The organism is Nonomuraea sp. NPDC052116 (genome assembly GCF_040680035.1).
Lineage (GTDB): Bacteria > Actinomycetota > Actinomycetes > Streptosporangiales > Streptosporangiaceae > Nonomuraea > Nonomuraea angiospora_A.
On sequence record NZ_JBFAWA010000003.1, the window covers coordinates 1 to 54,293 of the forward strand.

Here is a 54,293-nt window from a genome sequence, read left to right on the forward strand (position 1 = left end):
ATGATCCGGCCACCACCGTGATCTACACCGTGTATTGCACACTCTTTCCCAACCCGACCCTCTTCCTATCGGGTAAATCTGGTAGACAATCTCCAGCGCCCGGGCCGGGCCCACCGCCCCGGCACGGTTCGCGCAGCGGCGGGACACCCGCACCCAGGAGGCACGCATGTCGGACGAGACGCTGGCCGCCTACGAGAGCATCGCGGCCCGCTACGACGAACTGAACGCGCAGCTGGACACCTCCGGCCTGGTGGCCCGCTTCGTGGAGGCGGCCGATCGGTACGGGTCGGGCGGGCGGCGGCTCCTGGACGCCGGCTGCGGAACCGGCCGCAGCAGCGTGGCCTTCCGCGAGCACGGGTTCGAGGTGACCGGCTACGACCTGTCCCCCGCGATGGTCGCGACGGCCCGCCGCCGGCCCGGGGCCGAGAAGATCCGGTTCCTGGTGGGACGGCTGCAGGAGCCCCCGCCCGGACTGACCGGCTTCGACGTGGTCGCCTGCGTGGACGTGCCGATGACGTACCTGACCGGCACCGATCAGCTGCGACAGGCGCTGACGGCCGCGCGCGACCAGCTCACCGAGGACGGGGTGCTGGTCTTCGACCTGAACACCATCGGCTACTACCGCCGCATGTTCAGCGTCCCCACGGTCGCCGACCGGGGCGACCGGTATGTGGCCTGGTTCGCGGAGTCCCCGCGGATCGAGGCCGACGCGGTCGTGATCACGCAGTTCGACCTGTTCGAACGGAACGGCGCGGGCTGGGAGCGGCTGTCGATGCGCCACGTGCAACGGCACCACTCCGAGCGGACCGTGCGCGAGGTGGCCGAGCAGGCCGGACTGCACGTCGTGGCCACCCACGGGCTGGTGGGGACGTCCGCACGGGACCCGGCCGACGAGGACGACCACGACCGGATCCTGTACGTCGCCCGCCGGCCCGACCTGGCCGGCTGACGGGCTCGCAAGGACGATGACCCCGCGCCCCCTGCCCCCTCACCTGATCACCTCGGGATTGTCTGCCCAGGTCGACACTCCACGCGTGACCCGGCGACCCGCCTGAGCGCCGTCGACCTGCTGGCGATCTTCATGTCGGCCTCATTCAGGAGACGCAGACCCGGTCGGCGTCGCCTGCCCGAACCCGCCACCCAGACGCCCGCGCCGGGATCAAGCCTTGATCGCCGTACCCTGGGCGGAGACGAGCCGCCAGGCGCCGTGGTCGCCGGCGGCGTAAACGTGGGTGTAGCGGCTTCCGGCGCTGAACGTGCCGCCGTCGGGATTGGTGAAGTTCATACTGGTACGCCCGACGACGATGCCAACTGTGCCGATGACCCGGACGATCGCCTCGTCCGGGAACGAGTGGATCTGCGGGAACCTCAGGGAGCCGGAGGCCACCAGGTCGAGCAGGATCCCTTTGCCGGCGACGGCCCCGTCCTCGACCCCGACCAGGACGAAGTCGTCCGCCAGGAGCTCCTCCAGAACGGCAGGATCGCTTGCCACCAGGGCGTCGAAGAAGCTCTGGTCGTGCTTGAGGAGGGTGATCCGATCGAAGCTGCTCATGTCGCGACGGTAAACGCTGACGCCGGTGACAAGGTCAAGCCGGCCACAGGGGCGCGTCCATCCAGACGCGGAGAGACCGCCCCGAACGTCGCCGCCGGCACTCCACCTCGAAAGCAGGGGTAGGAGCGCACCTCCGGCGGCCACCGGGTCTATGGCGAGTGGGGCGGGGGCCTCCGCCTTCGCCTCGGCCGGCACGGACGGTAAGGCTGGATGGGCCGGCCTTGGCCGGCATGGACGGTAAAGCCGGACCAGCCTCGGCGAGCACGCACGATGAGGCCGGAGGTCCGTGCTACTCCGGGTCTTCGACACGGTCCGCGAGGCGTTCGTGGCGTTGCCTGGCGGCCTGCGCGGTGCCGAGCCCGAGCCCGAACGCGATCTCCTGCCAGGTCATGCCGCGCCCCCGCGCCATCTCCAGCAGGCTGACCTCCAGCGCGTCCAGCTCCCCGCGCACCAGCGGGAGGAGGCTCAACGCCGCGGTGATGTCGGCGTGATCGACCTCCGGCTCGCCGTCATCGAGCCGTGCGGCTCCGCTGAGCAGGAACGTCACGAGCCTGACGGCCTCGTGCGGACCGATGGCCGACGCGTGGACCTGCCGGCCGCGCTGCTCATCGGTGACCGCGTGCCGCTCGGCGATCCGGAACAGGGACGCGTACACGCGTTGCGCACGCGCCTGCTCCGGATGCGGAGGAGTGAAGGGGTCGAGGTGGTGATCGGCATCTGTAGGCATGGGCTCACCATGCCGCAACACTCAAACCGATGTCAACTTATCGTTTTAAACGGAACGTTTAAGATCGCGGTCCGCCAAGCCAGAGGACAGACGGGTCCCTTCGCCGAGCAGATGACTGACGAAGCCCTGACCACGATGACGCGCTCCGAAATGGGCGATCACTGGGGCTTTGCGCTGAAACGACCGTCCCTACCGACCCGCCGTTCGCGCGCGTGGGGCGTAGAACTCCAGCAAATGCCCCTGCACCACGATCGCCATCGAGAAGTCGGCCGGCTCGGCCACCACCGCAGGCCCACCCGCGCCCCGATAGGCCCGGTAGGCCGCGACCGCGTCCTCCAGGGGCAGATCGACGAGGATCCCCGCCAGCTCGAACGCCGGGCGCGCCGGCCCGCAGTTCTCCCAGTCCAGCACGATCACGCCGCCGTCGGCCGCCCGGCACACGTTCTCCACGTTGACGTCGCGATGGCAGGTGGTGATGAAAGAGCCGGGCGGGACGACCAGGGAGTCCAGCGCGACGAGATCGGCAAGCGCCCGCTCCAGCATCGGCGCCCACTCACCCCCGGCCGCCGCCAGCTCCTCCCACGCGGCCCGGCCGACCGGCTCGGAGAACCACGGGGCCACCGCCCCCGACGCCGGATACTCCACCCCATGCAGCCCGGCCGTCACCACGCCGAGCTCGCCCGCCGTGACCACCTCGCCCGGCACCAGATCCACCCATTCGTAGACCCGCCACCTCCCGTCGAGCAGCACGTCGCCCTCAACCGTCGTGACGTGCCGCGGCAGGCGCACCCCTGCCTTCCCGGCGGCCAGCTGGAACGCGGCGTCCTGCCGCGCGGCGCTCTCCTCGGCGGGCACGAGCAACTCCTTCACGGCCCACGAACCGCGCCCGGTGTCCAGCCGCCAGATCCGGCCCAGCTCGCCGCGCGCCGCGTACACGGCCGGCCCGACCGGCTCCCCCAGCCCGTACGCCCGCGCCACCACCCGCATCGCCTCGTCCACGATCCCTCCCCACGGCACCCGGGCCATGCGGAACCGCTCCTGGCACCCACGCGCCTTTACGTTGTAGATTTCATATGGGCGCCTCCGGACGGACGTGCTGAGGCTCGTCATCACCGGCGCCAACGGGAAGACCCGACTACTCCCGGCGTCGTAGTCCGGCCGGTCGGTGATCCCGGTGCGGTAGTGGCAGATGACTCCGCCTGCGGGACGCCACCGACCGGCAGCCGGACGAGAATTTCCGGTCATGAGAGCCCCAGCCAGCCCATCGACGCACCGATGAGCACCACTGACCGGTCCGCGCCACCCGGTCCCGCGCCGGGACCGCGCGTGGCAAGGCTGCTGCGCCCCTACCGGTGGAGTTTCGCCGCCGTTGTGATCCTGCAGGTCATCGGTGCCGTCGCGGGGCTGGCGCCGCTGCTGGCGGTCGTCGAACTGGGTCGTACGCTGTTGTCGCCCGGCCCGGCCGATCACGGCCACGTCTGGACCGTCGTCATCGCGGGCGCGGCCGGCCTGTTCGTACGGCTGCTGTTCACGGCCGCCTCGTCCGGGATCGGGCACATTCTCGACGGCCAGGTGCAGCTGTCGTTCCGGCGGCAGCTGGCCGCGCAGCTGGGGCGCGTGCCGATCGGCTGGTTCTCCCGGCGCCGGACCGGCGAGCTGGCGAAGGTGGTCGGGGAGGACGTGAGCGCCGTGCACCCGTTCATCGCCCACACCCCCGGCGAGCTGGTCGCCGCGTTCGTGGTGCCGCTGGTGTCGCTGATCTACCTGTTCACCGTCGACTGGCGGCTCACGCTGATCACGCTGATACCGGTGGTGCTGGCCGTGGCGCTGGTCCCCCTGATGATGACCCCGGCCCGGCTGCGCGAGCAGGAGGAGTTCGACGCGGCCATGGGACGGATCGCGAGTTCGGCCGTCGAGTTCGTGCAGGGCATCTCGGTGGTCAAGGCGTTCGGCGGATCCGAGCGCGCCCACCGCAGGTTCCGCACGGCCGCGGACGATTTCGTCGGCACCTTCTTCCGGTGGGTGCGCGCTGTCTCCGCGATCGCCGCGGGGATGCAGCTGGCGCTGTCGCCGCCGTTCGTGCTGCTGGTCGTGCTGATCGGCGGTGCGGCCCTGATCGCGAACGGTGGCATGGCCCCGCCCGACCTGCTGCCCTTCCTGCTGCTCGGGCTGGGCCTGACCGCTCCCGTGGCGGCCCTCGGCCACGGGTTCGACGACATGCAGGCCGCCCGGCGGGCGGTCGGCCGGATCCGGGACGTGCTCGCGGTGCGGTCGCTGCCGGAGCCCGCGCGTCAGGTCGAGCCACGGGGTCACCGGGTGGAGCTGCGCGGCGTCCGGTTCGGGTACGAAGCCGATCACGAGGTGCTGCGCGGGATCGACCTGGTGCTCGAACCGGGGACCGTCACCGCGGTCGTCGGGCCGTCGGGGAGCGGGAAGTCCACGCTGGTTCAGCTGCTGCCGCGCTTCTTCGACCCGACCCACGGCTCGGTCGTCCTGGGCGGTGCCGATCTGCGCGAGCTCGGCCGCCAGGACCTGTATCGGCTGGTCTCCTTCGTCTTCCAGGACGTCCGCCTGCTGCGCGCGTCGGTCGCGGACAACATCGCGCTGGCGGTGCCGCACGCCGGCCACGATGACGTGGTTCGCGCCGCGCGGCTGGCGAACGTCCACGAGCGCATCCTCGAGCTGCCGCGCGGATACGAGACGGTGCTCCACGAAGAGGCCGGGCTGTCGGGCGGCGAGGCGCAGCGGATCTCGATCGCACGAGCGCTGCTCGCCGCCACGCCCGTCCTGGTGCTCGACGAGGCGACCGCCTTCGCCGACCCGCACACCGAGCAGGCCGTACGCCGAACCCTGGCCACGCCGTCGGGCGATCGCACGGTGCTGGTCATCGCCCATCGCCTGGAGACGATCGCCGACGCCGACACCGTCGTGATGCTGGAGAACGGGTCGATCGTCGAGCGCGGCACGCCCGCCGAGCTGCTGGCGCGGAACGGAAAGTTCGCCGAGTTCTGGAGATCCCACCGCTCGGCGGTCCCCGGCGAGGTCGGAACCGTACCGCAGGGAGATGAGCCCCGATGATCCGAATGCTGCTGCGCGTGCTCGGAGACGAGTACGCCCGGCCGGTGCGTCGCACCGTGGCCCTGATGACGACGACGGCGGTGGCCGAGGGGTTGTCCTACGCGCTGCTGGTCCCCGTGCTGCGGGCGCTGTTCGGGAGCGCGCCCGCGGACGCCGCGCCGTGGCTGGTCGCGTTCGGGGCCGCGGTCGGGGTCTACGCCGTGCTGCGCTATCGCAGTGATCTGTCCGGTTTCCGCGTCGGGACGGTGCTGCTGCGTGGCATGTACCACCGGCTCGGCGATCATCTGGCCCGCCTGCCGCTGGGCTGGTACGGCGCCGGCCGGGTCGGCGAGGTGTCCGTGCTGGCCAGCCGCGGCGTCCTGCAGGCGATGAGCGTGATCGCGCATCTGCTGGCGCCGTTCGTCTCCGCCTGCGTGACCCCGCTGACGATCGTCGCGGTCATGCTCGCCTTCAACCCGCCCTTGGGCCTGGCCGCGCTGGTCGCCGTCCCGGTCGTGGCGGCGGTCCAGATCTGGACGGGACGCTCGATGGCCGCCGCCGACGCGGACCGCCACGAACGCGACCACGAGGCCACCGGGCGGGTCATCGAATATCTCCAGGCCCAGCCGGTGCTGCGGGCCGGCGGCCGGACCGTCGAACGCTTCGAGCTGCTCGACGGCTCGCTGCGGGAAGTCCGGCGCGCCTCCCGCCGTACCGTGCTGTCGGCGCTGCCCGGCACCTTGGGCCTGGCACTCACCGTGCAGGCGATCTTCACGGCGCTGCTGGTCCTGGGCACTTACCTGGCGCTCGGCGGGGGCATCGGCGCGGCGGAGGTGCTGACCATCTTGGTGCTCGCCGCCCGCTGCGCCGATCCGCTGCTGTCGCTGGCCGACCTCGGCGGCCGGCTCCGCGGCGCGCGTTCCGAGCTGGCGAGGCTCGACACGCTGTTGCGCACCGAGCCGCTGCCGGAACCCCGCGAACCGGTCCGGCCGGCGGGCCATTCCCTGGAGTTCGAGTCCGTCGTGTTCCGGCATGGGGACCGTACGGTGCTGGACGACGTGTCGTTGTCCGTGCCGGAGGGGCAGCGGCTCGCCGTCGTCGGACCGTCCGGGGCGGGCAAGAGCACGTTGCTGCAGTTGGTGGCGCGGTTCTACGACGTGGACGCGGGCGCGGTGCGCGTGGGAGGCGCGGACGTGCGCGCCGTCAGCACCGAGGCGTTGATGGCGCGGATCGCCATCGTCTTCCAGGAGGTCTATCTCTTCGACGGAACGATCGAGGAGAACGTACGTCTCGGCCGTCCCGACGCCGGCGAAGCCGACGTGCGGGCGGCGGCGACCGCGGCGCGGCTGGACGAGGTGATCGAGCGGCTGCCCGGTGGCTGGGCGACGAAGGTCGGCGAGGGTGGCGCGCTGCTGTCCGGCGGCGAACGCCAGCGTGTCTCGATCGCGCGGGCGCTGCTGAAGAACGCGCCCATCGTGCTGCTGGACGAGGTCACCTCCGCGCTGGACCCGGTGAACGAGGCGGCCGTCCACGAAGGCGTCGAGCGCCTGATGGCGGGCCGGACGGTCGTGATGGTGGCGCATCGGCTGCGGACCGTCCGGCGCGCCGACCGCATCGTCTTTCTGGACGGCGGCCGGATCGTGGAAGAAGGCGGCCACGACGAACTGCTGCGCCGCGACGGCCGCTACGCCGATTTCTGGAACATCGAATATGCCTTCACGCCATTTTGCCGAGTCATTATTCGGGAAGACTCTACAACACCGCTACAAATACTCTACAAATTCACAGTGCAGCCTCTCACCTGCATGAATGCATCAATAAATTATCTCCAGGACATGGCTTCGTAGGCGATTTCAGCACCGTTCAAGAAAATTGTCCAGCTCTTGTCGAGTGGATTGTCAGCCCTTACTCTCCAGGTGATCAAATCACTTTCTCCTTTCACCTGGAGGCACCCCTTGCGCCGATTAGCGCTCCCCGTCGCCGTCTCGGCGATGCTCCTCCCCTTCCTCGCCCCGGAGGTCTCCGCCACCGCGCTCGCCGACCCGCCACCGGCGAACGTCCAGGAGGTCGGTCCCGGCCAGTACTCCTCCGACACCAAGACCTTCAAGCTCACCGAGCTGGACGTGTCCGCGGGCGCGATCAGCCGCAAGCACGGCGTGGCCCTGACCGCCGGTGATCTGGCCCGGCCGCAGTCGGCCCCGGCGACCCGGCCCGAGCTGGGTGTCTTCGGACCGGGCTGGCAGGCCGAGTTCGCCGGCGGAGAGATCAACCGGAAACTCGAGAACCAGAACGGCACCATCGTCGTCACGGAACTCGACGAAGGCACGTCGACCAGCTACCCCCTGAAGAGCAGCGTCTCCTTCCCCGACGGCGGCGGCATCCAGACGTACGAGGCCTCCGACGGATCCAAGATCACCGAAACCACCAAGTGGGACGCGGTCATCGGGGCGATGCGTACCACGACGGTCGAGACGTTCGTGACGGATCTGGGCCCCCTGGACCCGGGCAAGGAGCCCTTGACCAACGCCGACGGCACCCCCATCAGCAACGCCGACCTCCAGCTCACCTACACCTGGGCCCGGCCGGCCGGGGCGCCGAGCGCCGACCCCTGGCGGGTGACCAGCGTGGGCACCGTCGCCTTCGGCAAGTCCGCCATCACCTACGACGCCCAGGGCCGGGTCAGCACCGTCAAGGAACCGACCCGTGGCGAGAGCCCCGCAAGCGTCACCACGTTCGCCTACGCCACGGCCACCACGGCCACCGGCACCTCCAACGGCGACTACGCGGGCCGGCTCAAGGAGGTCAAGGTCGCGTACGGAACCGACGCGCCGCAGACCGAGGCGAGCTACGCCTACGACCTGAACGGCCTGCTGCGCACCGCGAGCGATCCCAGCCTCGGCGCCGTCCAGGGGACCTACGCCTACGACTCGGTGGGACGCCTGTCGTCGATCGAGTCCGTCAGCAACGGCGACTGGCAGCTCACCTTCCCTGCGGGCGCCGCGGCTCCCCAGGTGGTCGCCACCGGCACCGACATGCCGGCCAACGGCGGGCCGACCGAGGGCGCGGCCGGGCTCGACGACCCGAACGCCACCGAGCCGCCGGCCGGCGACTTCCTGCCGGACGGCGTGGACCCCCCGCAGTCCTACCCGAAGAAGTGCGACTCGGCCAAGACCTGGATGTGGTACACGAAGTCGGGCTGCTCGGCCTGGGCCTACCACGGCGGCAGCTGGAAGAAGCCCGACTGGAAGCGGACCGCCAGCGGCTTCAAGGTCAGGGGCATCGTTCACGACCACTGCACGAAGCCGGGAGCGGACCGCCCCGCCGGGTTCGACTTCCGGCCGGCCTGTGACTCCCACGACTACGGGTACGGTCTGATGACCAACCAGAGGATGAAGTACAAGTACTACCTCGACCGCACCGTCTTTCGGAAGCTCGACGTGGACACCCGGTTCTACATCACCCTGAAGGACAAGGTGTGCGGCGGCTACTTCTTCCTGGTGCGGGGCGCCTGCAGGAAGATCGCGGCCGTCTACTACGCGGCGGTCCTGGGCTTCGGCAGGCCCTGAGAACGGCGCCCGCTGAACCCCTTCTCGGGCCGGACCGCGGCATCGCCCGCCGTCCGGCCCGACCTCGGTCGCGGCGGCAAGCGCTCAGGCGAACCGCCAGCGGGTGGCTCCGTGCGGTTCGGCGGTGGCGACGCCGAACGCGACGCGCATCGAGAAGCGATAGAGGTGCCACGGCGCCGGGCCCGCGCTCGGTGCGCTGAACGGCGCCGTGATCGCGTCGCCCTCGGCGGTCGCGGGCCAGCCGAGCTCGGCGTACAGAGCGGCCACGCGCTCGACCATGGTGGCGTCGGTGACCCGGTGCGCGGTGCCCTCGAGATTCAGGTCGATGCCGTCGAGCCTGACCGAGATCGTGCAGTTCGGATCGGCCTCCAGGTTGCGGGTCTTGCGGGCGCCCGGGCCGGTGGTGAAATGGAGGGCGCCGTCGTACCAGACGGCGCCGACCCCCGCGGCGTGCGGCCGGCCGTCGGGCCGTACGGTGCCGAGAAACCACGTGATGTCCGCCCCCGACGAACTGCTGAGCACGGCGTGGGCGCGGTCCCACGGCAGCACGTCGTGGTCGTAGCGGTCGAGATTGGTGACCTCGACGGGCAGCTGGTCGGTCATCGGAACCTCCGAACGGCGTGTGCGGCATGGCGGTCACACAGGTAGACCGGCCGACGGCACTGAACTCATCGCCGCAGGTCACATGGTCGTTCCGCCCGAGACGTCCAGGCGGTGTCCGGTCATGTAACGGCTGTCGTCGCCGGCCAGGAAGGCCACCGCGTCGGCGACGTCCTGCGGCATGCCCAGCCGGCCCAGCGGCGACTGCGACGACAGCCAGGCCAGGGCCTCGCCGACCAGGCGGCCCTGGTGCATGTCGGTGTCGATGACGCCGGGCGCCACGGTGTTGACCGTGATGCCGCGCGGCCCGAGCTGCTTGGCCAGCGCGGTGGTCAGCACGTCGAGCGCGGCCTTGGACATGGCGTAGCCGATCGCCCGCGGCATGGCCGCGCCCCGTGTCAGCATCGTGCCGATGGTGATGATCCGGCCGCCGTCCCGCAGCCGCGGCAGGGCGAGCCGGGTGATGAAGAACGGCGCGGTCGTGTTGACCGCGAACAGCCGCTCGAAGCCGTCCCTGGTCACGCCGTCGATCTCACCCTGATCGCCGAGGATGCCCGCGTTGTTGACCAGGATGTCCAGGCCGTCGGCGTGGGCGTCGAAGCCTGCCCACAGCGCTTCGGCGTCGCCCGGCACGCCCAGCTCGGCCCGTACGGCGAACGCCTGCCCGCCGGCCGCCTCGATGGCCGCGACCGTCTCCTTGGCGGCCGCCTCGTTGCTGCCGTAGTGGACGGCGACCCGGGCGCCCTCCCGGGCCAGCCGGGTGGCGACGGCCCGGCCGATCCCCCTGCTGGCGCCGGTCACGAGCGCCGTCCTGCCGGTCAAGGTCGTCATTGCTGATCACGCCTTCCATCATTTCGCGTACTTCGTACTCGAAATGGGACCCTAGCCATTCGAGTACTGTGTACGCAAGTTAGGGAGAGGCCAGGATGTCCGACGAGGAACTGATCAGCATCTGGATGCGGCCCGAGCGCCTGGAGCGTTCGGGGCCCGGGCGGCGGCCCGGCTACAGCCGCGAGCAGATCACCCGGGCGGCCGTCCGGATCGCCGACGCCGAGGGGGTGGAGGCCGCGACCATGCGCCGGATCGGGGGCGAGCTGGGCACCGGCGCCATGTCGCTCTATCGCTACGTACCGAAACGCGATGACCTGTTCGATCTCATGATCGACCTGGCGATGGGCGAGCTCGAACTCCCCGCCGAACCGTCCGGCGACTGGCGAGGCGGCCTCTCCCTGGTCGCCTGCGAGACCCGGGCCGCCGGCCTGCGCCATCCCTGGCTGACCCCGCTGCTCAGCGGCCGCCCGACCCTGGGCCCGCAGCTGCTGCGGGTGCACGAGTTCGCCCTGGGCGCGCTCGACGGGCTCGGCCTCGACATCGACGAGATGACCGGCTACGTCGACATGGTGAACGACTACGTCCACAGCGCGATCCGCCGCGAGATCGGCTGGCTGGAGGAGGCCCGCCGTACCGGCCTGGACCCGGAGCGCTGGAAGCGCGACTACATCGGGCCGTACGTGCGGCAGATCGTCGGGTCGGGCGCCTACCCCCTGTTCGGCCGATCCGTGCAGGAATCCAGGACCGCGCACCTCTCCCCCGCCGAACGCTTCCGGCACGGGCTGGATCGGGTGCTCAACGGGATCGGCGCGCAGCTGCCAGCAGGCCGCGCAGGACATAGGGCATGATCCCGCCGTGCCGGTAGTAGTCGGCCTCGCGAGGCGTGTCGAGCCGGAGGCGGGCCTCGAAGGTGACGCCGCCGGCGTTGACGGTCAGGGTGGGCGGGAGCCTCGGTCCGTCGAGCGCGGCCAGGCCGGTGACGTCGATGACCTCCCGGCCGGTGAGGCCGAGCTCGTCCGGGCCCTGGCCGGGCAGGAACTGCAGCGGCAGGACGCCCATGCCGACCAGGTTGGAGCGGTGGATGCGTTCGAACGACTTGGCGATGACGGCGCGCACGCCGAGCAGCGCGGGGCCCTTGGCGGCCCAGTCGCGGGAGGAGCCCGCGCCGTAACCCTCCCCGGCCAGCACCACGACCGGTACGGCGGCCTCCTGGTAGGCGCGGGCGGCCTCGTACACGGTGGTGATCGTGCCGCCGTCCAGGAAGTCGGCGGTGAGGCCGCCTTCGGTGCCGGGGGCGAGCCGGTTGCGCAGGCGGACGTTGGCGAACGCGCCGCGCATCATGACCTCGTGGTTGCCGCGGCGGGAGGCGTAGGTGTTGAGCTGGTGGCGTGGCACGCCGAGGCCGGAGAGGTGGCGGCCGGCGGGGCTGGACGGGAGGATGGCCCCGGCCGGTGAGATGTGGTCGGTTGTGATGAAATCGCCCAGTTTGACCAGGACGCGGGCGCCGGTGATGTCGGTGACGGGCGGCGGCTCGGGCGACATGCCGTCGAGGTAGGGGGCGCGGCGCACGTACGTGGAGGCGGGGTCCCAGGGGTAGGTGGCGGAGCCGGCGACGTCCAGGCGCTGCCAGCGTTCGTCGCCGTCGAGGACGTCGGCATAGGCGCGGGCGAACATCTCCGGCCTGATCACCCGCTCGATGACCGCGCGCACCTCCTCCGGAGCGGGCCACAGGTCACGCAGGTAGACGGGACGACCGCCGGGGTCGGTGCCGAGAGGTTCGGTGGTGAGGTCGAGGTCCATGGTGCCGGCGATGGCATACGCGACGACGAGCGGCGGCGAGGCGAGGTAGTTGGAGCGCACCTCGGGCTGGATGCGGCCCTCGAAGTTGCGGTTGCCCGACAGGACCGCGGCCACGTCGAGATCGTGCTCGGCCACGGCCTTCGACACCTCCTCGACGAGCGGGCCGGAGGCGCCGATGCACGTCATGCAGCCGAACCCGGCCAGGGTGAAGCCGAGCCGCTCCAGGTAGGGGGTCAGGCCCGCTTCGCCGTAGTAGTCCATGACGACGCGCGAGCCGGGCGACAGGGTGGTCTTCACCCATGGCTTCGCGCTCAGCCCGCGCTCGGCGGCCTTCTTGGCGAGCAGCCCGGCGGCGACCATGACCGAGGGGTTGGAGGTGTTGGTGCAGGAGGTGATGGCCGCGATGGCGACGGTCCCGTGCGTGATCTCCCGCTCCGCCGCGACGTGAGGCCGCTCCTGCGCGCGGAAGGCGGCCTTCACCCTCTCCAGGGGAATGCGGTCCTGAGGGCGGCGCGGGCCGGCGACGGACGGGACGACGGTGGCCAGGTCGAGGTCCAGGTCGGCGGTGTACGCGGGCGGCGCGTCCGGCTCGTGCCACAGGCCCTGCGCCCTGGCGTACGCCTCGACCAGGTCGGCGTGGTCGCCGTCGCGGCCGGTGAAGCGCAGGTAGCGGATCGTCTCGGCGTCGACGGGGAACAGCGCGGCCGTGGAGCCGAACTCCGGGCTCATGTTGGAGATCGTCACCCGGTCGGTCACCGGCAGCGCGGTGACCCCCGGCCCGTGGAACTCGACGATCTTGCCGACCACCCCGTGGTCGCGCAGCAGTTCGGTGAGGGTCAGCACGAGGTCGGTCGCGGTGGCGGCGACCGGCAGCTCGCCGTGCAGGCGCACGCCCACCACGTCGGGCACGAGGATGGACACCGACTGGCCCAGCATGGCCGCCTCGGCCTCGATGCCGCCGATGCCCCAGCCGAGCGTGCCGAGCCCGTTGACCATGGTGGTGTGCGAGTCGGTGCCCAGGCACAGGTCAGGGTACGCCTCATCGCCGCGGGTCATGACCACCCTGGCCAGGTATTCGACGTTGATCTGGTGCATGATGCCCTTGCCCGGCGGCACCACCGTGAAGCCCCGCAGCGACGCCTGGCCCCAGCGCAGGAAGCGGTAGCGCTCGGCGTTGCGCTCGTACTCCCGGTCGGCGTTGCGGGCCAGCGCGTCGGGGCGGCCGAACACGTCGGCGATGATGGAGTGGTCGACGACCAACTCCGCGGGGATGGCCGGGTTGACCGAGGCGGGGTCGCCGCCGAGCGCGGCCATGGCGTCCCGCATGGAGGCCAGGTCGGCCAGCACGGGCACGCCGTTGGTGTCGTGCAGGAACACCCGGGCGGGATGTAGGTCCACGGCGGCGGTCCGGCCGGCGTCCGGCTGCCATCCGGTCAGGGCCCGCACCTGCTCGGCGGGGGCGGCGTGCCGGAGCAGGTTCTCCAGCATGATGCGCAGGCTGTACGGCAGGCGCGCGGGTGCGTCGACGGTGTGGATGCGGTAACGGCGAGATCCCACCGTGAGGAAGTCGGTCACGTGGCCTGCCCTTGGAGCGAGACGGGATGGCAGAAGGTGTTGCGGTGCTCGGTCACGCACGACTCGGCCACCTGGCGCCAGGCGGCGTAGTGCGGCGCGGCGCGGTGGTCGGTGAAGAAGGCGGCCTCGTCCCGGTAGATCTCGAACAGGACGAACCGGTGCGGATCGTCGTCGCTGCGCACCACGTCGAAACGGAGGCAGCCGGGCTCGTCGCGGGTGGCGCGGGCGTTGGCCAGGATGCCGTCGAGGAAGGTCTCCAGGCGGTCGGGCCGCACCTGGAGCCGGACGATCACGACGAACATGCGCTCATCCAGGCGGGTTGCGGGACGGCGCACGCCTCGGCGAGCCGGCGCAGGCCCTGCAGGGTCCTGCCGGGCAGGCGCACTCCGGCCTGGACGGATTCGGCGGCGTTGCGGGCCTCGATCTCGCCGGGATAGAAGATCTCGTCGAAGCCGGGCGCGAGCGGCACGGCCTTCGTGCGGTCGATGAGGTCGTCGAGGCGGCGGGCATAGTCGGCGGGGTCGGCCACGGCGTCCAGGCGCAGCGCGAGCAGCAGGTGGCCGCAGCCGCTGCGGCGGTCGGGAACGTAGGGGCCGGCCACGTCGGTGGCGTACGAGCTGCCGGTCAGCACGCCCGACAGCACGTCCATCATGAACGAGATGCCGTACCCCTTGTGCCCGGCCATAGGCAGGATGAGCCCGTCGACGGCCGGCGCCGGGTCGGTGGTGGGGACGCCGTCCGCCGTCTGGGCCCAGCCCTCGGGGATGGCGTGCCCGCGCTCCAGAGCGGCGTAGATCTTGCCCCGGGCGACGACGGTGTTGGCAATGTCGAGCACGACCGGGCCGCGCCGGCCGCCGGGCACCGCGATGGACCACGGGTTGGCGCCCACGCTCTTCTCCCGGCCGCCCCATGGGGCCATGGCGGGGCTGCCGTTGGTGGTCAGCAGGGCGACGCAGCCCTCGGCGGCGATCATGCGGGTGAAGTACGCGGCGGTGCCGAAATGGTTGCTGTCGCGCACCGCGACCACGCCCACGCCGTGCTCGCCGGCGCGGCGTACGGCGTCGCGGGCCGCGTACGCGGTGACGACCTGGCCGATGCCGTCGCGGCCGTCGAGGACGGCGACGGCGCCGCCGTCGAGCACGGTGGCCACCTCGGTCACCGCGCGCATGGCCCCGGAGCGCAGGCGGTCGGCGTACCACTCCAGGCGGAGCATGCCGTGCGAGGGGTGGCCCCACGCGTCGGCCGTGACCAGGCTGTCGGCCACCAGCCGCGCGTCGGGTTCGGGGACGCCGAGCGAGGTCAGGACCTCGATCCCGAAGGAGATCAGCTCGGAGGCAGGGATCACGACAGGCTCCTGACCTGGTCGGGGGTGAGCGGCCGGACGGGGCGGTCGCGCAGCAGCAGCCACAGCCGCGCCGTCTCCTCCAACTCCTCGACGACGTCCGCGGCGGCGGCGAGGTCGGCGCCGGCGGCGATGGGCCCGTGGTTGGCCAGCAGCAGCGCGTGCGCGGTGCGGGCGGCCCGTTCGGCGATCGGCCCCAGCGCCGGGTCGCCGGGCGCGTGGTACGGCAGCAGCGGCAGCCGCCCGACGCGCATCACGTAGTAGGCGGTCAGCGGCGGCAGCACGTCGTCCGGGTCGAGGCCGTCGTGGCAGGACACGGCGACGGAGTAGGTGCTGTGCAGGTGGACGACCGCGCCGGCGTCCGGGCGGGCGCGGTAGAAGGCGGCGTGCAGGAAGGCCTCCTTCGACGGGCGCGGCCCGTCCAGGTGCTCGCCCGCCAGGCTGACCAGCGACAGCTGATCGGGCGAGACGTCGCCGAGGGAGCCGCCGGTAGGGGTGATGAGGAAGGCGTCGCCGGTGCGGGCGCTGAGGTTGCCGGTGCGGCCGTGTGTCAGCCGCCGGCGGAACAGGGACGCCCCCAGCTCAGCAATTTGTGACGAAATATCGGTCATGGTGCTTCCAGGGCTGTGACGAGCAGGTCGGGACGGCCGAAGTTGCCGGACTTGAGCAGCAGGGCCAGGCTCGGGTGGCCGGTGGTGAGCAGCCAGGGGACTCCCCGGTCGGCTTCGGCGCCCACGACCGCGCCGGTCACGCCGAGCGCGTTGACCACGGCGCCGGAGGTCTCGCCGCCGGCGACGACGATGCGCCGGGCGCCGAGCCGGGCGGCGCGGGCGGCGACGGCCGCCAGCGCCCCCTCCAGCAGCCCGGCCGCGCCGGGCGAGCGCTCCTCGGGGGGAGCCGAGGAGTAGACCATGGCGCGGCCCTCCGCCGCGAGGTTGGCCTCCAGCCAGCCGAGGGCCTCCTCGACCAGCCCGTCCTGCTCGGCGCGCAGCCGGTGGGAGGGCATGTGCCGGCGGGCCAGGGCCACCTGCTCCAGCGTGGCGGCCGAGCAGCTGCCCGCGAGCACCACCCCTGGGCCCGCGGGAAGGGCAGGCGTGGCCGGTTCGTGCCGGGCGGTCTCCAGAGCTCCGGCCAGCCCCGCCGCGCCCGTGATGACGGGCAGGTGCGCGCCGGCGCGGGCGATGACGTCGAGGTCGCGGTCGTCGAGGGCGTCGGTGACCGCGTACCGGACATTCTGGGCCTGCAGCGCGTCGAGCGCCGCGCGCACCGCGTCGGCGCCGCGCCGGACGGTCTCGTGCGCGACCAGCGCGACGCGGTGCGGGGTCTGCCGGCCCAGGACGCGGACCAGGTCGGGGTCGGTCATCGGCGTCAGCGGGTGGTGGCGCATCGACGACTCCGACAGCAGCCGGTCGCCGACGAACAGGTGCCCCTGGTAGACGGTGCGGCCGTGCTCGGGAGCGGCCGGGCACACCACGGTCAGGCGGGCCCCGACCGCCTCGGTCAGCGCGTCGGCGACCGGGCCGATGTTGCCCTGGTCGGTGGAGTCGAAGGTGGAGCAGTACTTGACGTACAGGCGCCCGACCCCGCGCTCGTGAAGCCACCGCTGAACGGCGAGCGACGCGGTGACCGCCTCCCCAGCCGGGATCGAGCGGGTCTTGAGCGCGACGACGACGGCGTCGCAGTCCGGGAGCACCGTCGCGGGCCCGGGGATGCCGAAGATCAGCACCGTACGCAGGCCTGACCGGCGCAACGCGGCGGCGACGTCGGTGCCGCCGGTGTAGTCGTCGGCCACGCAGCCCAGCAGCACGCTCATGCCAGCGCCTCGCGCAACGCCCGGGCCGCCGCCAGCGGCGGGCTCAGCACCGGCAGGCCGAGCCGGTCGGCCAGCTCGGCGTGCACCGGGCTGATCGAGTACTGCCCGAGCAGGACCAGCTCGACGCCGTCAAGGTGAGGCGCGGCGGCCCGCGCGAGCGCGTCGGTCAGGTCCGGCCAGTCGCGGGCGGCGGCCGCGGGCGCGGCTCCCGGCGCCGCGATCGCGCGGATCTCGACGCCGTCGGCCACCTCCTTGAGCCGCCGGGCCGAGTCCGCCGCCGCGGAGTCGAGCGAGCCGAGCACGAGCACGGTGCCGGGCCGCCGCCGGGCGACGTCGGCGAACACGGCCTCGTCCGAGCCCGTCACCGGCACCTCGTGCAGCCGCCGGGCGAGCCCGGCGGCCGGGCCGTACATCGAGCAGGACAGCAGCACCGCGTCGGCGCCGCCGCGGACCGCGTAGTCGATGAGCGCGAGCATGCGACGCGTCAGCGCGGCTGTCATGCCGCCGGCCGCGTCGGCCTCGGTGACGAGCCGGTCGTCCAGGAGGTGCCAGGCCCTGGCCTCGGGAAACCCTTCGCCGAGCCCGTCGGCGGCGGGCCGGATGGAGGCCGGGGTGGCGTTGACGACCGCGATCGTCGGGTTCATCGCTTCACGCCGGCGGCGACGGCCTCGGCGAACGCTCGGGTACCCGCCGTGCCACCCATGTCACGGGTACGGGTGCCGCCCCGGACGGTGTCGGCGACCGCCGTCTCGATCAGGGCGGCGGCGCGGACCAGGGCGGGGTCCTGGTGGCGGGCGCCGAGCCAGTCGAGCAGCATGGCGCTGGACAGGATCATCGCGATGGGGTTGGCGACGTCCTGGCCGGCGATGTCGGGGGCGGAGCCGTGCGCGGCCTGGGCCATGGCGCGCTCGTGGGAGGCGTTGATGGACGGGGCGATGCCGAGCGATCCGGCGATCTCGCCGGCCAGGTCGGACAGGATGTCGCCGAACATGTTCTCGGTGACGATCACGTCGAAGTCGTTCGCCCGCCGCACCAGGTGCACGGTCATCGCGTCGATGTGGAAGTCGTCCACGGCCACGTCCGGATAGCGCGCGGCGACCTCGCGGCAGACGTCGCGGAACATGCCGGTGGTCAGCTTCAGCACGTTGGCCTTGTGCACGATGGTGAGCTTGCCGCGCCTGCGGGAGGCGAGCTCGAACGCCTCGACGGCGATCCGCTCGACGGCGGGCCGGGTGATGATGCCCATGGCGATGGCCACGTCGGGGCTGGGCATGAACTCGCCGCTGCCCTTGTAGGTGCTGCGGTCGGCGTAGAAGCCCTGGGTGTTCTCCCGGACGATGACCAGGTCGGTGCCGGGGACGACGGCGTCGGCGCCGTCGAAGGACTTGGCCGGGCGGATGTTGGCGAACAGGTCGAAGTGCTTGCGGACGGTGCCGCTGGGGTTGAGCTTGGAGCGGTGCGGCTCGGGGTAGGCGGCGCTGTCGTGCGGGCCGAGCAGCCAGGCGTCCAGCTCGGCGAGGGCGGCGAGCGTCGTCTCCGGTACGGCGTCGCCGTGGCTGTCGATGGCGGAGGCGCCGAGCGGCAGCTCGGCCCACTCGACGGGGGCGGCTCCGGCGGCGGCGAGCGCGGCGTCCACGACCAGGACGGACGCGGGGACGATCTCGGGGCCGATGCCGTCGCCTTCGAGTACGCCAAGACGGTAGGAAGTCACGAAATTTACGTCCTTACGAGTGCTTCGACGTCCTCGGGCAGGGCGTCGGTGGTCGGGTAGAGCAGGCAGGCGGCGGGCTCGACGACGAGCGTGACCTCGCCGCTCAGCCCCGGGCGGGCGGTCTCGGCCTGGATGACGTGGTCGCCCAGGCGCAGGTCGTACTCGTAGCGGGAGCCGATGTAGGAGCTGGTGAGCACCTCGGCGGTGAGCACGTTCACGTCGGCGGGAGCGGTGCGGCCGGGTGGGAGGATCTCCAGCCGCTCGGGGCGGACGGCCACGGTGACGCGCGGGCCCGGCGTGCCCTCGGGGACGGCGATGGTCTGCCCGGTGCAGTCCAGCCGCACCTCCGCCGGGCCGGTCATCGTGCCGGTGAGGAAGTTGCAGCGGCCGACGAACGCGGCCACCTCGGCGGTCGCGGGGGTCTCGTAGATCTCTTTCGGGGTGCCGATCTGCACCATGTCGCCCTTGGACATCACCGCGATGCGGTCGCTCAGGGCCAGGGCCTCCTCCTGGTCGTGGGTGACGTACACGGTGGTGATGCCGAGCTCCTCCTGCAGCCGCTTGAGCCAGGCGCGGGCCTGCTCGCGCAGCTGCGCGTCCAGGTTGGACAGCGGCTCGTCCAGCAGCAGCACGCTGGGCGAGTAGACCAGGGCGCGGGCGAGGGCGACGCGCTGCTGCTGGCCGCCGGACAGCTGGTGCGGGTAGCGGTCCTTCAGCTCGGCCAGGCCCACCTTGCCGAGCGCCTCGGTGATGAGCTCGTCCTGCGTGCGCCGGTCAACCTTGCGGATCTTGAGCGGCATGGCCAGGTTCTGCGCGACCGTCATGTGCGGCCACAGCGCGTACGACTGGAACACCATCCCGAGGTTGCGCCCCTCGGGCGGCACGAACGTGCCGGCGTCGACGAACGTGGCCGGGCCGACCGCGATGCTGCCGGTGCTCGGCCGCTCCAGGCCGGCGATGCACGCCAGGGTGGTGGACTTGCCGCAGCCACTGGGGCCGAGCAGCGTGAAGAACTCGCCGTCGGCGATGGTGAAGGAGATGTCGCGCAGGACGGCGTTGTCACCGAATTGCTTGGACAGGTTGGCGACCTTGACCTCAGGCATCTGTACGCCCCTTGAGAAGTAGTCCGGCGAGCCCGACGAAGGTCGCCGTGATGGCGATCTGCAGGCTGGCCAGCGCGGCCACGGAGCCGGTGTTGCCCTGCACCCACAGCTCGAGCATGGTCGTGCCGATGATGTTGGAGTCCGCCGAGCCCAGGAACACCGCGGGCGAGTACTCCTTGAGCAGCGTCACGAACGTCAGGATCAGCGCCCCGGCGAAGGCCGGCCGCAGCAGCGCCGCCAGGATGCGGGTGAACGTACGGACCCAGTCGGCGCCGGAGACCCGGGCGGCGTTGTCGAGCTCCCGCCCGATCTGCATGATCGACGGCGAGATGGAGCCGAACCCGCTGGGCAGCGCGCGCAGCCCGAACCCGATGATCAGCGCCCACAGCGTGCCCTGGATCAGGGTGCCCAGCCCGAACGGCGCGAAGGCCAGCGCCCAGAACAGGCCGATGCCGACGATGATGCCGGGCATCGCCTGCGGGGCGAGCGCCAGATACTCCACCGCGCGGGCGAAGCGGAAGGTCGAGCGCCTGGCCACCATGACCGCCAGCAGCGACAGCGCGCTGACCAGGACCGCGCCGATCGCCGCGACCAGCAGGCTGTTGACGATGGACTGCACGTACACCGGATAGGTGAAGATCCGTTCGTAGTTGTCCCCGGTGAGGGTCCTGAACGGCGACTGCAGCGGCGTCAACACCTGCGTGAAGGAGCGGAAGACCAGCCCGCCGATGGGCACCAGGGCGCCCATCACCACGTAGAAGGCGATGGCGGCCATGCTGATCCACTTCAGCCGGCCCAGGTCCAGCGGTCGCGGGCGGGTCGCCTTGCCGCGGACGGAGACGAACCGCTGGGCGTTCTTCAGCAGCTTGGCCTGCAGCGCGACCAGGCTGACGGTGACAACCAGGATGATCGCCGACGCCGCGCCCAGCACCCCGTAGTCCGGATTGATGGACTGCAGGCCGTTGCGGTACAGGAAGGTCGAGAAGACGTCGATGCGCACCGGCTGGCCGAACAGCAGCGGCACGCTGAGCGTCTCCACCGACATGCTGACCACCAGGATCGAGCTGTAGACGACGGGCGGGCGCAGCAGCGGCAGGATCACCGAGCGCAGGATGCGCAGCGGCCCTGCCCCGCACACCTGGGCGGCGGCCTCCAGCGAGGCGTCACTCTGGCGCAGCGCGTTGGCGCAGAAGGTGTAGACGATCGGGGCCAGCGCCACGGCCTCGGTCAGCGCCATGCCGGGGATGGAGTACAGGTTCCACGGCAGGAAGCCGAGCAGGCGGCGTACCTCGACGCTGACGAACCCGGCCGGGCCGTACATGGTGATCCAGCCGAAGCCGAGGATGAGCGAGGAGATGAAGAACGGCCACTGCATGGCGGCGGCGAAGACGCGGCCGCCGGGCAGCTTGGTGCGTACCACGACCACGGCCATCGGCACCGCGATGAGCAGGCTGAGCACGGTGGTCAGCCCCGCGAACAGCGCCGTGTTGAGCACGACGCGGCCGAATCCCGCCTCGGTGAACAGCCGCACGTAGTTGCCGGCGCCGAGCACGCCGCCCGCCTCGTACAGGGGGCGGTCGAGGAAGGACTGGTAGAGCGTCGGGACGACCGGCGCCAGCACCAGGACCGCCAGCAGGAGCAGCACGGCGTACTGCAGCCAGCTCTCCCGGGCCAGCCCCAGCGGCCTGCGGTAGCGCGGCGGGGGATGTGCCGGCGGACGTGGCGGGGAAAGGGTGGTCACTTTCGATCCTTTCGCGGGTCAGCGACCGAGCAGGCCGTTCCACTTGCCGGTGAACGACTTGACCTCGGCGTCGGGGACCTTCGCGTACTTGGCGAGGATGATGTTGGCCTGGCCCACGGCCTTGACCAGCTCCTGGTAGGTGTGCAGGCCGTCGCCGGTCGCGACGCCGTCGCGGTAGGAGGTCAGCCCGCCCTCGGCGACCGCCCGCTGGCCCTCCTGCGACAGCACGAAGTCCACGAACAGCTTCGAGGTCGCCGGATGCGGCGCCTTGGCGGCGATGCCGACGCCGCGCGGCAGCACGACCGTGCCGTCGTCGAGGAACGAGATCGCCAGCAGGCCGCCGCTCTTCTCCACCACCGGGTACGCCGGGGCGGCGCTGACGAAGAAGCCGGCCACGTACTCGCCGGACGTGATCTTCTCCAGCTGGGTGCCGGACGACGTCTCCGGCCTGGCCAGCGGCAGCACCGACTGCAGCGAGGTCCAGGAGTCGGGGCGGGCCTCGGCGAAGGCGTGCGAGACGGTGAAGCCGAACGCGCCGCTCACGTCCCGCGTGGTGATCTTGCTCTTGTACTGGGCGGGGTCCTTGGCCAGGATCGCCGCCAGGCTCTTCAGCCCGGTCGGCTTCTCGGGCAGCAGCGAGGTGTTGTACGCGATCGACATGGGGTCGGCCGACATGGCGTACACGTTGGGCAGCAGCTCGCCGAAGTCCGGCAGCTTGCCCTTCTCCGGCGAGGCGTACTCCATGAGGGTTCCCGGCCGGGCGGCGAAGTCGGCCCACGCCTGGGCGGCGTTCGACACGACCAGGTCGGCGGGCGAGCTGCCGGTGGCCTGCTCGCTGAGCACCCGCTGGAACACCTCGTCGCTGTCCAGGTTGTTGGCCGCGATCTTCGTCACCCAGGGGTACTTCTTCTCGAAGTCCCGGAAGATCGGCGCCCAGTTCTCCTGGTCGGTGTTGGAGTAGATGGTGAGGGTGCCGCCCTCCTTCTTGGACGCCTCGATGAGCTGGGCGTAGTCGCTCGGGTAGTAGGACGGGGCCTGTCCCGTCGCGATCGAGTTCGGCGGCGGCTGTTTCGCCGCCCCGTCTCCCTTGCTGCCTCCACCGCCGCAGGCCGTGAGGAGGCCGAGTGCGAGTACGGCGACGCCCAGGGCGCGGAACGTGGGGTGGAAGGTGGTCATGTGCTTCCTCCTAGACCAGGCGCGACCGACCAGCCGTCGCCTGCGATGCCGCACACTCTGCTTCGTTATAACCTATGACGTCAAGCCCTCGTTTCCGGAATGTAACGCGAAGAGCCTCTTAGATGCCTTATAGCGGCAACGATTCCGCGCTCCGGCTTTCTGACGAACGGTCCCAACTCTTGCCGACAAGACCGGACGGCGGTGTAGGTTATAACGGTCACCGACGAGACAGGACAGCGATGAGCGAATCAGCGGCCGAGCTCTACACGACGAAGGCGGACTACGCCTACCTGCGCGTCAAAGAGCTGATCCTGTCCGGGAAGCTGCTTCCCGGCTCCGTCATCGCGCAGGCGCAGCTGGCCCGCGACATCGGCATCAGCACCACTCCCCTGCGCGAGGCGCTGCGCCGGCTCAAGAGTGAGGGGCTGGTCGAGCTGGACGCCCACCGCGACGCGCGCGTGGCTCCCCTGGCCGCCGAGGAGGCCCGCGACCTGCTGGAGCTGCGCCGCTCCCTCGACCCGCTGGCGATCGGGCTGGCGGCCGAACGGCGCACGAAGGCCGACATCGCCGCCATGCGCGCCGCGCACGAGGGCCTCAAGCCGCTGCCCGGCAACCCTGGCTACGAGCAGTTCGTGGCCCACCGCAAGTTCCACGCCGCCCTCTACGCGGCCTCCCACAACGATCTGCTCATCCAGACCCTCGACGGCCTGTGGGACAAGGCCGACCGCTACCGCCGCCTCGCCCTGGAGGTCGAACGCGGCCAGGCCGCCCGCGACCGCAAGGCCGCCGAGCACGAGGCCCTGCTGGAGTACGTCATCGCGGGCGACGCGGAGTCGGCCGCCGGCGTGATGCGCGAGCACATCGACACCAGCCTCGGCGCCCAGGCCGCCTGGCGCCTGCGCAGGCAACCCGCCGAACCTTCTTGATACGGACGACGGCCGGGCTCGGCGCGAACCGCCGGGCGGGCGCCGGGCAGCGTCAGGAGGCTCCGGGCCGGGGGTGCGCCTGCTGCTGTGGCGCCGTCCAGCTGGTGAGGAGCTGGAGGGCCTGGACGGTCGCCGAACCCGGTTCGACGTTGTAGACGCACAGGGTCTGGTCGACGTCGCCGGGTGCCTGGAAGGACTCGTAGGAGAAGTGGAGATCGCCGACGAGGGGGTGGTGGTAGGTCTTGGCGCCGTGGGTGCGGCGCAGCACGCGGTGGTCGTTCCACCAGGTGGAGAACTCCGGCGACTTCAGGGTGAGCTCCCCGACGAGGTCGGCGAGCTGGCGGTCGTTGGGGTAGCGGCCGGCCTCCAGGCGCAGGACGGCGACGGTCTCGGCGGCGATCCGCTCCCAGTCGCCGACCCGTTCGCGGGCCTCGGGGTCCAGCAGGTAGTAGCGGGCCAGGTTGCGCCGGGGCGCGGGCAGGGCGTCGAAGTCGGTCAGCACCTCGCGGGCGAGGCGGTTGGAGGCCAGGACGTCGGTGCGGCGGCCGAGGATGAAGGCGGGCACGTGGTCGAGGGTGTGCAGCATCAGGTGCAGGCCCGGCCTGACCCGCTGCGGGCTGACCGGGGCCCGGCGCGCGTCGGCGGGGCGGACCAGCAGGTTGGTGAGGTGCTCGCGCTCGGAGGGGTTGAGCCGCAGGGCCCGGGCGAGGGCCTCGACGACCTCGGGTGACGGGGAGCCGCCACGGCCCTGCTCGAGCCGGGTGTAATACTCGGTGCTGACCCCGGCCAGGCGGGCCACCTCGTCGCGGCGCAGCCCGGGCACCCGGCGGGTGCGCCCGTCGAAGGGCAGCCCGGCCTCCTCGGGAGTGATCCCGGCGCGCCGTGAGCGCAGGAAGCCGGCGATCTCGCTGCTTCGGTCCATGTCTCCAGTGTGGCCAAGCCGGGCACGACCGGTCCTCACCAGGGTGGCCCTGACGGTACCAGTTTCGCGGAGACCTGCCTGGTGGGGGCCCGTTTTGACGGCCTGCGAGGGCCTGGCGGGTGGTGTCCTGATGGAGGAGCTTGCGGCGATGCCAGCCGCGGTCCCTGTCACTTCACCCACCTTGGAAGGTACACGCCATGACCACGCAGACTTCTGCCCGTCCCCTCACCGGCCGCGTCGCGGTCGTCACCGGCGCCTCCAGCGGCATCGGCGAGGCCGCGGCCGAGCACCTGGCCGAGCTGGGCGCCCGCGTCGTCGTCCTGGCGCGGCGCGCCGAGCGGCTGGACGACCTGGTCGCCCGGATCGAGAAGAACGGCGGCCGGGCCCTGGCCCTGGCCGTCGACGTCACCGACGCGGCGGCGGTGCGGGCGGCCGCCGACCGGGTGGCGGCCGAGCTGGGCGGCGCCGACCTGCTGTTCAACAACGCGGGCGTCATGCTCCCCGCGCCGATCGAGGAGCTGGCCACCGCCCATTGGCAGCGCCAGATCGACCTCAACATCACCGGCCTGATGAACGCCATCGCCGCGTTCACTCCCCAGCTGGTGCAAGCCGCCGCCGAGCGCGGGGTGGCCGACCTGATCAACACCTCGTCGATCGCGGCCCAGAACATCTTCCCGAACTTCGCCGTCTACTCCGGGACCAAGGCGTACGTCACCCATCTCTCCCGCCACCTGCGGGTCGAGCTGGGCGCGAAGAGGGTGCGGGTCTCGGCGATCGAGCCGGGCATCGTCGCGACCGAGCTGCAGAGTCACGTCACCGACGAGGGGGCCCGGGCGTGGCTGGAGGGGGCCAAGGAGACGATGGAGTGGCTCACGCCGCAGGACGTCGCCGAGACCGTCGGATTCCTCGCGAGCCTCCCGCCGCGGGTGAACCTTCAGCAGGTCACCATCATGCCGACCGGCCAGCCCAGCTGATCGGCCGCTCCTCAACGGTCGTGGGTCGCGTTCGATCGCTGGGTGGGCCGCCGGTCGAGCGACGACCTCTCGGTGATCTGTTCGCGGGGCAGCCGGTGGAGCGCCTGCAGGGCGCGGATGAAGCCGTGGCGGTCGACCGCGGGCAGGCGGGCGAGCAGGCGCTCCTCGTTCGCCTGGATCTCGGCCCGCACAGACCCGCGCACCTCGCGGCCCTCGGCGGTGATCGTGAGGATCCGCGCGCGGCGGTCGTGCGGGTCCGGCTCGCGGGTGATCAGCCCGGCCGCCTGCAGCTTGTCGAGGGTGCCGATGATGCGGGTCTTGTCGGCGCCGATCGCTTCGGCCAGAGCGGCCTGCGTGCGTACGGAGCCGTCGTCCAGGGCGCCGAGCACGGTGTAGCCCCACATGGAGACCCCATGCGCCGCCAGCACCGGCAGCTCCGCCGCGATGAGCGACTGCAGGAGAGGATGCAGCATCTCGGCGAGATCGCGGCGGGCCGTCACAGGTCCAAGATATCCGGTTGACAGATCATACGCATCCGCAGAGCATGTGCGAGTGCATATGAATGAACTCATGGTCGCACTCGACGCGCAGGCCGTTCGCGCCAGCGTCGAACTGGCGGATCGAGTGCGGCCCGAGGATCTGTCCCGTCCGACGCCCTGCCTCGGATGGACCGTGTACGGCCTGCTCGCCCACATGGCCACCCAGCACTACGGCTTCGCCGCGGCGTCCAGGGGAGACGGCGATCTGGCCCGGTGGAAGCCGCGTTCCCTCGGCGACGACCCTGTGGCGAGCTACCGGGCCTCCGCCGAACACGTCCTGGCGGCCTTCGCCGCCGACGGCGTGCTGGAGCGCATGTTCCCGCTGCCCGAGTTCGCGAGCGGGAGCGCCTTCCCCGGGGCGCAGGCGATCAGCTTCCACTTCATCGACTACGTGGTGCATTCCTGGGATCTCGCCAAGGCGCTGGGCGTCGCGGTCGACTTCCCGCCGGACCTGCTGGACGCCGCCCTCGCCGTGGCGCGAGCCGTACCCGATGGCCAGGCGCGCCTCGCGCCCGGGGCGGCCTTCGCACCGGCGCTCCCGTGGTCGGGCGGGTCGCGGCTGGATGAGATCGTGGCAATCCTGGGCCGCTCGCCGAGCTGGCCCACGTGAAATCTTCGGAATGGAGCACGACATGAGCAGCAGCGTCAGATTGATCCGCAACCACCAGCTCACGCAGCAGGTGGAGTACGCCTATGCCGCGGTCGCCGACGCGCCGGTGCGGTCTGTCTGGGTGGCCGGCGCGTGTCCCCTTGATCTCGACGGCGCGACCGTCGCGGTCGGCGACTACGCCGGCCAGGCACACCAGGTGATGCGCAACCTCGTGACCGCGCTGGAAGGGGCGGGCGCGTCGCTGACCGATGTCGTCAAGACCACGGTCTATGTGGCCTCCTCCCAGCAGAGTGACCTGGGCACGGTTTGGGAGGTGTATCGGGAGTACATGGGCGAGCACGACGTGCCCAGCACCTTGCTCGGTGTGACCGTGCTCGGCTACAAGGACCAGCTCGTCGAGGTCGAAGCCGTCGCCGTGCTCCCATCGGGGCGCAACTGATTCCACCTTCACGGAGCCGGGCGTAGCGTGCTCGTGAGCCAGGTTCCCGGCCCCGGGATCTGGCCGGCCACGAACCACTCCTGCGGATCGGCGATCCCCTCCGGGTTCAACCTCACGACCTTCGCGGTGAACCCGAGCGCGGCGATCTTCGCGCTCGGGTCGCTCGCCTCCTCGTACCACAGCTCGGGCATCGTGACGACGTCGGCGATGTGCCCTGGGGAAACTGTGGGGAGGGTGCCGAATATCCGGTTTTGCGCCGTCTATACCCTTGCCGACGTGGAATTCCAGAGAGGGCTGGCCTTACTGGTCGCCGGCACGTTCTTCATGGAGATACTCGACGGCACGGTGATCACGCCCGCCGCGCCGCATATCGCCGCGGAGCTGGGGATCGCGCCGATCGACGTGAACGTCGCGATCACCGCGTACGTGCTCACGATCGGGGTGCTGATCCCGATCAGCGGCTGGCTGGCCGACCGGTTCGGCCCGCGCCGGGTGTTCGCGGTGGCGATCGTGCTGTTCGTGCTGGCCTCGCTCGGCTGCGCGCTGGCCCCGACGCTGCCCGCGCTCGTCGCCGCGCGGGTGGTGCAGGGGGCGGGCGGGGCGCTGATGGTGCCGGTCGGCCGGCTGGTGGTGCTGCGGACGACGGAGAAGTCCGATCTGGTCCGGGCGATCGCGTACCTGACCTGGCCGGGCCTGCTCGCGCCGGTGCTGGCTCCGGTCGTCGGCGGGTTGCTGGCCGACTACGCGTCCTGGCGGTGGATCTTCGTGATCAACGTGCCGCTCGGGCTCGCGGCGTTCGTCGTGGCGCTGCGGATCGTGCCCGACCTGCGCGCCGACGCCCGTGACCCGCTGGACCGCGCCGGGTTCGCCCTCATGGCGGTGGGTGTCGCGGGGTTGATCGTGGCGCTGGAGGGGCTCGGCTCGGGGTTCGGGCCGTCGACGGCGGTGGCGCTGGTGGTCGCGGTCGCAGGTCTGGGCCTGGCGGTACGGCACCTGCTGCGCGCTCCGCGCCCGATCGTCGACCTGCGGATCCTGCGGGTGACGACATATCGGGTCACGGCGGCGAGCGGGTCGGTCTACCGTGGCGTGATCATCGCGATCCCGTTCGTGCTGCCGCTGCTCTTCCAGGTGGGGTTCGGCTGGTCGGCGGCGCAGGCGGGGCTGGTGGTGATCGCACTGTTCGTGGGAAACGTCGGGATCAAGCCCGCCACCACGTCGCTGATGCGCCGGCTCGGGATCCGCATCGTCCTGCTCTGGTCGATCGTCATCGGCGCCGCGTGCCTGGTCGGGATGGCGTTCCTCGAGCCCACGACGCCGCTGCCGGTGATCCTCGTGCTGCTGCTGGTGAGCGGGATCGTACGGTCGACGGGGTTCACCGCGTACAACAGCGTGGCCTTCGCCGACGTCGGCCAGGACCGGATGAACCACGCCAACACGCTGCTGTCGACGCTGCAGGAGCTGGGCGCGGGCCTCGGCGTGGCGATCGGCGCGCTGCTCGTACGGCTGGGCGAGACGATACCCGGGGTGGCGGGCGCGGCCGGGCCGTACCGCGTGGCGTTCGTCCTCCTCTCGATCATCCTGGCCCTCCTGGCGATCCCCACCCTGCTTCTCCCCCGAACCGCCGGCGACGAGGTGACCGGCCGCGCCTAGACACGCCAGCCTCCGGCTCCGATCGCGTCATCGGGCACGGTGGCGGCCGGGACAAGAAGGCGCCCCCGGTCGCGGGCCACGCGCACCTTCTCGTGACCTGTTGCGGTTTCCACGTCACCGCCATCGACGCGCCCAGACACGGCGACCGGCCCCGCACGGCGCACAACTCCCGCTCGAGTTCGTGCTCCAGTGGGACGACGAACGCATCCCGCTCGAGTCCGGTCTGGCGTTGTTCGACGCCTTCGCCTCGAAGGAGAAGACGCTGCACGCCAACGCGGGCAGGCCGGACGACCCCGCCGCCTCATGCTTTTCGTGCCCCATGCTGGGCAAGGACACCGTTTTCATACGATGATCAACGCATGTCCTCCCGTGCGTCCGCCACAATGGCGGGCTTAGCCCTGGCCGTCCTGGTCGCAAGCTGCGCCGATCCGGCCGCCGGCCGGGTGTCGCGCGCCCGGCAGGCCGGGCGTTCACGCGGGCGCGGGCGGCCTTTACCGGCTGGCTGAGTCGAGGAGCAGTTTCGCGGCCACCGTCGCTCCGTCGGTGTGGATCGTGCCCGCCACAGCCTTGGCTCGTGCTCGGGTCTCGGGCGCCAGGACCAGGGTGAGCGCGGCTGACAGGGAGTCGACGGTCGGGGTCCGACCGTCGTGTGCCGCGCCGATGCCCAGCTCGGCTATCCGGGCCGCCCAGTACGGCTGGTCCGCGATCTGGGGGACCACGACCTGGGGTGCGCCGGCCCGGGCGGCCGTCGTCGTGGTGCCCGCGCCGCCGTGGTGCACGACGGCGGCCACCCGGGGAAACAGTGCCTGCTGGTTGACCTCGCCGACGACGAAGCAGTCGTCCCGGTCGTCGATCAGGGCCAGGTCGGCCCAGCCGCGGGCGAGCAGGATGCGGCGGCCGCGCGCGCGGATCGCCTCGATGGCCACCCGGGCGATGTCCTTCGGGGCGTACGCGGCCATGCTGCCGAAACCCACGTACACCGGCGGTTCGCCGGCGTCCAGGAACGCCTGCAGCTCTTCCGGGAGCGGGCGTTCGTCGGGCAGGATCCATGCCCCGGTCTGTACGACGTCGAGGTCCGTCATGCCCTGCGACGGGCACAGGGTCGCGTCCGCCGCCAGCCACGGCCGGTCGGTGAGGACGTAGTCACGGACGTTGTCCACCGGCGGCAGGCCGATCGCCGCCCGATGGCTGTTGAGCGCCTCGCCGTACAACGCGTTCACCCGCTGGGCGTCCTGCTCCCACAACACCCGGTTGTCGGTCTCGCCCGGCGGGGACTGCTTGCCCGGCCGCGCGCCCGGAGGGAAGTGCCGCGACGGCAGTCCCAGAGTATGGAAGCAGGCGCACACGTACCGGATGCCCAGTTTCTCGGCCACGTCCCGTGCGCCGGCCGGCATCAGGCCGGTCGCCAGCAGCGCGTCACATCCCTCGGCGGCCGTTGTGAGCGTGTCGAACCGCGCGGCGACCAGCTCGGGAGCGAGCCGGAACGCGGCCTGCGCCGAAGGCGGCTTCGGGCCGGCGACCACCGAGCGCACCGTGGGGCCCAGCGGCACCAGCGGCACGCCGACACGCGCCAGCAGCGCCGCGAACTCCTCGTCCGGCGGCGCGCATACTCGCGCCTCCGCGCCGAGTTCCCGCAGCCGCACCGCGAGTGCCGCCAAAGGTTCGACGTCCCCGCGCGATCCCCACGTCGACAACACCACACGCATTTCGTGCCCCCCGTTTCCGCAGGTGTTCTGGCTTCGGCGGACCATCTTGAGGCACGACCCGGGTCTTGCCGCAAGCCCCCCAGTGCGCTATAACCTGAAAATGGCAAGGAACGAGGTCTCCTTGCCATTGCCATGTGTCACCGAGCCCAGTCTTGGCCACCTGTCGTGAGAGATGCATGGCCGGCCGGCACCGCCCGCCGGACCGCCTGGGCCGTCACCGTGTTCCTGGCTTTCGCCACCGACATCAGCGCCGACGCCTTCCCGAACCCGCACCATCCCGGCTTCTGAGCATTCGATACGCGTGGTGTTCTCAGCCGAGTTCGAGAGGGCCGTTGATTTCGAAGTTCTCGTCGAGAATGGTGACGAGGCGGTCGGCGGCTCGCGGGGTGGTCTCGCTCGCCCATTGGCCGACGAGGCTGAGGAAGCCCTGCAGTCGCAGGTGCACTGTGGCCAGGAGGGCAGGCAGGTCGTCGAGCTGGATCTCCATCTCATGCGTGGGTGAAGGTAGCGAACGTGACCCTGACTCCTGCCTGATCCGGACGGCTCCGGCGATGTATTCGAGCTCGGTGTGGGGATCGTGCCCGAGCCAGATGCCCCGCTTGTGCAGGACGTTGCGCCACCCTCGCCAGTTTTCCAGGCCGCAACAGCACCCCGGCAGGATCTCGGCATTGGTGGCCGTGTCCCTGATCCGTAGCCCGCCTGGAGCGATAAGCGCTTCGGCGTCGGCCAGATGCCGGTCCAGCAGATGGTGGAGATCGCTGATCGGTTCGGTCGGGATGCCGGCATAGCTGAAGATGACCGCCATCGCGGTGCCGACCTCGGCCGGGCTCATCTGGCCGGAGAGGACAAGGATGTTGTCCTTGGCCGGTTCAGCGACCGGCCAGGCGGTGAATTCCGCCGTTCCGTCGGTCTCCAGAACTGCGTCCATGAGGATCACGGTCACGATTATCGCGGCAGATCGACGCCTGATCACTCCCGGGCGGCGGCTTATGGAGAAGCAATTGCGCAACGGCGTCCTGCGCCCGTATCGGACGGTCAGGCCAGGGACCTGCAGGGGCCCTCCGGCATCAGCTACGACTGGATGACCGTTTGCCCAGCGCCCGCGACGGTCCCGGCGGGCTGGGTCGGTCCCGCCAGCTCGTGGGCCGAACGGGCGAGCCAGATCGTGAACAGGACGCTGAGTGCCGTGGTGGCGTCGGCGTAGACGGTTCCAAGGGCTGCTTCGAGCAGCGCGGCCGCCGGTATCGACACGAAGGGAACCACCAAGCCGACGGTGCCGTACCGGACGGTGGGCCCGCCGGCGGGCCACGCAGGCACTGCCACAGCGCCCAGGCACATGGCAGCCCGGCCACCAGCATGACGAGCACGTTCGGCCACGTCGCGGGGGTGGATTCGTCCACCGGTGTGAAGAGGGTTCTCGGTCCCGCTCAGCGCACGGCGCGCGGGAATTGCGGATGCACCGGGACGTACCCGGTGGCAATTAATCAGGCGCATTCGTCCGCCCCGATCGCGATGATGGAGGATGTGACCGACATCGAACTCACCGACGCGCGAGCCCTCGCCGAGAGCCTGCGCCAGGTCTACACCGTGGTGGCCGAGCGGATCGGCGAGGCCAACGCCACCTCTCCGCTGGTCGTCAAGGTGACCGAGCACCTCGGCTGCCCGCTCAGCGACGTGGTCGTCGTGGAGGAGAAGTACCGGCTCTACGAGCACGCCGCGCTGCAGACCGCCGCCGACCTCTACCTGGACGCCCACTCCCCCGGCGCGCAGTGGTTCGGCATCGTGGGCGGCGAGCGGCGCTGGGAGAGCATCGTCAACATGCTGCTCGCGGCGATGCGTGAGGGCAGCCGCATGCTCGGCCGCCCCGACTACGGAACGGCCCCGATCGGCCCCGACACCACGATCGAGGTCGTGCAGCTCGGCCTGGTCGCCACGGCGGCGCCCGACGGCACCCCGGTGGTCATCGGGCTGAGTAACAAGGACGACTACGACGGCCACAGCCTGCTCACCGTGCTGGCGGCGCGGCGGGATGTGGCGAGCGCCGTACGCGACGAGGTGAACCGGCTCAAACAGGACAACGACCCGTTCCGCGGCCAGGTGCTCAGCTTCGGCTTCAGCGAGCACAGGGAGAACGAACTGCTCACCTTCTTGCCCCGCCCCGAGCTGGACCCCGACGAGGTGGTCCTGCCGGAAGGACGGCTGGAGGCCATCGAGGAGCACGTCGTGGGCATCGCCGAGCACGCCGACCGCCTCACCGAGGCCGGCCAGCACCTGCGCCGGGGCCTGCTGCTGTACGGGCCGCCGGGCACCGGCAAGACCCACACCACGCGTTATCTCATCGGACGGCTGCGCGAGCACACGGCGGTGCTGATGACCGGACCCGCCATGCGCAAGATCGACTACGCGGTGGCGGTGGCGCGCAAGCTGCAACCGTCCATCGTGGTCGTCGAGGACGTGGACCTGATCGCCGAGGACCGCAGCCACCACGAGACCAGCCCGCTGCTGTTCTCCCTGCTGGACGCCATGGACGGGATCAGCGGCGACGTCGACGTGACGTTCGTCCTGACCACCAACCGGGTGGAGGCCCTGGAGAAGGCCCTGGTCCAGCGGCCCGGCCGGGTGGACCTCGCGGTGGAGGTGCCACCGCCTGACGCTGCGGCGCGCGAACGCCTGATCCGCCTGTACGCCCGCAACCGGCCCATCGTCGCCGACACCGGTAAGGTGGTCGCCGCCACCGAGGGGGTCACGGCGTCGTTCATCAAAGAACTGCTGCGCCGGGTCATCCTGGTCGCGTTGCGCTCCGACGAGCGGGTGCTCACCGACGATCATTTCGACACGGCGCTGCAGGCGATGGCGGGCGACGGCCAGGCACTCACCCGCGCGCTCCTCGGCTCCCAGGAGACGGCGGCGCAGCAGAATCACGAGCGCACGGCCGCCCGGTTGGAGCCGCCCGCCTGCTCGTGACCCGAAGCCGGCCCGCCGCGAGCGGCATGGATCAGGGCGGTCACGACATCGGCCGCCCACTCGCCCAGGCCGCCGAGCGGGGCCAGGTGGCCAGGGTTTCGTCGGCGGGGGACGGACGCTTCCGGAGAGCTGTTCGTGCTGCTCAGCAGGTGCACGTTGGATATCTCGCTCGCCTCCTGCCGCCTGTCTGCCGCGCCGGCGGTGGCGTCGTTAGGGTGGCGGTGTGATTCGCGCCGTGGTGATCGATGTGGATGACACGCTCTGCCTGACCGAGGCGGCGTGTTTCGAGCTGGAGAACGATGTCCTGACGCGTCTCGGCCGTGCGCCGATGTCCCGGGCGGTGCATCTGTCCACCTGGGGGTTGCCGTTGCTGGAGGCGATGCCGCGGCGTTCGCCGGGCGTCGATCTCGTGGCGTTCGCGGCGGTATATCGGGAGGTGCTCGGGGAGTACGTGGCGGACGGCAGGCTGGATGCGGTCGCGCCGGAGAACCTGCGGGCGCTCGATGAGCTCGCCGCGGCGGGCCACGGTGTTCTGCTACTGACCTCGCGCACAGAGGCGGAAGTGGAGCATCTGCTGGCACCGGATCATGTCCTGGCGGGCCGGTTGGACGGCGTGTACCACGCCGACAATGTGCGTTTCGGCAAGCCGGACGGCCGCGCTTTTGACGAGTTGCTGGCTGCGACGGGGCTGGAGCCCGGTCAGTGCGTGTACGTGGGCGACTCCCCCGGTGACGCGCAGGCCGCCAACGGGGCGGGGCTGGGTTTCATCGCCTGCATGCAGAGCGGTGTCAGGCGGCGTGCGGATTTCGACGGGCATCGCGTGGACGCGTTCATCGATGCGTTCCCTGAGATGGTGGAGGTCGTTGCCCGCTGGGAGGGTGGGGAGCGCAGGATGAGTCAGCTCTAGGGATCCAGCGAGCGTTCCAGAAGATGCGGGCGACAGCGGACTGAACGTAGAGGAGCGATCATGGCCACGCATCGAGGACGCCAGGTTTATGCCGGTATGCGCCGAGTTCCCTACGCTACGGCTCGCACAGGGCGGAGCGGGCCGAAGCAGATGACGTACGACATCGTCGACCGCGTGCGCGCCTGCTCCAGCGGGGAGCGCCGTCCGAAGGCCCTGCCCGACGAGCGGGTCAGCCAGAGCCTGGGAGGCATCCTGCCGGATCTGCCGTTGGGCCTTCGCGAGGCCCGAACGCCTGTGCCGCGCTCATCCCGTCGTGGGCCTCGTCGTAGTCTTCGTATGAAATACGCATGCCGTGCCGCGATCACTCCGGTCCTCGGCGTCTCCCCAGCCATCGGATTGCGCGCACGCGGAGATCGACGCTCTTGCCGCGCGTCTGGGCGAACTCAGCGAGGCGATCGAGCACCTGCGGATCAGCGGCAAGACCCTGACTTCCCTCGCCGAGGAGGATCTCGCCCCTGCCGAACCGATCACCCCGCCTACCAGCAGATTCTCACTGTCATCCCTCTCGTACCGACCCGTCCGCCGCCACCGTGAGGACAACATTGGGGCCGCCTTCCCCGCACTCTGGGCCGTTCGGGAAACGTCCCTTCGGTGTGACCTCGAGCCTGCGTTCCAGCAGCGGCTTCGCGCCGGCTCCGTGCAGCGTCAGCCGGATCGTCACCGGCCGTTTGGGCAGCCCCGCCACGTCACCGAACCCGTTCTTCTCACCGGTCGGCTCTTCATCCGCGCCACAACTGTCGCCGGAACAGGTCTCCCTGGTCGCCCGTGTGGACGGCCTCAACTCGACGCCGACCTGTTTGCAGGCACCGTCCCAGCACACCTCCATCGTGGCGGCGCCGGCCTCGGCGGCAAGCGGAGCTGCAATGTGCAGGCCCACACCGACGGGGGTGCCGATCGCGGTACACGCCACCTCGGGCGAACAGCCGGCGGTGAGCAGGAAGGTCAGCAGAGTAAGTCGATGCACATTCCCTCAGACGAAAGTCAGGCGGGCCGGGTTCACCACGACGGGTTCGAGACACGTCTGTGTTGTCGAAATGCGAGGCAAGCCCGCGCTCGCCGGGCGGGGTGAGGAACACGGCGCCGGTGAACACCCAAGCAGGACTGACGGCGGAGTTCGCGGCCTTGGAGGTCAGGTGAGTAGGCGGCCTTCGAGAGGGTTGGCGGCGATCCGCCCCGCGACGTCGTTCCTGACCGATGCGGCGGCGGCGCTGTCCGGCTTGCGCCTCGCCTGGTCTTCGAAGCACGCCAGGAACTCCGCGCCGAATCCCAGCCGAGGATAACGGACGAGCATCTCCGCCCTGGCGTCCGGCGAGAACTCCTCCGGCCACCGTCCGACCACCTCCCAGCTTGTGGCTACCTGCAGCAGGTGGGACTCAGGGTCGGCAGCCGGGGACACGTCCTCGCGCATGTGCAGCATGATGATCTCGGTGACCCTGGCGGCCCGGCCGACCGGCCAGCCGGCCGCCACGCCGAAGACCCAGGCCAGCTGACCTCCCGCCTCCTCGAACGGCAGCCGATGGCTGTCGAAAGCCTCCGTCAGCCCGATGTCGTGGAGCAGCGCCGAGACGTAGTAGAGCTCGTCATCGAAGGCGACCCCGTGCGCTGTGCCGTACATCGCTCCCCACAGGTAGGAGCGGACGCAGTGGTTGAACAGCGCGGGCGAGCAGAAACGGGTGGCCACCGACCGCGCCGCCACGGCGGCGGGAGTCTCCGGAAACATGGGTCCAACGTTTCATCCGGTCGTCAGGTCTCGATGTCCGACCTTGGCCGCATGCCTGCGGTGATACCCGATGCGGGGGTCGCGCTGATCAAACCCGCGCCGTTGCGCCCAGCCGATGGCCCTACCTTGACGGATCGTCGACCTTGAGCTTGTCTCCCGTGTTGGAGGCGAAGATGACCGGCAGCTTCACCTGGTGTTCTCCGTGAGCGCATGGTGAGCGCCCCGGCAGCTCCGCCCCAGTAGACGAACCCGCCGGAGCAATGCGCGGCAGCAGCCTCGACGATGATCTCCACACACCGTGACCCCGACTTGCGCATTCTTTCTGCGATTACAGGACCGGAAAACCTTGGCAGTCAAGGTCTTTTGCCTCGCTCCGAGCATTACCAGCAGATCGCTTTGGGGAGTCGAATAACCGCAGCCGATCAAAGGGCTGTCTCTGGGCCCTGACCTTGGATGACCTTGTAGTGCTGGGCATCGAAGAATCGGCTGTGTAGTGGTTTTGTAGCGACTCTGTGGGCGTGGTGCGGTACCGTCCCGCTGTCGTGATCAACTTTTCTTAATCCCAACTGGAACAGGACATCACTGGCCGTGGGTCGATGTCCAGCCGCATGGAAAGGGGTATCCAATGTCGGAACGTGAAGGAAATCTCGTACGGAAGGTGGCCTTGACGGCCGCCGCGTTCGCCGCCGCGTCCGCGGTCGGGGTCGGAGCAGCCGGCGCCGCTTCGGCTGCCGAGTCCTCTCAGGCGAATCTCTCCGAGGTCGCGGCGACCACCGACCAGAACAGCGCGCTCGGTGCGGTGCTGAACCGGGTGACCGCCGACGACGACGTCTTCCGTCCTGCCGGCACTTTCAACAGGTGACAGAACGGGTTCGTTCCCGTGGCTGATCGGGCCGTGTAGCGGCTTGCTGGGACACGAAGGGCAGAGAGGCGAAGGACATCGTGATCGAGCTACCGATCGTGCGGGTGAAAGAGCGAGCTGCCGAATGGCCGACTCAGAACGTGACCGATCAGGCGCTTGAGGATCCGTACTGGCGCCCTCTGCCCTTCGTGGAATTCGCTCTCAAATTCCACGGCCGGTGCAACCTGGCCTGTGACTACTGCTACATGTACGAGATGGCCGACCAGAGCTGGAAGAACAAGCCGGTGGCCATGTCACGCAAGACGATCGACCAGGTCGCCTTCCGGCTCGGAGAGCACCTGCGCGCTCACGCCGACGAAATTGCGGGAGCGTCGGTGAGGATGCATGGCGGCGAAGCGCTGCTCGCCGGCGCGGATCAATTCGCGTACGCGGCGCGAGCGTTCCGGAACGCCGCGCCGTCCGACGTCCCGCTGCGGCTCGTCACCACCACGAACGGCGTGCTCCTTTCTGACGAGAACCTCTTGAACGTCCTGCGCGAACACCGCATCGGTGTCACGGTCAGCCTCGACGGCGACAGGGAAGGCCAGAACCGTCATCGCAAGTACGCCAACGGCCGCGGCAGCTATGACCTGGTGATGCGCGGCATCGAGGTTCTGAACCGCCCTGATTACCGTGACCTCTTCGACCTTGTGCTGTGCACCATCGACCTGGAGAACGACCCCCTGACCACCTACGAGGCGCTGCTCGCCACCGGGGCGCCGGCCGTGGACTTCCTGCTGCCGCTCGGCAATTGGTCGTCTCCCCCACCGGGATGGACCGCCGGGGACGGAGGCACCGCGTACGCGGACTGGCTGATACCGATCTTCGAGCGCTGGTATTCCACGGTGCCGCTTCCGGCCGGTGTCAGGCTCTTCGAGAACATCATGACGTTGTGCCTCGGCGGTCATGCCTACACCGAGGGGCTGGGGCTCAACCCGTTCCAGCTCATCGTCGTCGAAAGCGACGGAACCATCGAACTCGGCGACGCTTTGAAGTCCGCCTACGAGGGTGCCCCCTACACCGGCTTGAACGTCTTTCGTAACACGTTCGACGACGCGCGACTCCTTCCGGGCGTCGTCGCCCGGCAACGAAAGGTGGCCGGCCTGTCGCCGATCTGCGTTTCCTGCTCGATCCGGGATATCTGCGGGGCCGGCGAGTACAGCACTCGATACCGTTCCGGCTCGGGATTTCTCAATCCTTCCGTCTACTGCGCCGATCTGGCCAAATTGATCTGCCACATCCGCGACCGGGCGCTCACCGACGTGGAACGGTTGAGGGCCGAGCGGGCGGCGGCCGGCTGAGAATTGGAGCCGGCGGTCCGCATCCCGCCCTGTGAACAGAGCAGGCCATGCCAACCATGATCGGTATCAGTAGCTTGTCGCCGAAGGCCGCTGCCTGGTCGAGCAGCAGACGCAGTTCGCGCCCGGCGACCTCGCTCGGGAACTGGAATCCTTCCGCCCACGACGGTGCCCCGGTCGGGTCCGAGCAGGAGGAATTTCAAGTCGGCCATTCCTTCGCTTGGCCACCGTGTCGGCATTGGCGAGCCGTGCGGTGCAGGGGACCGGACAGGTGTTGGCATCGATCAGTCCGCCGGCCGGACCCTGTCCACGAGGTCGTCGCGGCAGAATGAACCCGGAAATGCCCATCCCCGGTGGATCTGATCCGCGAAGTTGATCATGAAGGGTGCCTCCGTTGTTGGAACTGCGAGATAAACGGTTGGACATGTCTCACGGTGAGCGTGTCCACCGATACAGCGATGTCGCGAGCGCGTTGGCATTGCACAGCGACCGGCAGCTCAGCGAGTCGCTGGAGCAGGCGCAGCTTCTGGGGACGGGGATAGGTGGCAATTCGGCCTTGCTGGCCATCGATGGCGTGCCGGTCTTCGTCAAACGAGTACCACTGACCGACCTGGAGCGCCGCGCGGGCAACGTGATGTCCACGGCCAACCTGTTCGGGCTGCCTCCGTTCTGCCAGTACGGGATCGGTGGGCCGAGCTTCGGTGCGTGGCGCGAACTCGCGGCCGGCGTCATGACGACCAACTGGGTCCTGGCCGGGCGCAGTGCGGCCTTTCCGCTGCTGTATCACTGGCGGGTGCTGCCGGGAGCGCCGCCGCAGACCGATCAGCATGCTGACGTCGAGGCGGTCGTGCAGTACTGGGATGGGTCACCGGCGGTACGGGATCGTCTCCATGCTGTCGCGCAGGCTTCGGCCAGCATTGTGCTGTTTCAGGAGTTCATCCCCTACAACCTCAATGACTGGCTGGCCGCTCAGCTCGCCGTCGGCCAGGACGCTGCGGTAGCGGCAAGCGCCATGGTCGAGTCGTGCCTGCGCGCCGACGTGGCCTTCATGAACGGCCAGGGGCTGATGCACTTCGACAACCACTTCCGCAACATCCTCACGGACGGTGAACGCCTTTACATCGCCGACCTCGGGCTGGCGACCTCCTCCCGGTTCGACCTGTCCAAGCAGGAGATCGAATTCCTGAACCGCAACCGGACCCACGACCTCGGTTACGCGCTGATGCGGCTGGTCAACTGGCTCGTCACCGATATCTGCGGAGTGCCGGTGCCCCGGAACGGCGTACTGGAACAACGCAACGAGTACATCCGCGCGTGCGCGGACGGCGAGGATCCTGCTGGTGCTCCGCCGGCTGTCGCCGCAATGCTTCGCCGGTACGCTCCCGTGGCAGCGGCCATGAACGACTTCTACTGGGACCTGTTCTGGTCCGATCGGCGGACAACGCCGTATCCGAGCGAGAAGATCGAACGCGCCATGAGCGCGATGCGTTGATCGTCGCAGACACGACAGTACGGACGCCAAGCCGCCTTCGCGCGACCCTCTGCAAGGTGGTGCCGAAAGGTCACGGGTTCAGTGACGCGGGCGCCACTTCGTCCAGGATCGCGCACGGGCGTACGGCCACTGGACCCCTCGTGGGTGCGCCCGCGCGGGGTCCGGTCCTGGTCGGTCAGGGTCGTACGTAGCGCCGGAACATGGTTCCTGAGGCGAAGGAACGGTGCTCGACCAGGCGCAGCCGCAGTGCTTCTCTCACGGGCAGGTACGGCTTGCCGCCCCCGACGATCACGGGGAACGCGTACACCCAGAACTCGTCGATCAGGTCCAGCAGGGAGGTGGCCAGCTCGGGGCCGCCGAGCTGAAGGGTGCCGTCGATCTCCTGCTTGAGACGCGTCACCACGGACGCGGCGTCCTTGCGACGGACGATCGTGACCCCTTCGGGGACGGTCTGGATGGTATCGGAGAAGACATACCGCGGCGTCTCCTTGTACAACTGGGCGAACTCCCGCTCGAAGGCCGGGGCGCCTTCCTTGCCGAGGTCCTGCGTCCAGGGCTTTTCCATCGCCTCATACAGCCGCCGCCCGAACAGGAACGCCGCGATCCGGCGAACATGGTCGTTCGCCGCCTGGAGAAAGTCCTCGTCAGGGTCCGGAAAGTCCATGCCACCGTCGGGACCCTCGATGTAGCCGTCGATCGAGGTGTTCATCCAGTAGATGATCTTGCCCATGAAACTCCTCCTTGGTCGTGGCAGTGGTCCAGAGTGGAGACCCGATGGAGCGCCGGAACTCATCGCAGGCAGGGCGGCTTTTCTGGATGGACCGGGGCCGTTCGGGGTGCCGGACGGCCAGGCCGCTCAGTACGGATCCAGTCCGAAGGTGAAGCCGCCTTTCCAGGACGTCGGTGTCGTGGCCGGTGAAGCCCGCGTGAGCGAGGACGGTGACTACCGTCACCAGCTCCGGGGCCCGCAAGCGGAGATCGCTCATGATCCTATTTCGTTCTGGTCGAGTAGGGTCGGCGTACGGCGGGCCGGATTGGCGGGCAACTCCTGGAGCGGCGGCTGGGCTCTGGCGTTCACCCCGCGCCACCCGGACCGCGTCAGCAAGCTCGCCCTGCTGGACGCCACCGGCCTGGACCTGCCGGGCACGTGGATGTGGGAAGCGCTGAAGATACCCGTCGTCGGCGAACTGGCCACCAAGCTGTCCACCAGCGAGGGCGCAGACCGAACGTGCCCTGCCCTCCACCAAGACCCCCACCCTGGTGCTGTGGGGCGAACAGGACACCATCCAGCCCGTCGAGCGTGCCCACCGCTTCGCCGAACTGCTGCCCCATGACCAGCTCCACATCCTGGACGGCTGCGGCCACGCGCCCCAGCTGGACTGCCCCGATCCCGTGAACCGCCACCTGCAGACCTTGTTCACCAACTGACCGACCCGCGCTCCCCCACGCCAGAACCAGCCTCGGAAACGATCACTCATGGCGCTCCATCGCACCAGGTACGGGATCTTCTCGCTGCCAGGGCTGCGGCACGCCCAACCCGACCCGGCCTGACCGCACCTGACTTCGCCTGGACGCTCTATGAGGGGCCATGACGGCTGGTGGGGCTGACCTTACGCGGGTGAGCAGGGCCCCGGGTGCGGGCGCGGCGGGTCGCCGGCCTCGTCCTTCGGTTCGGTCGGCGGCGCCTGCTCGCCGAGCGCGGTGGCCGGGTCGAGGTGGGCGAGCGCGTGGATGGTGCGCGGGACCGCCTCGACCCCCCGTGTGCTGGAGCGTGAATCGCTGCGCTCAGGCTCCGGGGACCTCGTTCTCGCCGCCGGTTCGAGCCAGTGACTCGGCGGCGTGGCGCCAGATCTCCGCGGCCAGGTCGAAGTTGGCGCGCTCCTGCGCCTGCTCCGCCAGCGTTCGAAGGCCCCGCATGCCTTCATCCTGCTTGCCGTCCAGCAGCAGGAGCTGGTTGCGCAGCACGTCCAGGCGGATCTGCTCCTGATAGTCCAGGTGGTCGTGCGCGTCGGCGAGTCGGTCGAGCAGGGTGCGGGCTTCGTCGGTGTGCCCGGTGTGGAAGGCCAGGCGTGCGCGTAGCGCGAGCAACTCCTGCTCGACCGTGGGCGTGCCGGCGAACGGCAGACACGCCTCGACCTCCTCGATACGGCGCCGCGCGGGCTCGGTCTCGGGCGGGGTCAGGTTGAGGTGGAGGCGGGCGGCGACGATTCGCAGCCGCACCCACATGGCCGGGTCGAGGCGGCCTTGGAGTTGCTCCAGGGCGTCGTTGACCAGCTTCAGCGCGACCTGGGGCTCGCCCTGGCGGAGCCGGACGCCGGCCACGGTCCACGCCGCCTCCGCCAGCAGTCTGCCGGCGGGCAAGCTCGCGACCACGGTGAGCAGTTCGTCGGCGTGCTGCCGCGCCTCTGCCATCCGGCCCGCCTCGGCCAGCGAGGACACCAGTGCCAGGAGAGTGTCGGCCACGATGCGTGTCGTCAGGCCCTCGTCGGCTGCCAGGCGGTAGGCGCTGATCGCGGTCTCGACCGCGGCCGGAACCTGGCCCGCCCCGCGTTGTGCGCGCGCCAGTCGCGCCCGTGCCCGGGCACGCAACTCGGGCAGGTCGAGCTCCTCAGCGAGCGCCACCAACTCGTCCAGGCAGCTGCGCTCCTCGGTGTGCTCCATGTTGTGGCGTCGCCATTCGGCGACTTGCCACAGCGCTTGCCAGCGCAGCAGAGGATCCTCGCTGCCCGCCGTACGCAGGGCTCGGGCCAGCAGCTCGCCGGCCTCGTCCACGTCGAGTCCGACGGTGGCGGCCAGGCTGCGCGCCAGCGACCAGTCCGGCGGTTCGGCCAGGTCTTCGGGGGCGACGCCGAGCTGGCGGGCCAGGTGGGCCACGGCCTCGTCGGTGGGGGGTCGGGCCCCGGACTCCAGGCGGGAGAGGTATCCGGTGGACATCCCCTCGCCCGCGAGCTCGGCCTGGGTCAGGCCGCGTTCGGTCCTCAGCTGCTTGAGCCGTCGGCCGAAGGCGGGCTGCGTCAGCATCTGTCGTCTCCTTGCCAGGTGAGAGCGCGGGCCGACCGGCCCTCTGCCGCAGCTCATGTTAGCCACCCCGACATCTGCTTGGCAAATCCTTGCCAAGCAACATGGCAGCGTCGAGCCATGTGGCAAACAGTCATGGAAAATAGTTGCCAAAACTCTGGCAATGTCGTTACGGTTCTTGGCATGACGAACTCACGGCGACTCGCCAACCGCACCGTTCTGATCTCCGGCGCCAGCGTGGCCGGCCCCGCTCTGGCCTACTGGCTGAGCCGCTACGGATTCACCCCCACCGTGGTCGAGCTGGCCCCCGAGCTGCGTGACGGCGGCTACAAGGTCGACCTGCGCGGCGTGGCCATGCAGGTCGTCGAGCGGATGGGCATGCTGGAGGCCGTACGGCGGGCAAGTACCGCCATCCGCGGCGGCTCGTGGGTCGCCGAGAGCGGCAAGCCACTGGCCAACCTGGGCCCCGACCTCATCGGCATGCGCGCTCCCGGCGACGACGAGGTGATGCGTGGCGACCTCGCCCGGCTCCTCTACGACGCGACACGTGACAGCTGCGAATACCTGTTCGGCGACACGATCACCGCTCTCCACGAAGGCCCCGACGGCGTCGACGTCACCTTCCGCCACGCCCCGCCACGCCGCTTCGACCTCGTCATCGGCGCCGACGGACTCCACTCGACCGTACGCCGCCTGGCCTTCGGCCCGCAGGAGCGCTACGTCCACCCCCTCGGGATGCACGCGGCCGTCTTCACCGTCCCCAACCACCTCGGACTCGACCACTGGGAGCTGCTCTATCCGACGCCCGGCAAGGTCGTGAACGTCTACGCCACCAGACCCGACACCGCGAAGGCGCAGTTCGTCTTCCCGAGCCCCGCCGTCCTGCCCGACCGCTTCGACAGGGCCGCGCAGCAGCGCGTCTTGACCGAAGCGTTCGCCGGCGTCGGCTGGGAGAGCGACGCGCTGCTGCGAGCCATGCCGCACTCGCCGGACTTCTACTTCACGCCGGTCAGCCAGGTTCGCATGGACCACTGGTCCACCGGCCGGATCGCCCTGGTCGGCGACGCCGCCTACAGCCCGTCCCCGCTGTCCGGGCAGGGCACCAGCCTCGCGCTGGTGGGTGCGTACGTACTGGCCGGTGAAATGAGCGCGGCGGCGGGCGACCATCGTGCGGCCTATGCCGGATATCGGGAAGCGATGCGCGGGTACGTGGACGTGAACGTGGCGCTCGGCGCGAGCAACGCCGCGCAGATGGTCGCGGGCAGCCCGCGGCAGATCAAGATGCAGACCACGATGATGCGGCTGGTCAACCGCCTGCCGTGGAAGGATCTGGCGATGCGGCCGATCATGAAGCCGCTCAACGAGGCCGCCAACGCGCTCACGCTCGCGGCGTACTGAGCCTCGGACAGCCCGTCACCCATGAGTTCAAGGACGAGGCCGTCCGCATAGTGCCGATGCGGGCGGCACGGACAAAGAGCCTGTCAAGACTTTGACCGCATCGTCCGGCCCGGTCCGGGACCGGGGTACACCACGAGCGTGAGCAGGCACACACCGATGCACAACAGAGGCGCCGCACGAAGCCAGCCGACCGCGGTGAACAACCCTGACACGAAGCCCACTCCGCGATGACCAGCACGTCCTACGAACTCAGCCGGACCGGGGTCCTCCTGGTCGATCCGTACAACGACTTCTTGTCCGAGGGCGGGAAGATCTGGCCCCGGTTGAAGGAGGTCGCCCAGCGCGTGGGGCTTCTGGACAATCTACGCGCAGTGGTCGCGGCGGCACGGGCGGCCGGGATCCAGGTGTTCGTCGTTCCGCATCGGCAGTGGCAACCCGGGGACTACGACGACTGGAACCACCCCAATCCCACCCAGCGCGGGATCCAGGAACGCCATACCTTCGCAAGAGGCAGCTGGGGCGGCGATTGGCACCCCGACCTCGCCCCCCAGGACGGCGACGTCGTCGCCAAGGAGCATTGGGCACAGAGTGGCTTCGCCAACACCGATCTCGACCTGATGCTCCGGCAGCACGGCATCACCCATGTCATCGTCATCGGCCTGCTCGCCAACACCTGCATCGAGTCGACCGGCAGGTACGCCATGGAGCTCGGCTACCACGTGACCCTGGTACGGGACGCGACCGCGGCCTTCACCGCGGAGATGCTGCACGCGGCTCACGAGCTGAACGGGCCGACCTACGCACACGCCATCACGACGACGGCGGACCTCCTCACGGCGATTCGCTCCGCTCGGTAAGCGATCATCGGCAGGCCACGCCTGTGGATCCGCCGCCGAGTTTCCGGGCCTGCCGCACGACCGATCGACCCCGCGCTCGTCCTCGACGTCGTCAGGGTTGAGATCGGCATACAACGCCCTCAACGGGCAGGTGCTTCCCCGGCCGGGCCCCTGTACCGCGGTGATGCCGCCGGGGATGAGACAAACGCCCGGCGAGATTGCGCCGGAGCTACCGGGTGGTGAGGGTGCCGGTGGCGTGCGCCCTGCGTATCGAGGGCTGCGTGCGTGCGGACGAGGTGTTCGAGTTCGGCCAGGTCGGCGTGGTCGCGTACCGCCGCGGGCACCCAGTCCGTTCCCATGACCGGCCATCGTAGGGGGTGCGTTGAGCCCGAGAATCCGCGGCAGCCAGGATCATCTCCTCTTGTCTACGAGCCGGGGGTGGAGGGCGTCCGTGATCGGAGGCCCAGGCTGTGGGCCGAGCTTCCCGGGATTCGTCCGGTCTCGGTGCTGCTGAGCGACGGCGCTCCTACCCGGTCGTGCCCGGCGTCCAACGGGCGAGTGGACCGCAATCCGGCCCGACGCCTTCACCGACTGCTCACCGTTCTGGGGTGGACGGGCTGGGCCCCGGCGCCGATGCTGGGAGGCAGTACCGTCATGCTCATCGGCCGACTGGAGAGCCGCATGCAGACCCGTACCTGGACCCGCCGTACCGCCGCCTCGGCAGCCGCCCTGGTTGCCGTGCTGTCGCTGTGCACCACTCCGGCCAGTGCGAACGCCGGGTCGTCCACGAACACGAACGTGGTCCGCCCGCCGCAGTGCGCCATGATGCTGGCCGACGGCGAATCGGGCGCCAAGCGCCCGGTGTGAGGTCCGCCTGCCGGCCCGCCATGACATCACCACCCAGCACCGCCGTTTGCTCGTGGTCGGCAAGTTACCTGAGACGGCCGGTGGACGGCCCAGGTGATCACCACGGGAGCGGCCCACGTGCGAAGGTATCCATATGTCGTACACGGTCCGGCCCCTGGACGCCGCCTCCTGGGCCGCCTTCGCGGAGCTCGTCGAGCGCAACAACGGGATCTTCGGTGGGTGCTGGTGCGTCGGTTTTCATCCGGAGGGCAACCAGAGGGGGGCCGGCCGTCGCGCGGTCAAGGAGGACCGGGTCCGTACGGGTCGCGCTCATGCCGCGCTCGTCCTCGACGAGCACGGCGCCGCGCAGGGATGGTGCCAGTACGGCAGCCCCGATGAGCTCCCCGGCATCAAGCACCGGCGCGCGTACGACAAGGAAGCGCCGCCCCGCCCGGACTGGCGGATCACCTGCTTCTACGTCGACGGCCGGCATCGCGGCCAGGGCGTCGCACGGATGGCACTGGAAGGCGCGCTCGGCCAGATCGCCCTGGCCGGGGGCGGCCTCGTCGAGGCCATCTCCGAGGTGACCACCGGCCGCGAGGCGCCGGGCCGTTTCCTGTTCAGCGCGACGGTCGAGCTCTTCGAGCAGTACGGATTCACCCGCGGCCGGCAGGTCGGCAAGCACGCGTGGATCGTGAGCAGGGTGGTCGATCCGGCGTGACGCGAGTGGCCGCCGGGCCGTTCCCTGGTGCGGGTGGTCAGCCAGATCGAGACCGACCCGAGCCCGCGGGCACGCAGGCCACCCGACCGGGAGATCTCAGGTCGGAACGTCCATGCGTTGCGTGCCGACGACCGCCAGCAGGCGCAGCGCCTGTTCGGACGGCGAGCCGGGGACCGCGGTGTAGATCACGACCCGCTGGTCCCGGTCGGTGATGTCGAGAACATCGCAGTTGACGGTGACCGGGCCGACCAGCGGATGCTGGAAGGTCTTGGTCATCATGGGTGCGCCGGTCACGTCGTGGGAGTCCCACAGACGGGCGAACTCCTCGCTTCCCTCGTGGAGCTCACGCACCAGCTCGGCCACCTCGGGGTCGTCAGGGTAGCGGGCGGCGGCGGCGCGCAGGTGGCTGGCCGAAGAGCGGGCGAACTCATCCGCATCCGACACCCCGTACAACCGCCGTCCCTGAGGGTGCGGTCCGAGGAAGACGCGGCGCACCAGATTGCGGTCGCGCCGCGACAGGGCGGAGAAGTCCTCCATGAGCGCGGCCGCCAGGTCGTTCCAGGCGATGATCTCGTACATCGCGGACGTCACGATCGCGGCGGCCTGCGGCAGCCGCCGCAGCAGGTCGAGGATGCTCTGGCGCACCTCGCGCGAGGGCCCCGGCGCGGGGGCGGGCGGTGCGCCGGCGAGGCGGTGGAGGTGGTCGCGCTCGGCGTCGGACAGGCGGAGGGCCCGGGCCAGCCCGGCCAGCACCTCCTGCGACGGGCGTGGACCGCGGGCCTGCTCCAGCCGGGTGTAGTACTCGGTCGAGATGAAGGCCAGCTGCGCCGCCTCCTCGCGGCGCAACCCGGGCGTACGGCGGCGCGGCCCGGCAGGCAGCCCCACGTCAGCGGGGATGATCCGCTCGCGCCTGCTACGCAGGAAGGCCGCCAGTTCTTGTCTGTCCATACTCCCAGCTTGCACGAATGTGCGCAGTCCTGGCATGTACCGGTTGTACCTGGATAAGCCCGGCACACTGGCGGAGGCTGACTGTCATGCACAACGCCAACGACACGTCTCTAGGGCTGCTGGCAGGCAAGGTCGCCTTCATCACCGGCGCCGGGCGCGGCATCGGCGCCGCCGCGGCCCGGCTGTTCGCCCGGGAGGGCGCCCGGGTGCTGCTCGCGGCCCGTACGGAGGAACAGCTGAAAGCGGTGACCGAGGAGGTACGGGCGGCGGGCGGCACCGCCGGCTACGTGGTGTGCGACCTCGCCGACGCGGCCAGTGTGCGCGCCGCCGTCGATCGCGTCGTGGACCTGTACGGCCGGCTCGACGTCGCCTTCAACAACGGCGCGACCATCACGCCGCCCGGCCCGATCGACCAGGTGGACGAGGCCGACTTCGACCTCCTCTACGCCGTGAACCTCAGGGGCCCGTGGCTGGCCATGACCGCCGAGATCGCCGCCATCCGGGCCACCGCAGGCACGGGAGCCATCGTCAACAACTCCAGCATCGGCAGCCTGATGGGCAACCCCGAACTGCCCGCCTACGGGGCGATGAAGCGGGCCGTCAACAGCCTCACGGAATCGGCCGCCATCACCTACGGCCCCGAAGGAATCCGCGTCAACGCGATCGCCCCCGGCAACACGCTGACCGAGATGATCCGTACGTGGGAGGAGCACTCCCCCGGTCTCGTCGAGCGGCTCAAGGCCCGGACCCCGCTGCGCCGCGCGGCCGATCCCGACGAGATCGCCCAGGCCGCCGCCTGGCTGCTCAGCGACCGCGCCTCCTTCGTGACCGGCACCGTCCTCAGGGTGGACGGCGGCGCACGCGCCTGACCTGCGACACCCCGCCTTTCCGGTGCCGGCCGAAGGGCGGGATCTCGGCGCTTTCGGGGGGACAAGCCGCCCAGAGACGATTTGATCGATAAGGTGTTCGACCATGGGCGTCCTGGCGTGGACGAGGGTGAAGTGTCGGGCGTGGACCGGGTGATGCCGGAGACTGTCGCCGTACTGGCCGCCACGGACGATGCGCGGTTGCGTGAGTATGCCGAGGACGAGCTGCTCGACGACCATGAGATCGAACGCATCACCGCCTTGCGGGACCTGGCCCGCGAGGCGGTGCGGCTCAACCACGGCATGTATCGCTGGCTGTGCGTCTGAAGCCTCGAACAGCTCTTCGTCGTCAGGACGAAGGCCTGGTCCGAGGTCAGCAAGGAGCGCACGGCTCAGGCCAGGGCCGAGATCTCGATCCGCGTGTGATCGGTGGGGGCCACCAGGCAGGCGAGCACGGCGTTCCCCCGCTCCAGGCGCTCCCCCATGGACGAGGTGAGCCGGGCCGCGCGCTCGATCTCGTAGGGCGCGCCGGCCTGAGGGGTCACGCGGAGCCGCAACATCCAGATGTAGCGTCCGTTGAGCTTGTTGGACGTCTCCTCGGCCCCCAGGACCGCCGCGTCGCACGGCACCGCTGCCGCGCGTTCCTCCGGCGTGAAGGTTCGCAGCGAGGCGGATTCCAGGCTCGCGAACGAGAGGAAGCCCATGCTGAGCACGCCCGCGGCCAGGAAGAGGCACGCCGCGCTGACGTACGCCCCGGCCCGGGTGTGCGGCTTCCGCCTCAACACGAGGAACAGCACCACGCCCACGATCAGTGCGATGACGGCGAATGCCCCGAAGACGATCGATGCCATCTTTCTTCCTCATGCTGATGGGCGGAGCCTGGTGGGCCGGCCTTGTCCGTTGCGATGCCGGTAGTTGATCAGGCGTCGCTTGCAAGGCGGCTGCAGGCCGGCTGATCGCGTGGTGGTGACGGACAGCTCCGGGGGCCGCGGCTGATCAGGCGCTGGCCGCTGCCCGCCAGCGTCGCAGGATGTCCTCGTCGTCACGGTCACCGTGCCAGGAGGCTTCCTCGTCGATCGCGTGCGGCAGCCAGTCGTCGTAGTCCGGGGCGTCGGGCGTGATGTCCCTGGTGCCGTCGATGCGGGTGCCGTCGGGGAGCACGGTGGAGGTCGGGACGCGAAGGACGCCGCCTGCCAGCATGATCGCGGTCATGTGCTTCATCCCCTCCGTCCCATCTGCCACGCTTCTCTGCCCAGCATAGCGGCCCGGTGCGCCATCGGCAGGGGTGCCGCTCAGCGGATCCCGTACCGTCCCGCGAACCAGGCATAAGCCTGCCGGGCCGCGTCTTCATCCCCGAACAGCTCGATGAGCCGCCGGGCCCGCCGGACCAGCACGCAGGCGAAGGCTTCGGCGTACAGCTCGGTGACCGCCGCCCGGTAAGGCGGGGCGAGACGTCCGGCGCTCGCGGCGTGCAGGGCCGTCCAGAACGGGGTCTGGGACGGCATGCCATCCATGTCGTCGGCCGCGTGCCCCAGCTCATGGCCCGCCACACTCGCCGACGGCGAGGGCACGCTGCCCACCCCGATCATGCGCCGCCTCGGGTCGTAAACGCCGGCGCTGCGCTCCCACCCGCCCTGCTGAACGGGCAGCGGGATGCCCCGCAAATGCTCGAAGCCCGGTAAGTCCGGCACGGCCCCGGGCCCCACGACGATCCCGCCACCCAGATGAGCGGCCAGCCGGGTGCCCAAGGCACGCGGTACCGCGGACAACGTCATGATCGCCAACAGGGTTTCGGCGGGAGGGAACGTGCCCGGACCCCATGCCCTGTGGACGCGATCTTCGAGCGCGCCGACATGCAGCCAGCCCGGCCGTCCTCTGCTCTGGCTGGCCACCCACGTCCTCTGGTCGTCGCTCCGGCAACTGCCGACGTGCTTGGCGCATGAGATGGCAGGCGCGACAACACAGTCGTTGATCGCGAACTTTAGCGTCCGGCGAGGCGCGTCGCACATCCACCCAGCACGGCCATCACCACGGAGGTGGGTTGTCGAATCCGGGCAGGCCGTTCGACATAAGGGTGTAAGCCAGTAACTAGCACCTGGAAGGACAGCCACCATGGCTCAGTACGCGATCCTCATCCACACGAAGGCCGAGGTTGTTCCCGGAGCGCGGGAGGCCCATGAGCGCCACTTCGACGACCTGGTGAACTCCGGCGCGCTGGTCGCGGCCTTCGCGCTGCAGCCCGCCGACACAGCCACCTCGATCCGCGGCGACGTGGTGACGGACGGCCCGTTCGTCGACGCCAAGGAGGTCATCGCCGGGGTCGCCATCATCGAGGCGCCCGACCTGGATGCCGCTCTGAAGATCGCTCGGGCCAATCCCGCCACCCAGCAGGGCGGCGGTGTCGAGGTGCGGCCCGTCGAAGGCGGCTTCATCCCGGATCGGCCCGCCACGGCATGACGCCCCCGGCGGACGTCGAATCGGCGGTCGCGGACGCGTACCGTCGCGGATGGGCCCTGGTGCTCGCCGCGACGGCGGGCGTCGCGCGCGACCTGGACCTGGCCGAGGAGTGCGTGCAGGAGGCGTACGCCGCGGCCCTGGCGAGCTGGGCCCGCGACGGGATCCCGGACACGCCGGAGGCGTGGCTCACCACCGCGGCCAAGCGCCGCGCGATGGACGCGGTGCGGCGCGAGCAGACGTTCCGCTCGAAACTCCCGCTGCTGGTGGAGCCCGAGGAGGCGGAGGACGAGCCGGCCGCCGTCGAGCCGGAGAACGTGGTGCCGGACGAGCGGTTGCGGCTGATCTTCATGTGCTGCCACCCGGCGTTGGCGCAGGAGGCGCAGCTGGCGCTCACGCTGCGGCTGGTGTGCGGGGTGACGACCGCCGATGTCGCCCGGACGCTTCTGGTGTCGGAGCCGACGATGGCCGCCCGGATGACCCGGGCGAAGAAGAAGATCTCGGCCGCGCGGATCCCCTTCCGGCTGCCGGAACGCGCTGAGCTGCCGGATCGGCTGCGCGCGGTGCTCGGCGTGATCCATCTGCTGTTCACCGCCGGTCATACCGCGCCGTCCGGCGCGTCGCTGGTGCGTACGGACCTGGTGGACCAGTCGATACGGCTGGCCAGGACGCTGCGGGAGCTGATGCCCGACGAGCGGGAGGTGCGGGGGCTGCTCGCGCTGCTGCTGGTCACCGATGCCCGGCGCGCCACCCGGGTCGATGCCGAGGGTCGCTTGCTGCGTCTGGAGGACCAGGATCGATCGCTCTGGGACCGTTCGGCGATGTCCGAGGCGCACGGCCTGATCGTGGACGGGCTGCGCGGCGGGCGACCGGGCCGCTATGTCCTGCAGGCCGCGATCGCCTCCCTCTACGCCGAGGCGCCGTCCTACGACCAGACGGACTGGCCGCAGATCGTGACCCTGTACGACGAGCTGCTGGCGGTGTGGCCGTCACCGGTGGTGGCGTTGAACCGCACGGTGGCGGTGTCGATGGTCTCCGGGCCGGCGCGGGCGCTGGAAGAGGTCGCGGAGCTGGAGAAGGACGGCCGGCTCGCGCGATACCCGTACCTACCGGCGATCAGGGCGGACCTGCTGCATCGGCTGGGCCGCCGGGAGGAGGCCTCGATCGCCTACCGCCAGACGCTGGAATTGACCGGAAACGAGGCCGAGCGCGAGTTCCTGGCCGAACGCATCGGGGGCTGCCTCATCCGTCCTGAAGAGATACCCGGAACTCAGGGCCCATAGTGGGCAGCGAGACTTTCGATCGTGTGGAGCTCCTGGTCGATTTTCGCGAGGGCGGCGCGGCGGTGGTGCGACCCGCTTTGGCCGGGCTCCGGGGTCTGCCCGCGCCGGTGTTCGAGATGCGCCAGCAGGGTCTCGCTGCCCAGGCGGCGGGCGGCGAAGGCGATGACGACTGTGGCGGACTGCATCAGGCACCAGCCCGGCCGGAGCCTGGCGTCCATCGCGTCCTCGCGGCCGGCGCTGTCCCGCACCAGCAGGCGCAGGAACTCGCCGCGCTGCTCGATGACGCGCACGTGGGCGACGCCGGGTTCGTAGCGGGGGGTGGCGTGTTCCAGGTCCGCGACGACCTGCCACACGGCCTCGAAGGGGGCGGCGATGCGGCGCTGCCCGACGACGGCGCCGGGCAAGGCGGCCGCGAGGATGGTCAGGCGGTCGATCGGGTCGATATCGGGGTGCGCCACAGGATCGTTCACGATTCCCACACCTCCCGGAACGCGGCCCTGGCCCGATGCAGCCGGGATTTCACGGTTCCTATCGGGATCCCCAACGTGTCGGCGATCTCTTGTTCACTGAGGCCTTCTTGCGTACGCAACATCAGCACGGCGCGCTGGGAGACCGGCAGGCGCGCCAGGGCGTCATCGATGTCCACCAGCCCTTCCAGCGAGGAGACCTGGCCGGCCACGAGGGTTTCCTCCGCGGCGACCTCCAGGTCATGCCGGTGGGCGAGCCGGATCGCCGTCCGGACCGTGACCGACCGGACCCAGGTCATGATCGCTTCAGGCGCGCGCAGCGACGGCAGGCCCCGGAAAACCGCCAGCAGGGCCTCCTGCGTGGCATCGTCGGCCGCCGCCGGGGCGATCCGAGCGCACAATCGGCGGACGTACGGGGCCAGTTCGTCGAGAAGCCGGTCCAACGCGAGCGCGTCCCCCTGCTGAGCGGCGGCGACGTTCTCGGGGTCCACGCCACGAAGATTACAAGAACATCAGCCGGAACCTTTCACGGGTTCCCCGCCACTTTCCAGCCAGGAGGACATCACGCAGAAGGGCTATCTTGTGAAACAAGATCTGCACATCGTCGGCGCCGGCCTGACCGGGCTCACCGCCGCCATCGAGGCGGCCGAACGCGGCTGGCGGGTGACCGTCGCCGAGGCAAACCCCCGGCCGGGTGGGCGAGCACGCACGCTGGCGGCTCCCTACCGGGCCAACCTCGGCGCCCACGCGATCTACGTGGACGGGCCATGGTGGGCGTGGCTGGAGGGCCGCGGCCTCACCCCGCCCATCGTGGAGGCGCCGCGCCATGCCACCCTCGTCCGGGCCGGAGGCCGGCTCGGTCCGTGGCCGGCCGAACTCAGCCAGGCCATCGCCGCGCTACCCACCGAGGCGCCCGCAGAGGAATCGTTGCGCGCATGGCTGCTCCGGCACGTCGACGCCAGGACGGCTGAGGCCATCGTCGGAGTGGTCTTCATCTTCACCTTCGACCACGACCCCGGCCGGCTTTCGGCCGCGTTCGCCCACCAGCGCCTGCGCCGGGCGATGGCCGGCGGCGTCCGGTACGTGACCGGCGGGTGGTCCACCCTGGTCGACCTTCTGGCCGAGCGGGCAGCCGGCCTCGGCGCGCAGATACGTACCCGGACACGGGTGGCCGCTCTGCCCGCGGGCCCGACGATCCTGGCCACCAGCCTGGCCACGGCGCGCCTGCTGACCGGCGACCGATCGCTCACCTGGCCCGGCGCCCGCGTGACGACAGTCGACCTGGGCCTGCGGGCCGACGGCGGCCCAGACTGGTTCCGGGTGATGGACCTCGATGACCGGATCTACGCCGCCCGCTACGGCCTCGCCGACCCCACCTTGGCCCCGCCCGGACACGAACTCATCCAGATCTCCGCCGCCTGCGCCCCAGGCGAGCGGAAAGCCGACGCCGAACGCCGCGTGCAGCGTCTTCTCGACGAGTCCTGGCCCGGCTGGCGCGCGGCGCTGCAGTGGTACCGCAGCGCCCTGCGCACGGACTGCACCGGAGCCGTCGACCTGCCCGGGACGACATGGCACGACCGCCCGGCCGTCAGCCGCGGCGACGCCCTCGCCGTGGCCACAGACCAATCAGCCGCGCCGGGACTGCTTGCCGAGGTCGGAATCAGCGCCGCGCAACTCGCCCTCCAGCAGCTCGGCGAAAGCCCCAGGCTCGCTGAGGCCCACATGCGGGTCTGATTCTCGCCACGACCCGGTGA

57 protein-coding genes and 1 pseudogene are annotated in these 54,293 nt (G+C 70.4%); 27 read left to right on the forward strand and 31 right to left on the reverse strand.

All coding sequences use genetic code 11. From position 1 onward, the window contains the following. The first annotated feature begins 166 nt into the window (after positions 1-166). Positions 167-949 carry a class I SAM-dependent methyltransferase gene (locus AB0L65_RS05595; RefSeq protein ID WP_364240617.1) on the forward strand — a complete coding sequence of 261 codons (783 nt, stop codon included), beginning with the start codon at positions 167-169 and terminating at the stop codon, positions 947-949. 210 nt (positions 950-1,159) lie between these two features. Here the strand turns inward: AB0L65_RS05595 and AB0L65_RS05600 are convergent, their stop codons facing one another. The 3 genes from AB0L65_RS05600 to AB0L65_RS05610 form a co-directional block, all read right to left on the reverse strand. Then, a complete protein-coding gene (locus tag AB0L65_RS05600; protein ID WP_364240619.1) occupies positions 1,160-1,552 on the reverse strand; it encodes a nuclear transport factor 2 family protein in 393 nt (130 codons plus the stop codon). Positions 1,553-1,841: 289 nt separating this feature from the next. Further along, complete coding sequence (locus AB0L65_RS05605) at positions 1,842-2,279, reverse strand: DNA-binding protein (protein WP_364240622.1); 438 nt, start codon at positions 2,277-2,279, stop codon at positions 1,842-1,844. Between the two features lie 189 nt (positions 2,280-2,468). Continuing rightward, positions 2,469-3,305, reverse strand: coding sequence for an aminoglycoside phosphotransferase family protein (locus AB0L65_RS05610; protein ID WP_364240624.1), 837 nt, complete (start codon positions 3,303-3,305; stop codon positions 2,469-2,471). A 300-nt stretch (positions 3,306-3,605) separates the two neighbouring features. On the opposite strand from AB0L65_RS05610, the gene AB0L65_RS05615 reads away from it, so the two are divergent. From AB0L65_RS05615 to AB0L65_RS05625, 3 genes are all read left to right on the forward strand, one after another. Further along, entirely contained in the window at positions 3,606-5,357 is a 1,752-nt protein-coding gene (locus AB0L65_RS05615) for an ABC transporter ATP-binding protein (RefSeq protein ID WP_364240626.1), read from the forward strand. After that, complete coding sequence (locus tag AB0L65_RS05620) at positions 5,354-7,183, forward strand: ABC transporter ATP-binding protein (RefSeq protein ID WP_364240629.1); 1,830 nt, start codon at positions 5,354-5,356, stop codon at positions 7,181-7,183. The genes AB0L65_RS05615 and AB0L65_RS05620 overlap by 4 nt, the downstream gene beginning before the upstream one ends. A gap of 108 nt (positions 7,184-7,291) precedes the next feature. Beyond that, on the forward strand, positions 7,292-8,902 hold the full coding sequence (locus AB0L65_RS05625; protein ID WP_364240631.1) for a phospholipase A2: 1,611 nt from the start codon (positions 7,292-7,294) through the stop codon (positions 8,900-8,902). 84 nt (positions 8,903-8,986) lie between these two features. Here AB0L65_RS05625 and AB0L65_RS05630 read toward each other — a convergent pair whose 3' ends face one another. Together AB0L65_RS05630 and AB0L65_RS05635 are read right to left on the reverse strand one after the other, a co-directional pair. Beyond that, positions 8,987-9,505, reverse strand: coding sequence for a pyridoxamine 5'-phosphate oxidase family protein (locus tag AB0L65_RS05630; protein ID WP_364240634.1), 519 nt, complete (start codon positions 9,503-9,505; stop codon positions 8,987-8,989). A 78-nt stretch (positions 9,506-9,583) separates the two neighbouring features. Beyond that, entirely contained in the window at positions 9,584-10,333 is a 750-nt protein-coding gene (locus AB0L65_RS05635; protein ID WP_364240636.1) for an SDR family oxidoreductase, read from the reverse strand. 95 nt (positions 10,334-10,428) lie between these two features. Here AB0L65_RS05635 and AB0L65_RS05640 point away from each other — a divergent pair, with 95 nt between their 5' ends. Further along, entirely contained in the window at positions 10,429-11,181 is a 753-nt protein-coding gene (locus AB0L65_RS05640; protein ID WP_364240639.1) for a TetR/AcrR family transcriptional regulator, read from the forward strand. Here AB0L65_RS05640 and acnA read toward each other — a convergent pair. Genes acnA through AB0L65_RS05690 form a run of 10 tightly spaced genes read right to left on the reverse strand, consistent with a single transcriptional unit; the run spans position 11,129 to position 22,594 of the window. Beyond that, positions 11,129-13,690: an aconitate hydratase AcnA gene (gene acnA / locus AB0L65_RS05645; protein WP_364241812.1), complete on the reverse strand. Its 2,562-nt coding sequence runs from the start codon at positions 13,688-13,690 to the stop codon at positions 11,129-11,131. The genes AB0L65_RS05640 and acnA overlap by 53 nt on opposite strands. A 14-nt stretch (positions 13,691-13,704) precedes the next feature. Further along, entirely contained in the window at positions 13,705-14,010 is a 306-nt protein-coding gene (locus tag AB0L65_RS05650) for a putative quinol monooxygenase (RefSeq protein ID WP_364240642.1), read from the reverse strand. Continuing rightward, complete coding sequence (locus AB0L65_RS05655; RefSeq protein WP_364240644.1) at positions 13,998-15,053, reverse strand: Ldh family oxidoreductase; 1,056 nt, start codon at positions 15,051-15,053, stop codon at positions 13,998-14,000. The genes AB0L65_RS05650 and AB0L65_RS05655 overlap by 13 nt, the downstream gene beginning before the upstream one ends. Then, positions 15,050-15,661, reverse strand: a complete 612-nt coding sequence (otnC, locus tag AB0L65_RS05660; RefSeq protein ID WP_350743290.1) for a 3-oxo-tetronate 4-phosphate decarboxylase — start codon at positions 15,659-15,661, stop codon at positions 15,050-15,052. Before otnC ends, AB0L65_RS05655 begins: the two co-directional genes overlap by 4 nt. Further along, on the reverse strand, positions 15,658-16,863 hold the full coding sequence (gene otnK / locus AB0L65_RS05665) for a 3-oxo-tetronate kinase (RefSeq protein ID WP_364240648.1): 1,206 nt from the start codon (positions 16,861-16,863) through the stop codon (positions 15,658-15,660). Before otnK ends, otnC begins: the two co-directional genes overlap by 4 nt. Next, entirely contained in the window at positions 16,860-17,507 is a 648-nt protein-coding gene (locus AB0L65_RS05670) for an aspartate/glutamate racemase family protein (protein ID WP_364240651.1), read from the reverse strand. The genes otnK and AB0L65_RS05670 overlap by 4 nt, the downstream gene beginning before the upstream one ends. Then, positions 17,504-18,574 carry an isocitrate/isopropylmalate dehydrogenase family protein gene (locus tag AB0L65_RS05675; protein WP_364240653.1) on the reverse strand — a complete coding sequence of 357 codons (1,071 nt, stop codon included), beginning with the start codon at positions 18,572-18,574 and terminating at the stop codon, positions 17,504-17,506. Before AB0L65_RS05675 ends, AB0L65_RS05670 begins: the two co-directional genes overlap by 4 nt. A gap of 5 nt (positions 18,575-18,579) precedes the next feature. Continuing rightward, positions 18,580-19,677, reverse strand: coding sequence for an ABC transporter ATP-binding protein (locus tag AB0L65_RS05680; RefSeq protein ID WP_350743297.1), 1,098 nt, complete (start codon positions 19,675-19,677; stop codon positions 18,580-18,582). Then, entirely contained in the window at positions 19,670-21,418 is a 1,749-nt protein-coding gene (locus AB0L65_RS05685) for an iron ABC transporter permease (protein WP_364240656.1), read from the reverse strand. Before AB0L65_RS05685 ends, AB0L65_RS05680 begins: the two co-directional genes overlap by 8 nt. 18 nt (positions 21,419-21,436) lie before the next feature. Beyond that, on the reverse strand, positions 21,437-22,594 hold the full coding sequence (locus tag AB0L65_RS05690; protein WP_364240659.1) for an extracellular solute-binding protein: 1,158 nt from the start codon (positions 22,592-22,594) through the stop codon (positions 21,437-21,439). 239 nt (positions 22,595-22,833) lie between these two features. Here AB0L65_RS05690 and AB0L65_RS05695 point away from each other — a divergent pair, with 239 nt between their 5' ends. Beyond that, on the forward strand, positions 22,834-23,520 hold the full coding sequence (locus AB0L65_RS05695; RefSeq protein WP_364240662.1) for a GntR family transcriptional regulator: 687 nt from the start codon (positions 22,834-22,836) through the stop codon (positions 23,518-23,520). Positions 23,521-23,572: 52 nt separating this feature from the next. On the opposite strand, the gene AB0L65_RS05700 is transcribed toward AB0L65_RS05695, so the two are convergent. Further along, a complete protein-coding gene (locus AB0L65_RS05700; protein WP_364240665.1) occupies positions 23,573-24,442 on the reverse strand; it encodes a helix-turn-helix transcriptional regulator in 870 nt (289 codons plus the stop codon). 197 nt (positions 24,443-24,639) lie between these two features. On the opposite strand from AB0L65_RS05700, the gene AB0L65_RS05705 reads away from it, so the two are divergent. Then, positions 24,640-25,416 carry an SDR family oxidoreductase gene (locus AB0L65_RS05705; protein WP_364240668.1) on the forward strand — a complete coding sequence of 259 codons (777 nt, stop codon included), beginning with the start codon at positions 24,640-24,642 and terminating at the stop codon, positions 25,414-25,416. A gap of 11 nt (positions 25,417-25,427) precedes the next feature. Here the strand turns inward: AB0L65_RS05705 and AB0L65_RS05710 are convergent, their stop codons facing one another. Next, complete coding sequence (locus AB0L65_RS05710) at positions 25,428-25,916, reverse strand: MarR family winged helix-turn-helix transcriptional regulator (RefSeq protein ID WP_364240670.1); 489 nt, start codon at positions 25,914-25,916, stop codon at positions 25,428-25,430. A 70-nt stretch (positions 25,917-25,986) separates the two neighbouring features. Here AB0L65_RS05710 and AB0L65_RS05715 point away from each other — a divergent pair, with 70 nt between their 5' ends. Both AB0L65_RS05715 and AB0L65_RS05720 read left to right on the forward strand, forming a co-directional pair. Next, complete coding sequence (locus AB0L65_RS05715) at positions 25,987-26,565, forward strand: TIGR03086 family metal-binding protein (RefSeq protein ID WP_364240673.1); 579 nt, start codon at positions 25,987-25,989, stop codon at positions 26,563-26,565. Between the two features lie 22 nt (positions 26,566-26,587). Then, positions 26,588-27,004 (forward strand): RidA family protein, encoded by a 417-nt coding sequence (locus tag AB0L65_RS05720; RefSeq protein WP_364240676.1) that lies wholly within the window; start codon positions 26,588-26,590, stop codon positions 27,002-27,004. 8 nt (positions 27,005-27,012) lie between these two features. Here the strand turns inward: AB0L65_RS05720 and AB0L65_RS05725 are convergent, their stop codons facing one another. Further along, a complete protein-coding gene (locus AB0L65_RS05725) occupies positions 27,013-27,195 on the reverse strand; it encodes a hypothetical protein (RefSeq protein WP_364240679.1) in 183 nt (60 codons plus the stop codon). 85 nt (positions 27,196-27,280) lie between these two features. Here AB0L65_RS05725 and AB0L65_RS05730 point away from each other — a divergent pair, with 85 nt between their 5' ends. Beyond that, complete coding sequence (locus AB0L65_RS05730; protein WP_364240682.1) at positions 27,281-28,654, forward strand: MFS transporter; 1,374 nt, start codon at positions 27,281-27,283, stop codon at positions 28,652-28,654. Between the two features lie 181 nt (positions 28,655-28,835). Then, complete coding sequence (locus tag AB0L65_RS05735) at positions 28,836-29,006, forward strand: hypothetical protein (protein ID WP_364240684.1); 171 nt, start codon at positions 28,836-28,838, stop codon at positions 29,004-29,006. A 139-nt stretch (positions 29,007-29,145) separates the two neighbouring features. On the opposite strand, the gene AB0L65_RS05740 is transcribed toward AB0L65_RS05735, so the two are convergent. Then, positions 29,146-30,360: a glycosyltransferase gene (locus AB0L65_RS05740; protein WP_364240687.1), complete on the reverse strand. Its 1,215-nt coding sequence runs from the start codon at positions 30,358-30,360 to the stop codon at positions 29,146-29,148. A 165-nt stretch (positions 30,361-30,525) separates the two neighbouring features. Between AB0L65_RS05740 and AB0L65_RS05745 the strand changes: the two genes are divergently transcribed. Then, on the forward strand, positions 30,526-30,648 hold the full coding sequence (locus AB0L65_RS05745) for a hypothetical protein (protein ID WP_364240690.1): 123 nt from the start codon (positions 30,526-30,528) through the stop codon (positions 30,646-30,648). 22 nt (positions 30,649-30,670) lie between these two features. On the opposite strand, the gene AB0L65_RS05750 is transcribed toward AB0L65_RS05745, so the two are convergent. Beyond that, positions 30,671-31,288: a hypothetical protein gene (locus AB0L65_RS05750; protein ID WP_364241815.1), complete on the reverse strand. Its 618-nt coding sequence runs from the start codon at positions 31,286-31,288 to the stop codon at positions 30,671-30,673. 143 nt (positions 31,289-31,431) lie between these two features. Beyond that, positions 31,432-31,623: a hypothetical protein gene (locus tag AB0L65_RS05755; RefSeq protein ID WP_364240693.1), complete on the reverse strand. Its 192-nt coding sequence runs from the start codon at positions 31,621-31,623 to the stop codon at positions 31,432-31,434. A 261-nt stretch (positions 31,624-31,884) separates the two neighbouring features. Between AB0L65_RS05755 and AB0L65_RS05760 the strand changes: the two genes are divergently transcribed. Together AB0L65_RS05760 and AB0L65_RS05765 are read left to right on the forward strand one after the other, a co-directional pair. Then, complete coding sequence (locus AB0L65_RS05760; RefSeq protein WP_364240696.1) at positions 31,885-33,324, forward strand: ATP-binding protein; 1,440 nt, start codon at positions 31,885-31,887, stop codon at positions 33,322-33,324. A 223-nt stretch (positions 33,325-33,547) separates the two neighbouring features. Next, positions 33,548-34,231 carry an HAD family hydrolase gene (locus AB0L65_RS05765; RefSeq protein WP_364240698.1) on the forward strand — a complete coding sequence of 228 codons (684 nt, stop codon included), beginning with the start codon at positions 33,548-33,550 and terminating at the stop codon, positions 34,229-34,231. 556 nt (positions 34,232-34,787) lie between these two features. Here the strand turns inward: AB0L65_RS05765 and AB0L65_RS05770 are convergent. Together AB0L65_RS05770 and AB0L65_RS05775 are read right to left on the reverse strand one after the other, a co-directional pair. Beyond that, complete coding sequence (locus tag AB0L65_RS05770) at positions 34,788-35,255, reverse strand: hypothetical protein (protein ID WP_364240701.1); 468 nt, start codon at positions 35,253-35,255, stop codon at positions 34,788-34,790. Positions 35,256-35,420: 165 nt separating this feature from the next. Next, positions 35,421-36,011 carry an HD domain-containing protein gene (locus AB0L65_RS05775; protein ID WP_364240704.1) on the reverse strand — a complete coding sequence of 197 codons (591 nt, stop codon included), beginning with the start codon at positions 36,009-36,011 and terminating at the stop codon, positions 35,421-35,423. Positions 36,012-36,636: 625 nt separating this feature from the next. Here AB0L65_RS05775 and AB0L65_RS05780 point away from each other — a divergent pair. The 3 genes from AB0L65_RS05780 to AB0L65_RS05790 all read left to right on the forward strand — a co-directional run bounded on the left by AB0L65_RS05780 (position 36,637) and on the right by AB0L65_RS05790 (position 39,702). Beyond that, positions 36,637-36,873: a hypothetical protein gene (locus AB0L65_RS05780; protein ID WP_350742420.1), complete on the forward strand. Its 237-nt coding sequence runs from the start codon at positions 36,637-36,639 to the stop codon at positions 36,871-36,873. Positions 36,874-36,953: 80 nt separating this feature from the next. Beyond that, complete coding sequence (locus AB0L65_RS05785) at positions 36,954-38,213, forward strand: FxsB family cyclophane-forming radical SAM/SPASM peptide maturase (RefSeq protein ID WP_364240707.1); 1,260 nt, start codon at positions 36,954-36,956, stop codon at positions 38,211-38,213. A gap of 391 nt (positions 38,214-38,604) precedes the next feature. Then, positions 38,605-39,702 (forward strand): serine/threonine protein phosphatase, encoded by a 1,098-nt coding sequence (locus AB0L65_RS05790; protein WP_364240709.1) that lies wholly within the window; start codon positions 38,605-38,607, stop codon positions 39,700-39,702. A gap of 175 nt (positions 39,703-39,877) precedes the next feature. On the opposite strand, the gene AB0L65_RS05795 is transcribed toward AB0L65_RS05790, so the two are convergent. Next, positions 39,878-40,432: a dihydrofolate reductase family protein gene (locus AB0L65_RS05795; RefSeq protein ID WP_364240712.1), complete on the reverse strand. Its 555-nt coding sequence runs from the start codon at positions 40,430-40,432 to the stop codon at positions 39,878-39,880. A gap of 488 nt (positions 40,433-40,920) precedes the next feature. On the opposite strand from AB0L65_RS05795, the pseudogene AB0L65_RS05800 reads away from it, so the two are divergent. Next, a pseudogene (locus tag AB0L65_RS05800) lies at positions 40,921-41,130 on the forward strand (alpha/beta hydrolase); the annotation flags it as partial. Between the two features lie 357 nt (positions 41,131-41,487). Here AB0L65_RS05800 and AB0L65_RS05805 read toward each other — a convergent pair. Then, positions 41,488-42,723 carry a helix-turn-helix domain-containing protein gene (locus tag AB0L65_RS05805; protein WP_364240715.1) on the reverse strand — a complete coding sequence of 412 codons (1,236 nt, stop codon included), beginning with the start codon at positions 42,721-42,723 and terminating at the stop codon, positions 41,488-41,490. A gap of 180 nt (positions 42,724-42,903) precedes the next feature. On the opposite strand from AB0L65_RS05805, the gene AB0L65_RS05810 reads away from it, so the two are divergent. The 4 genes from AB0L65_RS05810 (at position 42,904) to AB0L65_RS05825 (ending at position 46,521) form a co-directional block, all read left to right on the forward strand. Beyond that, complete coding sequence (locus tag AB0L65_RS05810) at positions 42,904-44,118, forward strand: FAD-dependent monooxygenase (protein WP_364240717.1); 1,215 nt, start codon at positions 42,904-42,906, stop codon at positions 44,116-44,118. 227 nt (positions 44,119-44,345) lie between these two features. Further along, positions 44,346-44,975, forward strand: a complete 630-nt coding sequence (locus tag AB0L65_RS05815; protein WP_364240720.1) for an isochorismatase family cysteine hydrolase — start codon at positions 44,346-44,348, stop codon at positions 44,973-44,975. Between the two features lie 633 nt (positions 44,976-45,608). Next, positions 45,609-45,821: a hypothetical protein gene (locus AB0L65_RS05820; RefSeq protein ID WP_364240723.1), complete on the forward strand. Its 213-nt coding sequence runs from the start codon at positions 45,609-45,611 to the stop codon at positions 45,819-45,821. A 133-nt stretch (positions 45,822-45,954) separates the two neighbouring features. Continuing rightward, on the forward strand, positions 45,955-46,521 hold the full coding sequence (locus AB0L65_RS05825) for a GNAT family N-acetyltransferase (protein WP_364240725.1): 567 nt from the start codon (positions 45,955-45,957) through the stop codon (positions 46,519-46,521). Between the two features lie 96 nt (positions 46,522-46,617). Here AB0L65_RS05825 and AB0L65_RS05830 read toward each other — a convergent pair whose 3' ends face one another. Beyond that, positions 46,618-47,469: a helix-turn-helix transcriptional regulator gene (locus AB0L65_RS05830; RefSeq protein ID WP_364240728.1), complete on the reverse strand. Its 852-nt coding sequence runs from the start codon at positions 47,467-47,469 to the stop codon at positions 46,618-46,620. An 86-nt stretch (positions 47,470-47,555) separates the two neighbouring features. Between AB0L65_RS05830 and AB0L65_RS05835 the strand changes: the two genes are divergently transcribed. Beyond that, entirely contained in the window at positions 47,556-48,338 is a 783-nt protein-coding gene (locus AB0L65_RS05835) for a glucose 1-dehydrogenase (protein WP_364240731.1), read from the forward strand. A gap of 81 nt (positions 48,339-48,419) precedes the next feature. Next, positions 48,420-48,662, forward strand: coding sequence for a hypothetical protein (locus AB0L65_RS05840; RefSeq protein ID WP_364240734.1), 243 nt, complete (start codon positions 48,420-48,422; stop codon positions 48,660-48,662). Positions 48,663-48,727: 65 nt separating this feature from the next. Here the strand turns inward: AB0L65_RS05840 and AB0L65_RS05845 are convergent, their stop codons facing one another. The 3 genes from AB0L65_RS05845 to AB0L65_RS05855 form a co-directional block, all read right to left on the reverse strand. After that, positions 48,728-49,186 (reverse strand): hypothetical protein, encoded by a 459-nt coding sequence (locus AB0L65_RS05845; RefSeq protein WP_364240736.1) that lies wholly within the window; start codon positions 49,184-49,186, stop codon positions 48,728-48,730. 145 nt (positions 49,187-49,331) lie between these two features. Then, positions 49,332-49,547, reverse strand: a complete 216-nt coding sequence (locus AB0L65_RS05850) for a hypothetical protein (RefSeq protein ID WP_364240739.1) — start codon at positions 49,545-49,547, stop codon at positions 49,332-49,334. Positions 49,548-49,627: 80 nt separating this feature from the next. Then, a complete protein-coding gene (locus tag AB0L65_RS05855) occupies positions 49,628-50,110 on the reverse strand; it encodes a hypothetical protein (protein WP_363968200.1) in 483 nt (160 codons plus the stop codon). Between the two features lie 337 nt (positions 50,111-50,447). Here AB0L65_RS05855 and AB0L65_RS05860 point away from each other — a divergent pair, with 337 nt between their 5' ends. Next, positions 50,448-50,792 (forward strand): YciI family protein, encoded by a 345-nt coding sequence (locus tag AB0L65_RS05860; RefSeq protein ID WP_364240742.1) that lies wholly within the window; start codon positions 50,448-50,450, stop codon positions 50,790-50,792. Beyond that, positions 50,789-52,072 carry a sigma-70 family RNA polymerase sigma factor gene (locus tag AB0L65_RS05865; protein WP_364240745.1) on the forward strand — a complete coding sequence of 428 codons (1,284 nt, stop codon included), beginning with the start codon at positions 50,789-50,791 and terminating at the stop codon, positions 52,070-52,072. Before AB0L65_RS05860 ends, AB0L65_RS05865 begins: the two co-directional genes overlap by 4 nt. Here AB0L65_RS05865 and AB0L65_RS05870 read toward each other — a convergent pair. Beyond that, positions 52,060-52,542, reverse strand: a complete 483-nt coding sequence (locus tag AB0L65_RS05870) for a hypothetical protein (RefSeq protein ID WP_364240748.1) — start codon at positions 52,540-52,542, stop codon at positions 52,060-52,062. The genes AB0L65_RS05865 and AB0L65_RS05870 overlap by 13 nt on opposite strands. Further along, positions 52,539-53,030: an RNA polymerase sigma factor gene (locus AB0L65_RS05875; RefSeq protein WP_364240750.1), complete on the reverse strand. Its 492-nt coding sequence runs from the start codon at positions 53,028-53,030 to the stop codon at positions 52,539-52,541. The genes AB0L65_RS05870 and AB0L65_RS05875 overlap by 4 nt, the downstream gene beginning before the upstream one ends. A 91-nt stretch (positions 53,031-53,121) precedes the next feature. Between AB0L65_RS05875 and AB0L65_RS05880 the strand changes: the two genes are divergently transcribed. After that, positions 53,122-54,273: an FAD-dependent oxidoreductase gene (locus AB0L65_RS05880; RefSeq protein ID WP_364240753.1), complete on the forward strand. Its 1,152-nt coding sequence runs from the start codon at positions 53,122-53,124 to the stop codon at positions 54,271-54,273. The last annotated feature ends 20 nt before the right edge of the window (positions 54,274-54,293 follow it).

What these genes read in the sequence shown, in the direction of transcription:
- AB0L65_RS05670 (WP_364240651.1), bottom strand. Translation starts at nt 17,507, where the DNA reads ATGAACCCGACGATCGCGGTCGTCAACGCCACCCCGGCCTCCATCCGG.
- AB0L65_RS05810 (WP_364240717.1), top strand. Translation starts at nt 42,904, where the DNA reads ATGACGAACTCACGGCGACTCGCCAACCGCACCGTTCTGATCTCCGGC.
- AB0L65_RS05650 (WP_364240642.1), bottom strand. Translation starts at nt 14,010, where the DNA reads ATGTTCGTCGTGATCGTCCGGCTCCAGGTGCGGCCCGACCGCCTGGAG.
- AB0L65_RS05725 (WP_364240679.1), bottom strand. Translation starts at nt 27,195, where the DNA reads ATGCCCGAGCTGTGGTACGAGGAGGCGAGCGACCCGAGCGCGAAGATC.
- AB0L65_RS05595 (WP_364240617.1), top strand. Translation starts at nt 167, where the DNA reads ATGTCGGACGAGACGCTGGCCGCCTACGAGAGCATCGCGGCCCGCTAC.
- AB0L65_RS05605 (WP_364240622.1), bottom strand. Translation starts at nt 2,279, where the DNA reads ATGCCTACAGATGCCGATCACCACCTCGACCCCTTCACTCCTCCGCAT.
- AB0L65_RS05620 (WP_364240629.1), top strand. Translation starts at nt 5,354, where the DNA reads ATGATCCGAATGCTGCTGCGCGTGCTCGGAGACGAGTACGCCCGGCCG.
- AB0L65_RS05635 (WP_364240636.1), bottom strand. Translation starts at nt 10,333, where the DNA reads ATGACGACCTTGACCGGCAGGACGGCGCTCGTGACCGGCGCCAGCAGG.
- AB0L65_RS05630 (WP_364240634.1), bottom strand. Translation starts at nt 9,505, where the DNA reads ATGACCGACCAGCTGCCCGTCGAGGTCACCAATCTCGACCGCTACGAC.
- AB0L65_RS05610 (WP_364240624.1), bottom strand. Translation starts at nt 3,305, where the DNA reads ATGGCCCGGGTGCCGTGGGGAGGGATCGTGGACGAGGCGATGCGGGTG.
- AB0L65_RS05695 (WP_364240662.1), top strand. Translation starts at nt 22,834, where the DNA reads ATGAGCGAATCAGCGGCCGAGCTCTACACGACGAAGGCGGACTACGCC.
- AB0L65_RS05740 (WP_364240687.1), bottom strand. Translation starts at nt 30,360, where the DNA reads ATGCGTGTGGTGTTGTCGACGTGGGGATCGCGCGGGGACGTCGAACCT.
- AB0L65_RS05815 (WP_364240720.1), top strand. Translation starts at nt 44,346, where the DNA reads ATGACCAGCACGTCCTACGAACTCAGCCGGACCGGGGTCCTCCTGGTC.
- AB0L65_RS05865 (WP_364240745.1), top strand. Translation starts at nt 50,789, where the DNA reads ATGACGCCCCCGGCGGACGTCGAATCGGCGGTCGCGGACGCGTACCGT.
- AB0L65_RS05780 (WP_350742420.1), top strand. Translation starts at nt 36,637, where the DNA reads ATGTCGGAACGTGAAGGAAATCTCGTACGGAAGGTGGCCTTGACGGCC.
- AB0L65_RS05860 (WP_364240742.1), top strand. Translation starts at nt 50,448, where the DNA reads ATGGCTCAGTACGCGATCCTCATCCACACGAAGGCCGAGGTTGTTCCC.
- AB0L65_RS05680 (WP_350743297.1), bottom strand. Translation starts at nt 19,677, where the DNA reads ATGCCTGAGGTCAAGGTCGCCAACCTGTCCAAGCAATTCGGTGACAAC.
- AB0L65_RS05805 (WP_364240715.1), bottom strand. Translation starts at nt 42,723, where the DNA reads ATGCTGACGCAGCCCGCCTTCGGCCGACGGCTCAAGCAGCTGAGGACC.
- AB0L65_RS05795 (WP_364240712.1), bottom strand. Translation starts at nt 40,432, where the DNA reads ATGGGCAAGATCATCTACTGGATGAACACCTCGATCGACGGCTACATC.
- AB0L65_RS05750 (WP_364241815.1), bottom strand. Translation starts at nt 31,288, where the DNA reads ATGGACGCAGTTCTGGAGACCGACGGAACGGCGGAATTCACCGCCTGG.
- AB0L65_RS05850 (WP_364240739.1), bottom strand. Translation starts at nt 49,547, where the DNA reads ATGACCGCGATCATGCTGGCAGGCGGCGTCCTTCGCGTCCCGACCTCC.
- otnC (WP_350743290.1), bottom strand. Translation starts at nt 15,661, where the DNA reads ATGACCGATATTTCGTCACAAATTGCTGAGCTGGGGGCGTCCCTGTTC.
- AB0L65_RS05600 (WP_364240619.1), bottom strand. Translation starts at nt 1,552, where the DNA reads ATGAGCAGCTTCGATCGGATCACCCTCCTCAAGCACGACCAGAGCTTC.
- AB0L65_RS05845 (WP_364240736.1), bottom strand. Translation starts at nt 49,186, where the DNA reads ATGGCATCGATCGTCTTCGGGGCATTCGCCGTCATCGCACTGATCGTG.
- AB0L65_RS05700 (WP_364240665.1), bottom strand. Translation starts at nt 24,442, where the DNA reads ATGGACCGAAGCAGCGAGATCGCCGGCTTCCTGCGCTCACGGCGCGCC.
- AB0L65_RS05835 (WP_364240731.1), top strand. Translation starts at nt 47,556, where the DNA reads ATGCACAACGCCAACGACACGTCTCTAGGGCTGCTGGCAGGCAAGGTC.
- AB0L65_RS05820 (WP_364240723.1), top strand. Translation starts at nt 45,609, where the DNA reads ATGCTCATCGGCCGACTGGAGAGCCGCATGCAGACCCGTACCTGGACC.
- AB0L65_RS05825 (WP_364240725.1), top strand. Translation starts at nt 45,955, where the DNA reads ATGTCGTACACGGTCCGGCCCCTGGACGCCGCCTCCTGGGCCGCCTTC.
- AB0L65_RS05830 (WP_364240728.1), bottom strand. Translation starts at nt 47,469, where the DNA reads ATGGACAGACAAGAACTGGCGGCCTTCCTGCGTAGCAGGCGCGAGCGG.
- AB0L65_RS05640 (WP_364240639.1), top strand. Translation starts at nt 10,429, where the DNA reads ATGTCCGACGAGGAACTGATCAGCATCTGGATGCGGCCCGAGCGCCTG.
- AB0L65_RS05690 (WP_364240659.1), bottom strand. Translation starts at nt 22,594, where the DNA reads ATGACCACCTTCCACCCCACGTTCCGCGCCCTGGGCGTCGCCGTACTC.
- AB0L65_RS05705 (WP_364240668.1), top strand. Translation starts at nt 24,640, where the DNA reads ATGACCACGCAGACTTCTGCCCGTCCCCTCACCGGCCGCGTCGCGGTC.
- AB0L65_RS05855 (WP_363968200.1), bottom strand. Translation starts at nt 50,110, where the DNA reads ATGACGTTGTCCGCGGTACCGCGTGCCTTGGGCACCCGGCTGGCCGCT.
- AB0L65_RS05720 (WP_364240676.1), top strand. Translation starts at nt 26,588, where the DNA reads ATGAGCAGCAGCGTCAGATTGATCCGCAACCACCAGCTCACGCAGCAG.
- AB0L65_RS05715 (WP_364240673.1), top strand. Translation starts at nt 25,987, where the DNA reads ATGGTCGCACTCGACGCGCAGGCCGTTCGCGCCAGCGTCGAACTGGCG.
- AB0L65_RS05775 (WP_364240704.1), bottom strand. Translation starts at nt 36,011, where the DNA reads ATGTTTCCGGAGACTCCCGCCGCCGTGGCGGCGCGGTCGGTGGCCACC.
- otnK (WP_364240648.1), bottom strand. Translation starts at nt 16,863, where the DNA reads ATGAGCGTGCTGCTGGGCTGCGTGGCCGACGACTACACCGGCGGCACC.